The following is a 55,201-nucleotide window of genomic DNA, read 5'->3' as shown; positions in this document are numbered from 1 at the left end:
GCCGCTTCACCAAGGAGATCGACGCCGTGTCGAGTACCCCGACCGCCGTCACCGAACTCGACTCCTCCCACTCGCCCTTCCTGTCCCGGCCCGCCGCGCTCGCCGAAGCGATCGCGGCAGCTGAACGCGCCTGTCCACACGGGGCGTGACCGGTACCGCCCGGGTGCCGCGAAGGTTCGGGGGAGGTTACGGACCGTCCGGGCCCTGACGATCGGTGGGACAGCAGACCTATGGCCTCGTGGCACAGACACTGAAGAGGACCGGAAGGGGGTACTCCCAGAGCTGCAATCGCCAGAGTCCGTCGGTTCCCTGAGTGAGGACGCCCTCCCGGTCATTCCGTTCACTCGTCAGGTGTTCCTCCACGGAGTCGATCCGCAGACCGGCCGCTGCGCATGCGGACACCAGCTCGCCGAGGGAGTGGGACCACTGGACGGTCTCCCGGTTCTCCAACGGTTTGTCGGGGGCGGCGTAGCTCGTTGCGCTGGAGTAGCGGTGCGGCCCGTCGTCGGCGTATGGGGCGTCGACCACAAGGGGGCTGCGTTGCTCGATCATGCGCGCGAGGGGATGGAGATCGACGACGACGAGCCGGCCGCCCGGCCGCAGGGCCCGCCCGGCGCTGTGTGCCCAGGCCCGGAGGTCTCCGATCCAGGCGAACACTCCGTAGGAGGCCCATACGACGTCAAAGCGTCCCGCCAGGTCCGTGGGCAGGTCGAGGACGTCTGCGGTGATGAAGTCGGCGGCCAGGCCGGTGCGCCGGGCGAGTTCCCGTGCGCGCCCGATCGCCACCGGCGAGAAGTCCACTCCGGTGACGCGGGCGCCTCGTCGGGCCCAACTCAGGCTGTCGAGTCCGAAGTGGCACTGGAGATGGAGGAGGTCACGGCCATCGACGTCCCCGGCCAGTGCGAGATCCAGGTCCCGGAGCATGCTCCCGCCGGTGAGGAACCTCTCCGTGTCGTAGAACAACCGGTCCTGCCCATGGACCAGTGCGCGCTCGTCCCAGCTGCGCCGGTTGAGATTTCGTGCTTCGTCGCTGGGGATGACGTCCCTTTGCTCCGCGGCTCCCGACATGCCGGGAGCCTACCCCGCAGGAACCGGGTTCCGGCCGGATCCTCACGCGCCACTGCCCCATCCGGTGTGGCGCCATCCCGGGTAGAGCATGTCCATCATCTCGCCGCAGTGCGTCTCGAACGTCGCACACATGTCCGGCGTCCAGCCCTGCGCGCCGGTCGCCCGCCGCCCGGTGAGCACGGCGAACTTGGCCTTGCCGACCCGGTCGTGGTTCTTGCGTGGCAGCGGTCCGGCCAGCGGCGACAGCCCGAGTGCTGCGCACAGCCGGTTCCGCTCCGGTCCGGGGCCGAGGATGTCCTCCATGCGGACGACCGGCGCCTGCCAGTCCAGCAGTCTGCGGTAGGTCCATGACCAGAAGCGGCAGCACTTCTCGAAACGGCCGCCGGGGAAGTCGGGCTGCAGCCGGGACCAGTGCGTCTCGCGCGGCCGCACGGTCCAGTAGTACCAGCCGTCGTTCATCCCGGAGGCCACGGTTCTGCGGCCGTCCCGGCACAGGCCGACCAGCGGCACCCCGGGCAGTGGCCTGTCTTTGAGGAATACCAGGTACGGCGAGACCTCTATCACGGGTCCGATGCTGCGCAGCAGGGCGACGGAGCCGTCCTGGTCGCCGACGAGCAGCCGACGGACCAGCTCTTTTGCGTGCGACTCGTGCCGGGCCCGGACGCGGGTGCCCGCGCGGGAGACGGCCGTGCGGTCGAGGGCCGCGGCGAGCGAGGTCGTACCGCAGCGGCCGGAACCGGTGACGAAGCCGCGCGGCGGGAGACCCTGGTGACCGGCCATTCGCTCTCCTCCTCTCCGTCCGCGGTTCAGATCGCCGCGAGGAGACCGGCGACCTCAGGAGTGACCGCGGGGCTGTCGACGACGGTCTGGGCATCGCCGAGTTTGCGGTAGGCGAAGGTGGTGAGGCAGGCCCTGGCGACGTCGGTGAAGCCGAAGGAAGCCTTCGTGGCCGCGAAGCGGTCCACGGCCGCGCCGTCACCCGCGCCGACCGCCGCACGCAGCCCCCGTTCGAGGTCCACCAGCTCCCGTACGGCGGCGCGCACGGCGTCCGGGCCGCTGGGCAGAGCGGGCAGCTCCACCGGCGTCACCTGTTGTGAGATCAGCCTGCCGGCCAACTCGATCTCGTTCTCGTACACATGGAAGGTGCCGGACTGGTGGATGTAGGGACCGCAGCCGGCGTCCAGCAGGGCGGCGGCGACCTGGTGCATCACCATGAACAAGAAGGCGTCGTAGGGCAGCACGGTCAGGGCCTGCTGAGCCCGCATCACGGTGATCCAGGTGAGCGCGCCGTCACGCAGGAAGAGCTGGACGCCGGCGGCGCAAGGGTATTCGCGGGACTGAGTGAAGTTGTCCGCGGGGTCCAGGACGACTCCGAAGGTCCTGCGATGTGCCGGGTCACGCCGGATCCGCTCAATGATCGCTTCCAACTGGTTTCCCTCTGCCGCGGCGAGCAGCCGTCGGCCGAACGCCCCGCTCAGCGTGTGCTGGTCATCGGAGTATTCGTGGGCGCCGCGTCGGTAGTAGGCGGGTGTGCCGACATCGTCCCTGCCGTCCAGCGACCAGGCCGCCAGGCCGAAGCAGTAGGGGAGATGGACCGGAAGCAGGGGCGTCCAGGCCAGGCAGGACCGGGGCGAGCTGATGCGTAAGGTGTGCGCGAGCAGCTCACGGTAAGGCCTGTCCTTACTGCCGAAACCGGAAGCCTTGGAAAGCGGATCCTGCACGGACGGGACCTTGGCACCCTGGGACAGGATGCTCTCCAGCCCTCCGGCATAAGCCTGTGCGAACGTGTCGTAGGGGGACACCTATGCTCCTCAGCGGTTCGGGAACTGCCGGATCGAACGGGATGTGGTGGCGCACGCCATCATCGCGAGCGCGCCCACGGCTAGCGCCGCCCCGGTCGCGGGGGAGCCGCCCCAGGTCGCGAGCGCGCCCACGGCCGCCGGTGCCAACGGTGTGACGGCATTGCTGAGCAGGTTCACTGCCGAGTGCACACGGCCCTGCAACTCGTCGGGTGCGTGCGCTGTTTGATAGCCGAAAATGATGCTCTGCGTCGGCGCGATCGTCGTGGCCAGCACAAAGATCACGATGGCCACGGCCCATGGAGCCGAGCTGACGGCAAGGACGGCGAGCATCGGGGGCCACAGCCATCCCAGGGCGACCAGCAGGGCCCCGTCGCGGTACCTCGCGCGCAGCTTCGGCACGGCCAGTGCACCGGCGACCCCGCCGACCCCGCCGCAGGCCAGCAGCGTCCCGATGGCCACCGGTGTGACACCGGCGGTACGCAGACCGACGATGACCCCCAACGGTAGTGCCGCGATGATCGCGTTGATGCCGCAGAGGTAAGCCAGGCTCGCCCGGCCCGGCCGGTCCTGCCAGACCCACCGCATGCCCTGGAACAGTTCCGACGTGGTCAGCTGTACCGTGCGCTCCACGCCGGAGAGGTGGGTTCTGATGCCCAGCACGGTGGCGAGCGACACGAGGTAGGACCCGGTGTCGACGAAGAACGGTACCGGCGCTCCCAGCGAGAACAGGAACCCGCCTACAGGCGTTCCGGCGATCGTCGCGGCCTGAAGGTAGACCTGGTTGTGCGCGATCGCCTCGCTCAGCCGCGCGCGTGGGACGAGGTAGGGGAGCACCGCGCGTTCCGCGGAGAAGAAGAACACCGAGAACGCACCTTCGAGAAAGGCCGCCCCCAGGATGAGGGGATAGCCGGCCGTTCCGGTGAGGATCGCCGCGGCAAGGCCACCGGCCGTGACGGCCCGGCCGATGTCGCACCAGACCAGTACGCGCTTCCTGGAGCAGACATCGACCACCAGTCCCGCCACCAGGCGCAGCAGCAGCCGTGACCCCGTGCTCACCAGTCCGACCAGGCCGGCTTTGAAGGGGGTCCCGCCGAGCTGCAGCACCAGCAGGGGATAGGCCAGATCGCCGGCCGCCGAGCCCAGGCTGGAGACTCCCTGCCCGAACCACAGCAGCCAGAAGTCACGGCCGAACCGGGACCGATCCGGGCGGGCGCCGGGTGGTGCCGGGCCGGACAGCGGGACCGGGCTCTCACTCATCGCGGTGGTCAGGCCCGGGAGGTGTCCGACTGCTGGTGGAGCACCCGCATCCGCTCGGCGAACTCCTCGGCGAGGACGCCGTAGAGTACCGCGTCGACCGGGACCCCGTTGACCAGCCGGGCCTGGCGCGCGACCCCCTCCTGGACGGCGCCGGCCGCCTGGCACGCGGCGGCCGCGGGCAGGTTCTGGGCGAGGGCCCAGGCGTAGATGCGGCGCAGCCCCATGACGTGGAAGCCGAATTCCGCCATCAGCAGCGCGGCCTCGCGGCCGAGTCCCAGCCCCCGGTTGCTGACATCGCCCAGGGCCAGTGAGACCTCGGCCGATCTGTCCTCGGAGCCGGGACTGCGCAGCGCTCCGATTCCGAGGGCGGCGCCGTCCCCGGCCGAGCACAGCATGAAGGTTGCGTCGTCGTACGAGGGCTTTCCGTGCCTGTCGATCCAGTCCCGCCAGCCACCGCGGGACACCGGGTAGCGGTAGCCGAACATGTCACGGAAGTACTCCTCCTGGAACCACACATAGAGCACGTCCGCGTCCTCGGGTTCCAGAGCGCGTAAGGCAACCCGCTTTCCTGGTGTCACCACGAACTGTCCTCTCCTTGGGCGGCAGGGCCGCTACTTGCGTTCGAGCAACTGCGCGAACCGCCGCTCCCAGGCGTCCTGATTTCCCTTCGCCTCCTGGACGAACCGGCTCCGAGCGATCCCTTTGATCACCATGTCGTTGACCAGGGAGTACGGGAAAGCCATCGGCCGTACGACATCCATGAACAGCACGGCACGGTCCTCGTCGGTCCCGTTCCACGCCTCGTGCACATAGGTGTCGTCGAAGAACATCCCGGTTCCTTCCTGCCAGTGCGCCTCCTGTCCGCCGACGCGAATACCGCAGGAGTTCTCGGGAGACGGGATCTTCAGTGCGAGGTGATAGCGGACCACGCCTTTGTAGGGGCCGCGATGCGGTGGCACGCGTTTGTGGGGTCCGAGGACCGAGAAGAAAGCCGTTTTCAGACCGGGGATCCGGGCCAGCAGTTCAGCCGTCCGCGGGCATCGCTCGCAGTTGGCGTCGAACCGGAACCCGTAACCGTAGAAGAAATAGGTCTTCCATTGGTTGTCGTTGGTGATGCGGCGTTGATCGTTCGAGATGTCCTGAAAATTGGGCAGCGCGTCGCGGTACTCCAGCAGGGCGTCGAGTTCGGCCCTGATGTCGCGCCAGTTGTCTTCGAGTCCACGACTCCATGGAAACGCCGATTCCGGGATGAACGGGCTGTCATCGAAGCGGGAGTGGTGGACCATCCGCTTTTCGATCCACTTCACCAGCACGGGAAGAACTCTCGGCACCATCACACCCCTGCGTCCGTCAGTTCGTTTGCCGGTCTCAGGTACGTGGCATCGCAAACTCGGACCGGCCGCCGGCCGGGACGACCGGAGCGAGCAACTCGGCCGTGCAACGGTTGAGTTCGTCGGGGTCGAAGCTGCCGTTCCGGACGCCGACGTACCTGACCGGCGCAATGGTGTGCACCCCCGCGACGAGCGGGGGCACTTCCTGGCCCCGCTCGATGAGGAGGATCATGGGCTTGGCCATGGCCGACATCCAGCCGATCTCCACCATCGTGCCCGGAGAGGGCGGATCGCCGGGATACGCCACGAAGAGCACGGCTTTGCGCAGTGCGAGATAGTCCAGGCGGGTACACACATCCGGGGTCATGACCTCGGCTCCCCAAGCTTCCCGGCGGTGGGCATTGTCGACCTCGAACCCCAGCCCCGTGAAGTGATCGATAAGAGCGCTGTAGTTGTTGCGGTGCCGGTCGGGAAGAAGCCCCGTTGCCGGGTCGAGCAGCCCCTTGAAGGGCCCGCCGACGAAGACCAGAGGCTTGCCCCCGCCGGGGTGTAACGACTCGTCGGCGGACGGGGAAAGCGATTCGCGCCGGCTCATGGGGAGGTTCCCTCCGTCGTGGCTGTCGGTTGTGCCATGGATGCAGATTCCCCGCCCTCGCACGGGTGTTGACGACTCCGTGCACTGCACATGACGTCAGCCCTCCGGCGATTCCGACACCTGCAACAGGAATTTTCCGCGTCCATGACTAAGGTTTTGCACCCTCATTTGCCGGAACGTCACCAGCGTGTGAGTGGCGCGGGACAGGTGCCCTCCGGGGAACGTCCCGTCTTCGAATGCCCGACGCTCCGCCCGGTGCGGAAGGGGTGAATGGCGGATTCCACATACGATCCCCCGAGTTTTACTGATCATTACAGCAGATGGCGGGTGGCTGCCAGCTTCGAATGATCCGAAGTCCGTGTCAAGGCCGTCACCGGACGAGCCTGTCCGGTGAGGACGGTTGTGGGTGATTGGAAATCGCTGTTACCTTCGTCCCGGTGTCTGGTCGGCAGCAGTGACCGAGGACTTCGGTGATGAATTCTTCCTGCTGCTGAGAGGATCTTCGTGCCAGGGAGCCGAGACGTGGATGCACCACTTCCGTTAGCCGCACCACCCTCCATGGAACTGGTCTACTTCGGGCTGTTCGACAACTGCAATGCCCGCTGCAACATGTGTGAGTGCTGGCTCGCTCCGCGGACCGTTCTGCCACTCGCCCATTACCGGAAGGTGCTGACGGCAGTGCTGGCCCTGCGCCCAAGGGCGGTGCGCTTCACCGGCGGTGAACCACTGCTCTTCGCCGAGCTTCCGGAACTCGTCAGACAGGCCGCTGCGGACGGTGTTCGCGTCTCCGTCATCTCCAACGGGCGCATTCTCGGCCCGGTCAAAATCCGCGCCCTGCTCGATGGGGGATGCCAGGAGATCGTGCTGAGCGTGGATGCGCTGCGCGAGAAGCACGACCGGATACGGGACACTCCGGGGCTGTTCGACCATTGCATGGAGGCCATCGGGTACCTGCGCGAAGCGAAAATGGACTACGGAGTCAACACCGTGCTGCAGGCGCTGGGGGCGGACGACCTCGCATCGCTCGGCGAGACGCTCCGCGCGCGGCCCAACCCTCCGTCGTGGTGGCATCTCATCCCGGTCCGGGGAGAGGACGCGCTCCAGCCCAGTGCCGTGCAGCGGGCGCGCATGCGGGAGGTCATTCCGCGGCTCAGGGAACGGATGGCTTCGGCGGGAACCCGGATGGTCGTGGCCGATGACCCGTTTCTCGACGCCGGGCCCGAGCCGTGCACGGTGCCGGCGTTCACCTCGTATGTGCGCGGTGACACCGGCGACATCTTCGGATGCAACATGCTCGTCTACGCCGATCCCCCGCTCGGAAACGTCCTGCAGTGGCGTGCGCGGGACGCGTGGCACAGCCTGGAGGCACACGCTCTGCGGGCCCGCTGTGCCACCGGCACGAACAGGTCGTGCGCCCGTTGCGACCCGAGTTCCAGAGCGATGAACCACGTCCTGAGGGAATTAGCCGCTCCTGTCGCCCCCGAGGAATCACTGTGACCACCAACTTCAGGCCGGACTCCGGCATGCTCGCCATCAACGGCGGACCCCCGGTCCGCGCGAAGAAGAAGGCGGCGGACCCGGTCATCGTGGAGGCCGCCAAGGAAGAGGCCCTCGGCGTCCTGGACAGCGGCCGGCTCGCCAAGTTCTACGGCGGCACGAAGGTCGCCGAATTCGAGACGGCCTACGCCGCGTGGTTCGGCAGACGGTATGCCGTCGCGGTCAGCTCGGGGACCGCGAGCCTGCACGTTGCCTACCTCGCCGCCCGACTGCCCGAGCACAGCGAGGTGCTGGTCCCCGCCAACGCTTATGTATCCGCGCTGTCCGCGCTGATCCAGGCCGGCCTGGTCCCCGTGATCGTCGACATCGACCCGGCCCGCTGGGCGATGGATCCGGCCGACTGCGCCCGCAAGATCAGCGACCGCACGCGCGCGATCGTGCCGGTGCACATGTACGGCCAGCCCTGCCCGATGACCGAGCTGAGCACTCTGGCGCGGCAGCACGGACTCACCCTCATCGAAGACTGCGGCCAGGCGCACGGCGCCCTCTGGGGCGGCACGAAAACCGGCACGTTCGGTCTCGCCGCGGCCTTCAGCCTCTGCTGCCGCAAGCACATCGCGGTCGGCGAGGGCGGCATCGTGATCACCGACGACGAGCAGTTCGCCGACACCGCGCGGGCGCTGGCGCACAAGGGCAAGGGCACCGGATGGTTCGACTACCGGGAGATGGGCTTCAGCTACAACATGACGGAGATCCAGGCGGTGCTCGGCCGGTGGCAGCTGTCCGGGCTGGACACCGAGCTGCGGACCAGGGCCGCACTCGCCGAGCGGCTGCGCACCGGCCTCGCCGGCCTCGGACTGCGGTTCCCCGAGGTGGCTCCTGGCAGCACCCATGCGTACTTCAAGCAGAACGCCCTGCTGCCGGCCCGGCTCGCCCCGCACCGGAACGCCGTCGTGGACGCCGTCCGCGCCGAGAACGTCGGCTGCGACCCCTCCCACCCGCACCTGCTCGACATCGGCTGGATCCGTGAGCAGCGCCCCTCCCTCTACCGGGAGCTGCCGGCGGACCACCGTCCCGACCACGGCAGGGATACCGCGCCCGTCGCGCGGGACGTGCTGTCCCGGCAGATCTGCATCGAGATGGGGCCGGGCCTGGACGAAGAGGACATCGACTACACGATCAAGGCCATCCGGAAGGTGGTCACCACCTTCGAGCAGGAGGCCGTATGACCGTCGACGACACGGCCGGCACTCCCCGTGACGACAAGGCCGCCGCAGGCGACCTGCATCTCGGGCTGCGGGACGGCGAGGCTCCGCGGACGCGTGAGCAGGCGGCTGCGCTCGTCCGCGCCTCGCACCCCGCGCACTCGGACGTTGGCGCATGCGAGGCCTGTGGGTCCACGGACACCCGGCCGGCCACCTGGCGACGTGGCTTCCGCATCGCCGAGTGCCCGGCCTGCGGATTCCTCTGGGTCGATCCCATGCCGACCGCACAGGACATGTGGGTCTACTACAACAAGCGCACCTGGAAGCCTTACCCGCCCGAGGTGATCCGGAGCAAGTACGCACCGTCGGTGGCGGCGGTGCTGGCCAATGTCCCGCCCGGCCGGTCCGTCCTCGATGTCGGATGCGACCACGGGCACTTCGCGGCACTGCTGCGCGACCGCGGATACGACGCGGCCGGGGCGGACATCGACGGGCTCGCGCTGTCCTACGCCACCGGACACTACGGACTGACAGTCTATCAAGGAGACCTGCCCGACATTGATTTCGACCGGCGCTTCGACGCGGTGACCATCCTCAGCTCCCTCGAACACATGGTGAACCCCTACCAGGTCGTGCGGGCGGCAGCGCGGGTTCTGCGTCCCGGCGGCGTGCTGCTCATTTCGACACCGAGGGCCGACGGCCTCGTCCACGCCGTGAGCCGGAGAATTTTCGCCCCCGCGCTGCACGCCTGGGAGTTCCTCGCGCCCCCCAGCCACCTCACCTACTTCGGCCGGGGCTCGCTGCGCGCCATGCTCCGTCGCGCCGGATTCGGCACGGTCACCTTCAGCCACCAGGAACGCGACGCCGCCTACCGGGCGCGCGAACTGGCGGAGACGCTCGCGGAGTGCCCGGACGCGCCCGGCTGGGCCAGGGCCGCCTATCCGCTCCTGCGCCATCTGCGCACCCCCGCCCGTCTGCTGGACCTGGGGGACATGACGCTGTGCATCGGACGTATGCCGGGGCCCTCCGCACCGCGCACGGGAGGTTCATGACCATGGCGAGCGACGACGGGCCGGCCCCGGCCCCGGCCCTGGCGTCTAGGCGTGACGTCCCGGCACCGCCCGGCGCCGCCCGCTTCACGGTCGTCTTCCGCGGGCACGACTTCGGCTGGGGGAGTGCCGGAAAGCTGCACGCCGTCCTGACCGAACTCACGGCCCGAACCACGCACCCGCCGCGGCTCGTCGGGGTCGGCACGAGGCTCGGCCGGGCCCTGCTCGCGAAGCTGCCCGTGGAGACGTGGTACGACCAGTGGCCGAGCACCACCGGCGAACTGCGGAAGCTGCTGCGACGGCACGAGGTGACCGCCGCTCTGGTCGTACTGGACTCGGAGTTCGCTGCGGCCCTGCTCGCGGCGGGCTGTCCCACGGTCTTCGTGGACAGCCTGCCCTACCTGTGGACCGGCAGCGACACGATCCCCCACGATGCGACCCGCTACTGCGCCCAGTTGTGCGAGTCCCTGCCCCGGAGCTGTTGGGAGCCGCTGCGCAGAATAGAGCGGCTGACGTGGACCGAGGCCATCCTCAGCGCTCCGGTGCCCACCCGCCCGGCGGGCACGCCGGGCCTGGCGGTGCTCAACTTCGGCGGGCTGCATTCGCCCTTCAGCGAGGGCAGCGCGCACGCCTACCCCCGGCTGGTGGTGGAACCGGCCGTCCGGGCGCTGTCCGACGCCGGATTCCGCACCGTGGAGATCTGCGGGAACGTCGACACCGCCATGCTTCCGGAGCAGGACATCCTCCCCGCCGGTGTCGCGGTGAGCGTCGGCCCGCGCTCCCACGAGGAGTTCCTGGACCTGCTCGACCGGGCTCAGCTGCTGGTGACCTCGCCGGGCCTGACCACACTGCTGGAGGCAGCCCAGCGGCGCCTGCCGACTGTGTGCCTCCCGCCGCAGAACGTCAGCCAGATCCTCAACGGAGACCGCTTCGCCGCGGCGGTCGGCGCGGTCTGCCGGGTGCCGTGGCCGTCGGAGGTCCTCGCCCCCGGGCAGGTCGACGCCGTACGCGCACAGGGCGAACACGCGGCCCTGTCGGTCGTCTACGGGGCGATCGAGCGCGCTGCGCGACAGGCGGACTCCTGGGTGCGGCAACGCCTGCAGCGGGACATCGGCACCGCCATCGGGCATTCCCGCCGGGTACCGGACTGGGGCGTCCTGCTCGGCCGGACGGGCGGCCGCGGAGCACACCAGGTGGTACAGCGCCTCACCGAAGTGCTCACGGAGCACGCCCCGCCGGCGCCGGTGAGCCGGAGGGCCGGATGATCCTGGCCTTCCTCAGACACACCGCGGCGATCAGCTCCTCGGAGGTCTACCTGCCCGACGACCGCCGGGTTCTGACCGGGAGGGGGCGGGCGCACGCCGCCGCCCTGCGTCCCGTCCTGCGACGCTTCGAGCCCGATGCCGTCTGGTGTTCCCCGCTGCGTCGCGCGGTGGAGACCTGGACGCTCGCCGGCACCGGGCTCGCCCTCGACGCCCGTCTGCACGGAGACCTGGCGGAGCGCTCGTTCCCCTCCCTGGCGGGCCTCACACTGCCGCAGATCGCCGCGCGGATCGGGCCGGAACAGACGGCGCTGGCACGCGTCTCGACCGACCTGGTCGATCCTCCCGGGGAGGACTCGGTGCGCGCGGCGAGCCGGCGCTTCGTCGCGGCGATGACGTCGGTGGCACGGGAGGCCGCGGTGCTCGGTGCGGAGCGGGTGCTCGTCGTCTCGCACGGCGGCCCGTCGAGCTGGTTGCTGTGCCATCTGCTCGGCGTGCCCCTGGAACGCAACCGGGTCTTCCGACACGATCAGGGGTGCTTCCACGTGCTGGAAGTGGACGAAAACCTGTCACTGGCGAAGGCAATTGCCCTGAACACCGCACAACTGCCGGAACCCAGAGGTGTTCCCGAGCCACCGGGATGACGGGACAGCCCTTGGCGGCGCGGCTACCTTCTCATGGCATCGACGATTGGAATGTCAGCGCATGGCACATGTGCCCGTCATCGTGATTACCGGGCCTTCCGGAACCGGGAAGACCGTCACCTGCTGGGAGATCCGCGAAATCCTGAGGGAACGCGATGTCGCCCACGCCCTGATCGACATGGACAACATCCGCTGGTGTCACGTTCCCGGCTCCCGCGACCGTTTCAACCGGGTACTCGGCGCCAAGAACCTCGCAGCGCTGTGGGCCAACTTCCGCGAAGCCGGCGCCGGCCGGCTCGTCCTGAGCGGAATCGTGGAGACCGACGAGGACATCCGGCTCATCGAAGAAGCGGTGCCCGGCGCCGACATCACGGTCTACCGGCTGCATGTGGACGAGGTCACGCTGGAAGGCCGTATGCGTCAAAGGGAGCGCGGCCGGGGACTCGCCCGCAACCTCGCCAGGGCGAAGGAACTCACCGACATCATGGCCCGCAACGGGATCGGCGACCATCTGATCGACGCGGACCGCGAACTTGACGACATCGCTCAGGAAATCGTCGGCCTGAGCGGCTGGCTGTCCTGACGCCACCGCGGGAGCGTGCGATGAAAGTGAGCCTGCTCGTGACGCCCGAGGCGATCCTCGGACTGCTGTGCTCGTCCGAGGTGAACGACCTGTGGTCGGGCGGCGCGCACCTGCCGTACTGGCAGCCGGCCGCCCTCGCCGCGCGCCTCGAAGCCGTCGGGCGCAATGAGGTGGCGCTGTTGGTCATCGAGGGGGACGGCGGACTGTCCGTCGGTGTCCTGCGGCACCGGCGGAACGGCGTCATCAGCACGCTCATACCCCGCGAGCCTTTTCTGTCCAACCAGCCCTTCCACGACGCGGACCTGCTGCGCGCGCAGCTGCTCCGGGCCGTGGAGACAATCGGCGCCAAGGCCGTTCATCTGCACGAGACGGAACGGGACGCCCCGGTCATCAGGAGCCTGGCCCATCAGCCGGACACCGCCGTGGTTGCACGTCTGCCGAATCCGGTCATGGACTGGCAGGACAACGGCGAGGGAATGCTGCTCGGAGCACAACGGCATTTCGGCCGGACATTCTGGCGCCGGGTCCGGCGCTGGGACCGTGCATTCGAGGTGACCACGGTTCGTGACGATGCCGCGATCGACGTGGTGGAGTACCTGGAGCAACGGTCCTGGAAAGCGCGCCAGGGCACCCGTCTCGACCAGGGGGAGCTGGCGTTCTACCGCTCGCTGCTGAGGCGGGACGACTGCCTGCTCACCCTCGCGACGGCCGGGGGCGAACCGGCCGCGTACTTCCTGGAAATGCGTGTCGGCGACGTGGTCTACGGCATGCAGAGTTCCTACGCCGAGAGCTTCGCCAGGCTCTCTCCCGGCGCGTTCCTGACCACCATCGGACTCCACCGCCGGTGGCACGCCAGCGGTATCGCGACCTACGACTTGCTCGGTGGCAGCGGGCCGCTCAAGGACGCCCTCGCCTCGCGCGCGATCCCGCGTGTCGACGTGGCCTGGCCGGTCTGCGCGGCCACCAGGGACCTGCTCGGCGAGCGCGTCAGGTTCGACCGCCACCGGACAGCGGCGTCGGAGCGCGGACGGGGCGCGCGTCATGTCGCCGCCACCTACGACAGCTGAGAGGCGGAGGTCTTTCCTGATGAGCCACCCCCTTGTACAGGGTTCCTACGGCCCACTGGCCTGGGTCGCCGACGCGATGCACGGCATGTACCCCGGCCGCGAGCGCCACCTCCGGCAGCTCGGGCTGCGCCCGGCGGACGACGAGATCAGCACACAGGTGCCCGTGGTCGGTCTGCTGGGCGCCGCTGACTGGCGCGCTGCCACCTGTGTGCTGGCCTCGCCGTGCATCGACCACTCGTCAGGGCGGGTATCCGCTCTCACCGCTTCCGTCGCCGGCGACCTCCTGATCGGGCTCCATGTGGCAGAGGCGCTCGGACTGCCGATGGTCAGCTTCCTCGGGAGCGGGGAGGAAACGCACTTGGTGCCCGGCGGCGAGGACCGGTGCGCGGACTGGCGACGGGTCGCCGAGCACGTCGCCGGCCTCGGGGCCCGTTGGGCGCGGGGCCAGGTCGACGCGACGTTCGTACGCACCGGTGAGCCGGTCGCATGGGCCACCCTCGGCGAACAGACTGCGGCGGACCACGATCGTGTCGCCCAGGGCGGCCTCGACGGCCTGCACCGCCTCGCCGATGACATCCCGTATCCACGGGGGACCCGTTTCACCTATCTGTACGACTACTACCGGTCCAACATCTCGCACTACCGCCGGCCCGTCATCGAGGCGCTGGCGGACGTCGACACCGCACATGTACTGGTGGTCGAGAATGTGCAGCAGATCAAGTGCGTGGCCCTGGCCCGTGCGCTGAACGACGCCGACGGCATCCGCACCAGCCACCTGGTGACCTGCCCGGTACCGGACGTCACCAACAGCGTCCGGGTGAGCCGGGCCGAGCCCCGGCACCGCATCATGCTCGCGGACGTCCTGGACGGGCAGCCGCCCGGCAGCACGCCCTACGGGGCGTTCCTGTCGGCCCTGCGTGACCGCTTCGATGCGCATGACTGACCCCGGCGCCGCGACGTGGGACGAGCAGCTGGCCCGGCGCTACCCCGGCCCTGTGTACGTGTACGACCTGGACCGGGTGGCGGCCGCCGCGGGGGACCTGCGCGCGGCGCTGCCGGCTCCGAGCCTCGTCTACTACTCCCTCAAGGCCAACCCGCACGACGACGTCGTACGCGCGCTGCGGACCGCCGGCTGCCGCGCGGAGATCAGCTCGACGGGAGAGCTGGCCGGGGCGCTCGGTGCCGGGTTCCGCGGCGCCGAATGCCTGTACACGGGCCCCGGGAAGACGGATGGGGAGATCGCGCACGCCGTGCGGCACGGCGTCCTCGACTTCTCCGTGGAATCGGTGCACGAACTGCGGCGGATCGACCGCATCGCGGCCGCCCAGGGCCGCCGGGCCGGTGTGCTGCTGCGCGTGAACGGAGAGCGTGCGGCCCCGGCCGGCGGCATGCATATGACCGGTTCGCCCTCGCAGTTCGGGATCGACGTGGAACTCCTCGGTCCCGCGGTCGCAGCGGCCGCGGGGTGTCCGGCGATCGACCTCACCGGACTCCACCTGTTCTCGATGACCAACGCCGTGGACGAACCGAGCCTGATCCGAGAACTCCGGCGCAGCATCACGACTGCCGCCGCGGTGTGTGAACGGTACGGGCTCGCACCGCGGATGCTGGACCTCGGCGGCGGGTTCGCCGCTCCCTACACGCAGTCCGGCCGGCGGCCCGGCTACCCCGGCCTGGCGCAGGCACTCCGGCAGGAACTCGACCTGCGGTTCCCCGGCTGGAGCACGGGCGCCCCCGCGATCGCCTTCGAGTCCGGCAGATATCTCGTCGCCGACTGCGGCACGCTGATCTGTACCGTCACCGAGGTCAAGAACAGCAGGGGAAAGCAGTTCATCGTGCTCGACGCGGGGATCAATGCGCTCGGAGGACTCTCGGGGACGGGGAGGCTGCTTCCGCTGTCCGTGGAGCCTGTCGGTATGCCGCGGGCAGCCGGCACGTCCGACGGAGCCCAGGGCGTCGGCCCGGCCATGACGTCGGCCCGTGTCGTCGGGCCGCTGTGCACACCGGCCGACCTGCTCGGGCGGGACGTGCCGGTACCGCGACTGCGGCCCGGCGACCGGATCGCCATCCCGAACGTCGGCGCCTACGGCCTGACCACCGGCCTGCTCGGCTTCCTCGGCAGGCCTGCCCCGACCGAACTGGTGGTACGCGGACGGAGCGTTGTCTCCGCGTCCCGCCTGGAGCTGATACGTGTGCCTGTCGACAGGGAGTGGGAAGACGATGCCGTGGGATGACCGGTTCGAGGCACTGCTGCGCGCTGCGCTGCCCTATCTCTCCCCGGACGAGCCGCTACCGCCCGATGCCGAGCTCGTCGGCCTCGGCATCGACTCCATGGCCGCGGTCGAGCTGCTGAGCACCCTGGAACAGGCATATGATGTGCGGTTCCCGGACGAAAGCCTCCACCGCGAGACCTTCCGCACCGCAAGCACCTTGTGGTCGGTCCTGAGCCCGCTGTTCTCCCAGGAGCCGACACCGTGACCGCCGAGGCGCGGCAGGGGCCGGCCCTCCGCCATGTCATCGACGTACTGGACCACGCTGCGGCTGCACACGGTGGTGAGGCCGCCGTGACCGACGACCACGGGGACTGGAGCTACTCCCAACTCGCCCACCACAGCCGGAGGTTCGCCCGATGGCTGCGCCGCACGGGCGTGTCCGCGGGGGACCGTGTGGTGGTGCACGCCGCCGTGCGCCGCGAATTCGTCGCCATGCTCTACGGCTGTCTGCGGGCGGGGGCGGTCTTCGTACCGCTCGGCCCCGCGATCACGGCATACCAGCTGGGCCAGGTCATCGGGGACGCCGAACCCCGCCTGATCATCACTGACCGGATGCCTCCCGGCCCGGCAGCGGCCACGGTGTGGAGCCCCCAGGACCTCTGGGCAGAGCTCCGGCGAACGGACGGCCCGATGCCGGACCCCTGTGCCGAAGCCGAAGTCGCCCCGGCGGACGCGGCGTTGCTGATCTACACCTCCGGCAGCACCGCCGCGCCCAAAGCGGTCGTCTCTCCGCACGAGCGGGTGCTGTGGGCGGCACGGGCCGTCGCGGCGCGGCTGCGCTACCAGGCGGACGACGTCGTCCTCTGCCGCTTGCCCCTCGCCTTCGACTACGGCCTCTACCAGGTCTTCCTGTGCGCTCTGGCAGGGGCCCGGCTGGTGCTGCTCTCCCAGGCGGCGGATCTGCGGCTGGCCGCCGTCGCGCGGGAGTGCGGCGCCACCGTGGTGCCGTTGGTGCCCTCGCTCGCGACGATGCTCCTGCACAGTGCCCGGCGCGACCCCGGACCGAGCCGGATCCGCCTGTTCACCAACACCGGTGAAGAGCTCCCCCGGGAAGTGCTCGCCCAACTGCGCGAGCACTTCCCCCGCGCGGGCATCCAGTTGATGTACGGAACCACCGAGTGCAAGCGGATCTCCATACTGGAGGCCGACGGCGACCTGCGCAGGCCTGGCTCCGTGGGCCGCGCGCTCGACGGCACCCGCATCCGCATCCTGGCCGCCGACGGCTGCCCCGCCGGACCCGGCGAGACGGGCGAGATCGTGGTCAGCGGACCGCACGTGATGGCCGGGTACTGGCGGGCACCCGAGCAGACCGCCGCGCGCTTCAGGACCGACCTGGACACCGGCGAGGTGTGGCTGCACACCGGGGATTTTGGACACCTCGACGGCGACGGCTATCTCTCCTTCCACGGTCGCGGCGACGGCATGTTCAAGCGCCACGGCGTGCGCACCAGCGCGGCCGAGATCGAGTCCGCCGCCCGGGACATACCAGGGGTGAGCCACGCGGTGCTGCTGCCCCCGACCGACCGCCGCGACATGCTGCTCTGCGTGGTCACGACACTGACGCCCGCCGAGGTGCTGCGCCACCTCGGCGGGCTGCTGGACCCGGCACGCGTGCCCGACCGGTGCCGGGTCTTCGACCGGTTTCCGCTCAGCTCCAACGGAAAGACCGACCGGGCCTGGCTGTCCCGGCACGCGGCCGGCTGAGGTCCGCTCGCCGAGCACCGTGGTGCTCCCGGTACTCCCGGGGCTCCCGGTGTTCCCGGTGCTTCCTTCGGCCGGGCTTTCCACCCTGCCCCCGATCCCCAGGCGGCCAAGGGTCGGCACTCCCTGAGGTGCACTCGGCACACGTGCAGGCGATGGCCGGCGAAATCCCGGTAGCCGGCTGGTCGGCTGGTCGGCTTCGCGCGTCAGGATTCATATCAGCAGCCGCAACAGATGGGCGCAGGCCGCCTCTTCGCTCGGATGGCGCGAGATGGTCTGGCAGGTGCCACGTTCGTAGGCCCCGGTCTCCCACGCTCCGTCCCGAGCTCTCCGCAGAAAAAGGAAGTCGGGGGGCGTGGGGCCGGGTTCATGGACACCTTCGATGCGGTAGTAGCCGTTGGCCACCCCAGCCGCATCCAGGGCGGCGCGCAGTTCGCGGCGGTCCACGGCTGCGCTACGGCTGCACCGAGGCGAGGTAGCCGTGCTCCAGCAGCCACTTCACGTTCAGTCGCTGTCCTTCACCGGGGTTGAGGAACACGGGATCGAGCTTGATCTGCTCACCTCCGCCCGGCTGCTCGAACCAGGGGGCGATGCTGCCCTCCCATACCCAGAGCGGCTTGGTGACCTTGTAGACGTGGTAGTCGCACGGTGCCGTCGCCGCACGCGTGTTGAGGTTCTGCGGGGGCAGTGCCCGCGCGGCGTACCGGTCACCGGCCGGCGCCAGATAGGAGCCGTACTCGGATCCGAAACGGTCGAGCCGCTCGCCCGCGCGGAGCTTTGTGGGTTCCTTGTCGATCTCGCCGTTGACCTCCGCGAACCCGTCGTTCGGCGGGTACTTCCAGCTGCCGCTGTCCGCGGGACCCTGCCAGTACTTCTGGAGGAAGGCCGAAGGCGTCAGCGCCCCGGTCCGCTTCCACCCGTTCAGGAGCGGGCCCACCGGTGCCTGCCACTTCTTCGGCAGCGACTCCGGCCCCAAGCGGGCCTCGCCGTGGTACTCCCCGGTGCAGGGTGCGGGCCGCGGCGGAGCGGACGGACGGCCCCGGTCCGGGTGGTGCGGGGCGGCAGCCGCGGCGGGGGCCGTCGCCATGGCCACGGCGATGCCGAGGGCGGCAAATACCGTGCGGAAGGTGCGGGTTCGCTTCACTCAGGAGTCTCCTCACATGCTGAATGACCGGTGGAATACCCGATCGGACCATCACTTACGCAAGGTAATGGATCAGCAACGACGGGTCCTCGAAAATGCCGCAAAAGGTGAAAGGCGCCGATGTGTTCAGGCCGCGCGTATGACGGGCGGTATCGCCGCAAGTCCTGATCGCCGGCGTACGTGGTGGACCGGAGGTTGCGTTCACGCACGCGGAGCACCCGCCATCAGCGGGGGAGGTTCCTCGCGTGGGACGGTCAACTCGACGAGGGGCTCCGTCACCTGGACGAGGCGATCGTCGACCGGAGCAGCTTCCACGGCCCCGACCACCCGCGGACCTGGCCTCCTGCCGCGCGCATGCCACCGTCGGCTCCCGCATCCCGTGCTCCCCGTATCCCGGTCCGGGAGATGCCCGCTCCGGCGCTGTGCATCGAGCAGGGCTCCGAGGCATGACCGTGGTCCGCCGGCAGCGTGGTGGCTGTCGGCGGACCACGGTCAGACCGTACGGGGCGCTGCCGGCGGTCAGCCCTTGCCGAGCAGCTTGTTCATCTGCGCGATCTCCGCGCTCTGACTCTTGATGACGGAGTCGGCCAGCACCTTCGCCGGGCCGTAGGCACCCTTGTCCTTCTCGACGGCGGCCATTTTCACCGCGCCTTGGTGGTGCCCGACCATCATCTCCAGGAAGGAGGTGTCGAAGGCCCTGCCCGACTTCCTCTTGAGCGAGTCCATCTCCTTCGTGTCCCTCATGCCGGGCATGGCTGTGTGGGACGAGTGGTCCATGCCGGGCATGGCCGTGTGGGACGAGTGATCCATGCCGGGCATCTCCTCGGGCACTTGCCCGCCCCAGGCGGCCAGCCACCCGGACAGGGTCCTGATCTCCGGGTCCTGGGCCTTCTTGATCTTGACGGCGAGTGCCTTGACCTGGCTCGACGAGGCTCGGGAGGCGGCCAGATCGGCCATTTCGACGGCCTGCCGGTGGTGCGGGATCATGCCCTTCGCAAACGCCACGTCGGCGGCGTTGTGCTTGCCGGACGGGATCGGCGCGCCGGAGGAGGCAGGCTTCGACGGGGAGTTGTGGCCGGTGGGGGCGGCGACGTCGCTCTTGCCGCATGCGGCCAGTGCCACGGCGGAGAGGGCGGTTGCCGCAACGAGTGCGATGCGGCGTGCGAGGGGACGGATGGGCTCCATGTGAACTCCTGAGAAGTGGTGTCGGAAGACATGCCAGTGGGCGGCACCGGCCCCCGGTGGGGGATGCGTGCCGTCCGGGCCTTCCTAAATCCGCAGGAGTTGAAGTTCGGCAAGAGATGGCGGTGCTCGCCCGCCGTCCTGGCCCGTCTGCTCGCCCGCGCCTGCCGGCTGAGCAGGGCGTACGGGGCTGAGCGGGGAACGGACCAGGGCGTGGGGCGTCGGCGGTCCGTCCAGCGCACCGGAAGCGCATGTCGGATCCGCGTGATGGACGTGCCCGCTGCCGCCGCAGTCATCCGTTCCATGGCAGTGCCCATGAGCGGTCGCCGTGACGGCCATACGGTGTGCGTGCGGACGCGGTGGCGCGGCGAGGGCGGGACCGAGTGCGTGCATGCCCAACAGACCAGCCAGCAGTCCGAGCACCAGCAGCGCACGCCACCGACGGGCGGGCGGCGGCACTTCGTACCGGTCATGCCGGTTGTGCCGGCGCTGGCGCATCACGCCCCCATGTTAGACAGCGGGGTGAAGGGTGCGTCCGCCGGTGTCGAGGGGCGGGCCAGGCTCGCGGGCAGGCCCAGGCCCAGGCCCCAGACCCAGGGGTAGACCCGGTGCCGGTGCCAGATGCTGCGGTCCGCTCGCGTTCGGTTCGGCGAGGTGCGCGGCGCTGAAGGCGGCACCGTCAGTCCGCCAACTCCTTTGTGCTGAGCGGAAGTTTCCATGTATTGCGGCGGTGTACGGCATCGAGTGTGTGGTGCAGAGGCGAGGGGGGCACGGTAAGGACCGGGCAGTGGGCGCGTGCGACGCAGTACCGGGCGACGGAGGGCCACAGCGCCCGGCGCAGCGGGCCGCGGGCTCCGGCGCCGAGTACCAGGAGATCACCGGCCTGATCGGCGGTCTCCACCAGTACCCGTCCCGGTTTGCCGAGGATGACCACGCGCTCCAGTGGCACCCCGGGGGCAGTGCTGCCGAAGGCGGTGTCGAGAGCCTCCAGCAGGCGCTCGCCCGCCATCCGGCGCCATGCGGCCATGGGTTCCGGGCAAGGGCCGCCGCGGTGGGTGATTTCGCCGCCGGGCGGTTCCCAGGCCGCTACGGCCCACAGTTCCGCGCCGGTACGACGGGCCTCGGCAGCGGCCCGGTGCAGGGCCGTCAGACTCCCCAGCGAACCGCTCACGCCGGCCACGACGCGCCGACCGCCCGGTCTGTTCATGGGGCCACGCTCCTCGTCCTCCTCTGTCGCGTTCATGTCTCGCCTCATCGAAATACCGCCGGCGCAGCGGTCGCGGCTTGTTGGCGTTTCCCTGACGCGGGGAGCGGAGACCATGACGACTCCATGACGATGGCCGGCGCGCTCGCGCCCAGGACGGTACTGCGTGCCGGACTGCACCGGTCGGGCGTATGTGCCGTTCGGATTCCGTTAAGGGACCGGCGTCGGTCTTCGTGCGGCGCCACGTCGGGAGACACGGTGGAGAAATGTTGAGGAGTCGTTCGGGGGTGCGCGGAGAATCGAGGAGGACCGTGATGCGCGGAGTGTTGATGCCGGTGGTGGTGTCGTGAGCGTGGAGCGTGTGGTGGGTCTGCTGGTGGCGGCGGCGCTGGTGGGGCTTCTCGTGGTCGTCGTCAAGTTCCCGGACCGATTCTGAGGTGTCGCCGCCCCGGTGGTGGGGAGTCCGGCCGTCCGGGGGCTCAGCTCGCCGCGTCGGCCCTTGAGGAATTCCCCTTCCGCGGTGTGTCGGCCTCCCTCACCCATCACGGCACCTCCGCGGCCTGAAGAGACGACCACTCCTACGACCACTCCTACAACCACCCCTACGCCCGTACCGCCCGTTACGGCGACCGGCACCCGGACCATCTCGCGGCCGGTGGCGCGGGCGTCCCACGGGTGGTGGCGGGGGCGCATTCCACGCTTCGGCCGGCCGGACACTGGACACCCGTCACCCGTCACCCGTCACCCGACACCCGACGCGTTTCACCGCACGGCCTTGTAGACGACGAGGCTTTGCCGGTCGGTGCGGGTGACGTCGGTGAAGTGCTTCCTCAGAGTGCTTTCGACGCGGGTGAGCTTGTCTTCGGGCAGCCGCAGTCGCCGGGTGAGAGGCCCCGGGGACACCCCGCCGTGCCACGCGATCACCACCGTGCCTCCTGGGCGCAGGACGCGGTGCAGCTCCCGCAGCCCGGCGTCCAGATCGGGCCAGATGCCCACGTTGTTGACCGACGCGACACGGTCCATGCTCCGGTCGGCGAGGCCGGTGCGGTCCGCCGTACCGAGGGTCAGGAGGACCCGGCCGGCGCGGACCGCACCGCGGTTGGCCCTGGCGGCGGCATGGCGCATCTCGGGTGAGGGATCCACGCCCCGGATGACGGCGGCCTCGGTCCGGGCGACCAGCAGCCGTACCAGCCCACCGGGTCCGTACCCCACCTCCAGAACCCGGTCTCCCGGCTGGACGTCCAGGGCGTCGACCACGTCGTCCTGTCTGTTGGTCCAGCGCATGAACCGCCCGGCGAGGCGCCCGCGTGTGCCGTGGGGGCGCGCGAACGGCGAGGTGACGGGCCGGTTCGCGGCCCACGAACGCGGATATGTGTCCATACCTGCAGGATGCTGCTTGTTGCCGCGCACGCCGTGAACCGGCCCACGGACGGCTCCGGGGCGTCCCCCGCATGATCGAATCCCTGGACCTGAAGAGGCGTCAGGGGCTTCTTCGAGGCGCTTGCGGCCGGGCACGGCCGACGACCCGGGTGCGGACTCATGCCCCGGGTACGGGCCCATGCCCCGGGGCGCGGACTCACGCCCCGGGTACGGACTCACTTCCCGGGAGCGCCGGCGCGCAGTCCGTCCATGACGAGGTCCAGGAGGCGTTCGGCGCGCGACTGCCAGTCACCGTGGGGATCGATCTGCCACAGGCCTGCGATGGCGAGCAGGAAGTCCTCGGGGGTCACCCCCGGTCGGATGGTGCCGGCCTCTGCGTTCGCCGTCAGCAGGAGGGTGACGGCTGAGGTGACGGGGCCGTGTCCCAGGCCGGCCAGGGTGTGCTGCTCGGCGGTGGCCCGGCGCATCGCGTCGGCCAGGCCGGCCTTGGCCATGGCGTACTGGGCGAGGCGGTCCATCCACTCCCGCAGGGCCCGGTCGGGGGAGCGGCTCTCCAGCAGCTGGGCCGCGGTGTCGGCGACCTGCTGGACTTCGTAGCGGTAGACCTCCAGTACCAGCGACTCCCGATTGGGGAAGTTGCGGTAGAAGGTCCCTTGCCCGACGCCTGCCTTTTTCGCGATCGAGCTGAGCGGGGCGTCGGCGCAGCGGGTCAGCTCCGCCAGGGCCACTTCGAGGATGCGTTCGCGGTTCCGTTGCGCGTCCGAGCGCAATGGTGCGTCCTTCTTCTGCTGCACTCGTCCTCCTTCCGGAATCACGCAGAACCGGCTTGCTAACCGGACAGCTGTCCGGTAGGTTTACAAGGTAATGGACAGTTGTCCGCTTAGGCTCACCATAGCGGCAGTTGCGGCTGCTGTGGACGACCGGTGGCCACCATGACCCGCTCCTCGCCCACCATGCACTCCGTCGGCGCCCGAGCTGACGCCGCTGCGCACCACGCTGTCTCCTCCTCAACCGCTCCCGAACCGTCTCCGGGACCGTCTCGCCCGACGCTCTCGCTCCCGCGTGACAGCGACTGCTCGGCCTCCGGACCTTGCCACGTCGGCATCAGGGCCCGCGCCCCGAAGCCCGCCGCGCCTCACCTGCGCGGCATACGCGAAAGAAGGCTGATCATGGCCCTATCGACGTCCAGCGCCATCACCTTGAACATCAACGGCGAGAAGCACTCGCTGCCCGTCGACCACCGCACCACACTGCTCGACGCACTGCGCGACCATCTCGATCTCACCGGCACCAAAAAGGGCTGTGACCACGGCCAGTGCGGCGCTTGTACGGTGCTGCTCGACGGGCGCCGGGTCGTCTCGTGCCTCCAGCTCGCGGTGGCTGCCGAGGGGCGGGTGATCACCACCATCGAGGGCGTGGCGGAGGGGGAGCGGCTGCATCCGGTGCAGCAGGCGTTCCTCGATCTCGACGGCTACCAGTGCGGCTACTGCACACCGGGGCAGATCTGCTCGGCCATCGCGGTGATCGAGGAGCACGCCGCGGGCTGGCCGAGTGCCGTGACCGATGACGTACGGCCCGAGGCGGGAGTGCCGCCGCTCACCGCCGACGAGATCCGGGAGCGGATGAGCGGCAATCTGTGCCGCTGCGGCGCGTATGTATCGATCGTGCAGGCGGTCGCGCAGGCGGCCGAGGCCGGGGCGGCGCCGTCTGCTCCCCCGTCACGGCAGGCCGGTGGCCCTGCCGGCACGGAAGATGTGGAGATGACGGCATGAGGGAATTCGGCTATCAGCGCGCCTTCGACGTCCCCGGCGCGGTCGCGCTGCTCGGCGCCGATCCCGATGCGCGCTGCCTCGGCGGCGGCACCAACCTCGTCGACCTGATGAAGGCCGGGGTGGAACGGCCCGCGCAGCTCATCGACGTACGTGAACTGCCCCTCGGCCGGATCGAGGCCGCGGACGGCGGCGGTCTGCACATCGGTGCGACCGTCACCAACAGCGAGCTCGCCGCCCACCCCGAAGTACGGCGCCATTACCCGGCGTTGGCACAGGCCGTGCTGTCCGGTGCCTCGGGACAGCTGCGCAATATGGCCACGGTCGGCGGGAATCTGCTCCAGCGCACCCGCTGCGGCTACTTCACCGACGTGACCAAGCCGTGCAACAAGCGCGTCCCGGGCAGCGGCTGTCCCGCCATCGAGGGCGAACACCACAACCATGCGATCCTCGGCGCCTCCGAGCACTGTGTGGCCGTCCACCCGTCGGACATGGGGGTGGCGCTCACCGCCTTCGACGCCGTCGTCCGGTTCGAAACGGCAGACGGCCCGGGGGAGTTGCCACTTGCGGAGTTCTATCTGCCGGTGGGCGACACCCCGCACCTGGAAACCGCGCTGCCGCCCGGCGCACTGATCACCGGCCTCACCCTGCCGCCGGCTCCCGTCGCTGCCGTCTCCCGCTACCGGAAGGTGCGCGAGCGCGCCTCCTACGCCTTCGCGATCGGGTCGATCGCCGCCGCCCTCGATGTCCGGGACGCAGCCGTACGCGAAGTACGCCTCGCCTTCGGGGCGGTGGCGTCCCGGCCGTGGCGGGCCCGGGAGGCCGAGCGGGCGCTGACCGGGGGCCCGGCGAACGCCGAAGCCTTCGCCGCCGCCGCGGATGCCGAGCTGGCCGCCGCCGAGACGCTGCCCCACAACGGATACAAGGTGACACTGATGCGCAATCTCGTCGTGGCCGTGTTGACCGAACTCGCCGAGGAGGCCGCGCGATGACCACGACAACGGACACCGTGCGGGTGGCACGGGCCTCCGGCACCGCCCACACCCGCCTGGAAGGCCGGGACAAGGTCACCGGCACGGCGCGCTACGCGGGGGAGATCCCGTTCGCCGAACTCGCCCACGGCTGGCTGGTGCTGTCCACCATCGCCCGCGGTCGCATCCGGTCCGTGGAGTCCGCCCCCGTACGGTCGATGCCCGGCGTCCTCGCCGTTCTGCACCACGGCAACGCCCCGCGTCTCAACGGGGACTACACGGGCTCGCTCGGGGCGCCCGACCCGGTCCTCCAGGTCTTCCAGCACGACCGGGTGCCGTACGTCGGCTGGCCGGTGGCGCTGGTCGTCGCCGAAACCCCCGAGCAGGCCAGGGAAGCGGCCGAAGCGCTGGCCGTTCGCTACGACCGGGAACCGCACGATGTCGCGTTCTCGGCCGGGCGCCCCGGTACGTACACACCGGAGAACTCCCCCAACGCGGCCGCGGAGACGGAGAAGGGGGACCTGGCGGCCGCATTCGCGGCGTCCGCCGTCGCCGTGGACACGCAGTACACCACTCCGGAAGAGCACCACAGCCCCTTGGAGCCGCACGCGGCGATGGCGCGCTGGGACAGCGGACGGCTCGAAGTCGTCGACTCCAATCAGGGCAGCAGGTTCGTGGCGGAGGAGCTCGCCCAGCTGTTCTCGCTCGACCCGGCCTCGGTGCGGGTGCGGTCCGAACACGTCGGCGGCGCCTTCGGGGCCAAGGCGACCCGCCCGCACGCAGTGCTGGCCGCGATGGCGGCGACCGTCCTCCACCGCCCGGTCCGGGTCGTCCTGACCCGCCGTCAGATGTTCTCCGTGGTCGGCTACCGAAGCCCCACGGTGCAGCGGGTCCGGCTCGGCGCCGATGCCGACGGGCGGCTGCGGGCGCTCGACCACCAGGCGGTCTCTCTCACCTCGACCGTGCGTGAATTCGTCGAGCGGAGCGCCGATTTCGGGCGGGCGATGTACGACGCCGACGCGCACCACACCGTCAACCGCGTCGTCCCGCTCGACGTGCCGACCCCGAGCTGGATGCGCGCGCCGGGGCTGGCGCCGGGCTCGTTCGCGATGGAGTCCGCACTCGACGAACTCGCCGAGAAGTGCGGCCTGGACCCGATCGCGCTGCGGGCACGCAATGAACCGGACGTGGGGCCGGTCTCCGGTCTTCCGTTCAGCGGCCGCAAGGTGCTCGCCTGCTTCCAGGAAGGCGCCCGCAGGTTCGGCTGGGCCGACCGGGACCCGCGCCCCGGCCTGCGACGCGAAGGGCGCTGGCTGCTCGGCACCGGTACGGCCGCCGCCGCGTTCCCCTCGCGGGCCGCCCGGTCCACGGCAGCCGTGACGGCCGAGGCGGACGGGACCTTCACCGTACGGATCACCGCGGCGGACGTGGGGACCGGGGCGCGCACCGCGCTGGTCCTGATCGCCGCGGACGCGCTGGAGGTGGAACCGGCGCGCATCCGGATGCGGATCGCCGACAGTGACTTCGGCCCGGCGATACTCGCCGGCGGCTCGATGGGCACCCGCTCCTGGGCCTGGGCGATCACGGCTGCGGTGGGCGAGCTGCGGGAGCGGCTGGCGCTGGGCGGTGCCATCCCGCCGCAGGGCATCACGGCACGGTCGGACACCGGCGCGGCCATCGGCGCACTGGCGGCGAAGGAACGGCATTCCTACGGGGCACAGTTCGCCGAGGTGGCGGTGGATGCCGCCAGCGGCGAGGTACGCGTACGGCGGATGCTCGGCATGTTCGCCGCGGGCCGGATCATCAACCCGCTGACCGCGCGCAGCCAGTTCATCGGCGGAATGACCTGGGGCCTGTCCATGGCGCTGCACGAGGAAGCGGCCAGGGACCAGGCGTCGGGCGGCCATGTCGGTGCCGACCTCGCGGGCTACCACTTCGCCGCGAACGCCGATGTACCGCTCATCGAGGCGGACTGGGTGGACGACCCGGACGAGGACGACCCGGTCGGGATCAAGGGCATCGGCGAGATCGGGATCGTGGGAGTCGCGGCGGCCATCGCCAATGCGGTCTGGCACGCGACCGGTGTACGCCACCGCCACCTGCCGCTCCGCCCGGACCGTGTCCTGCTGGCCGGGATCGGGGCCGGAACCGGGGCCGGGATGGAGGACGGAATCGGGGCCGGGCCCGGGGAGGGAATCGGGGGCGGCGGGACCGGCTGAGCCCGCACGGACGCCCGGGGGCCGGGCCCGGGGGCCGGCGGCCCGCTCCTGTCCCGCCGTACGGCGGAGCCCGCACCAGCCCAGGAACCACGAGGAGACCAGATGCTGGACATCGCCGACGAGTTGAACCGATGGATGGCGGAGGGGCGGGACTTCGCCGTCGCCACCGTCGTGGCCGTCGCCGGCAGCGCGCCGCGCAGCCCCGGCGCCGCCCTCGCCGTCGACAGCCGGGGCGTGGCGATCGGCTCGGTCTCCGGCGGCTGTGTGGAAGCCGCGGTGTACGACCTGTGCACCCAGGCGCTCCAGGACGGCGCGACGCTGCTGGAACGGTTCGGCTACAGCGCCGAGGACGCCTTTGCGGTGGGACTGACCTGCGGCGGGGTCATCGAGGTCCTGGTCACTCCGGTGACGGCGGAAGCGCCGGGCCGCGCGGTGTTCGCGGCGGCGCTGTCGGCCGCCGCCGGGGGAGAGCCGGCGGCAGTCGCCCGGGTGGCCCGGGGGCCGGCCGAACTGCTCGGCCGGGCACTGCTCGTCCACCCCGACGGCTCGTACGAAGGCGGTCTCGGCGGGCATCCTGAGCTGGACCGCACGGCGGTGGCGGAGACCCGCGCCATGCTGGACGCGGGCCGCACCGGCGCGCTCACCGTCCCGGAGGGCGAATCGTGCGGTGCGGCCGGCCTGACGCTGTTCGTCGAGTCGAGCGCGCCACCACCCCGCATGATCGTCTTCGGCGCCATCGACTTCGCCGCGGCGCTGGTGCGTACGGGCAAGTTCCTCGGCTACCACGTCACCGTGTGCGACGCCCGCCCCGTCTTCGTCACCCGGGTCCGCTTCCCGGAGGCCGACGACATCGTGGTCGACTGGCCGCACCGCTACCTCCAGCGCACCGAGACCGACGGCCGCACCGTCCTGTGCGTGCTCACCCACGACGCCAAATTCGACATTCCCCTGCTGCAGGTGGCCCTGCGGCTGCCGGTCGCCTTCATCGGCGCGATGGGCTCGCGCCGCACCCACGAAGACCGCAACCGCAGGCTCCGCGAAGCCGGCGTCACCGCTCCCGAACTGGCCCGCCTCCACTCGCCGATCGGCCTCGACCTCGGCGCCCGCACCCCCGAGGAAACCGCCCTGTCCATCGCGGCCGAGATCGTCGCGGCACGACGGGGCGGCACAGGCGCCCCGCTGACCGGCTCACGGACACCGATTCATCGGGACCGGGACCGGGACCGGGACCGGGATCGAGTCCGGGACCGGGACCGGGATCAGGGTGAGGGGGGAAGCCGGGCAGGCGGGGCGCGGGCGGTGGCGTGAGCCGGATCGTGCCGGCCGCGGCCGGGCATGTCGGGTGGAGGCGCCGCGGCCATGGGCCGATCCGGGCGGGGCGCTTCATTCTTCGCCGCTCGCACCGGCGGCTGCGATCCCTCGCGGCGGCATGATCCGTCTGCCGTCTGCCGTCTGCCGTCTGCCGTCTGCCGTCTGCCGTCTGCCGTCCGTCCGCCCGTGCGCGAGGTAGCGGACGCGAGGTGACGGAGGCGGTTCTCCTTCCGTCGTTCCCGGTCGACCCGTACAGGACGAGGGGTTGAGGTCAGGAAGGGGCGGGCGTGTCAGGCCCGCCGTGACCTGTGACGACCGTCACGCCGAGATCTTTGCATCCGGTGTCGACCGGATGCGGTGCGCCAGGCGTATGCCTGGTGAGACCGAAAAGATCCGGGGAGTGGCTGTTGACCGTCGAGGAGTTCGAAGAGTTTTACGCGCAGACGGTCGCCCGGCTGACCGGGCAGCTGTACGTGATGCTCGGCGATCAGCAAGAGGCGCAGGACGTGGTGCACGAGGCGTTCGTCAAAGGCTGGAGCCGACGACGCCAGCTCGACCGGAACCGTCAGCCCGAGGCGTGGATCCGCACAGTTGCCTGGCACCTGGCGGTGAGCCGGTGGCGCGTACGGCGCCGTACCGCGGATGCGTGGCAGCGTAGCGGCGCCCCGCCGCATGTCGAAGGCCCCGGCCCCGAGTCCGTGGCGCTGGTGGAGGCGCTGCGGCAGCTGCCGGCCAAGCAGCGCCGGACCATGGCGCTGCATTACGTGTGCGACCTGACCGTCGAACAGATCGCGGGGGAGACCGGGCTGTCCGCCAGCACCGTCAAGACGCATCTGGTCCGGGGCCGGACCGCACTCTCCCTTCGTCTGCAGGACCCGCGAATCGAGGAGGCCCCCGGTGCCTGAACCCCATGACCCGCTGCGGTCGTTGTTCGAGGAAGCCGCCTCCACCGGGCAGTCCCGTGCGTGCCCCGCACCGGTCTCGCTCGTCACCCGGAGCGGGGAGCGGGTGCGCCGGCGCCGGATCGCCGCGCTCGTCGTCGGCGCCTGCCTGGTCTTCGCCGGCACCGGCGCGGCCGCGGCCGCCCTCCTGCCCGGCGACTCGGACACCACCGTCCCTGCCGTCACCCCTTCTCCCTCCAAGCCGAGTCCCACGCCGACCTCCGCACCGACGTCGCCCCGCAGCACCTCTGCCGCGACGGATGTTCCTGTCCCCGGCCGTAGCTCGACGGGAGTGCCCACCACGTCGCTGCCCCGGAGCGGCCAGGGCGCCCAGGGCTCGTCCGCCACCCCCACGCACGGCACCCCTCCGTCCACCGACCCACCGCGCTGACCCGTCCCGGTCCACCGCCCCACCGCGCTGACCCGTCCCGGTCCACCGCCCCACCGCGCTGCCCCCTCCCCTCCCCTCCCCTCCCCACCCTGACCCGGTCCTCACCCTGACCCGGCGGTCCGGTCGCCGGGCGGTCCCGCACGCCCGAATCCCAGCAGGAGATCCCGCTATGCCCGTCTTGTCGCCACGCCTGCGCCGGAAGCAGCCGTCCCTCACCGCAGGCCCCGTTGCCGGACCGCAGCGGCGCCCGTCGCCGGCCCGCACCTCCGGCGCAGCGGCCACGGCCGACGCCCTCGACCGCTCTCATCCGCCCCGTCCGCGGCAGGCGGTCCGTGGCCGGCCACGTTTCGTCCCCGGGCCCGCGGACCGTGAGGTGCTGTGGCTGTATCTGCTGACCCGGGCGGGGATCTGGACCACCGCCTACTGCACCCGCTGGCTGTTCCCCGACGATCACAAGACCCCGCATGCCGCCGGACTCCTTGCGCCCTGGCAGCAGTGGGACTGGGGGCACTTCCTGCACATCGCCCGCGACGGCTACTTCCCCGGTCAGGCCGGGCCGTGGAGGAACGGCTGGGACAACAGAGAAGCCTTCTTCCCCGGCTTCCCACTTCTCGTGCGGGCCGTCCATACCGTCGTCCCGGACTGGGCCACCGCGGGTCTGCTGATCTCCTTTGTCTCCGGAGCCGTTGCCGTCCTGGCGCTCGCCCGGGTCGCCCGGCTGCATCTGCCCGACGAGAACGCCGGCCGGCGCGCCGTCCTCTTCCTTCTGCTCTCGCCGTGCGCGATATTCCTGGCGGCGGGCTACACCGAAGCGCTCTTCCTCGCGCTCGCCCTGCCGGCCTGGCTCGCCGCCCAGCGGCACAACTGGCCCGCCGCGGCCGGACTGGCCGCTCTGGCCACCACCGTTCGGGTCAGCGGCCTCTTTCTCGCCGCAGCCCTCGCCGTCCACTTCGCCGTCACCGTTCGCGGCCGTCGGCAGTGGCGGGCGCTGCCCTGGCTGGCGCTGCCCGCACTGCCGCCCGTCCTCTACAGCTGGTACCTGCAGATGCACACCGGCGACTGGATGGCCTGGCAGCATGCCGAAGAACGTGGCTGGTACCGCGACTTCCACACCCCCTGGGAAGCGTGGGGGAACACCTGGCATGCCGCCTTTGCGGAGTCACTGCCCACCGGGTACGCCCTGATGTCCCAGGCCGAGCTGCTCGCGATGATCGTCGGCATTCTGCTGGTCGGGGTGCTGGTCCGGCAGCGCCGCTGGCCGGAGGCTGCCTATGTCGGCCTCAGCCTGTGGGCACTGGGCACCTCGTACTGGTACACCTCCATACCCCGCGCCACGCTCCTGTGGTGGCCTCTGTGGATCCTGCTGGCCGCCTGGAGCCTGCGCAGGCCACGGTTCACCACGTGGTACCTCTGCCTCACGGCGCCGCTGATGACCGTCTTCGCGGTCACCTTCCTGTCCGGGAGATGGGCCGGTTGATTCGGCCTTCGGCCGGACTGGCCGCGACCCGGCGGGACTGGCCGCGCCCCGGCCGGACCGGCCGCGCCCCGGCGGGACCCGGCGCGACCCGGCGCGACCCGGCGGGAGGGGGATAGGCCCCGCCGCGGACCGGGCAGGGATACGGGCATGACCGTCCTCGTCGGAACCTCCGGCTGGCAGTACAAGGACTGGCGCGGTGTCCTCTACCCGCAGGAGCAGCCGCAGCGGCTGTGGCTGGAGGAGTACGCGCGGCAGTTCGCCACCGTCGAGAGCAACGCCGCCTTCTACCGGCTGCCCGAGGAGAAGACCTTCGCGGACTGGCGGGACCGCACCCCCGGCGGGTTCGTGATGGCCGTCAAGGCCAGTCGCTATCTGACCCACATCAAGCGGCTGCGCGATCCGCAGGAGCCGGTCGGGCGGCTGATGTCGCGCGCCGCCTGCCTGGGGCCGCGGCTCGGGCCCGTACTGCTCCAGCTGCCACCCACGCTGCGCGCGGACGCCGGGCTGCTGGACACCTGCCTCGGCTGCTTCCCCGCCGGCACGCGGGTGGCGGTCGAACCTCGCCACACCTCGTGGTGGACCACACAGATCCGTGCCGTGCTGGAGCGACGGGGCGCAGCCCTGTGCTGGGCGGACCGTGGCTCCCGGCCCGTGACGCCCCTCTGGCGGACCGCCGACTGGGGGTATCTGCGCTTCCACGGGGGCCGTGCGGCACCCGGGCCCCGCTACGGCAGGCAGGCGCTCACCACCTGGGCACGGCGGGTTGCCGGCACCTGGCCGGACCGGGCCGACGTCTACGCGTACTTCAACAACGATGCGGGCGGGGCGGCCGTCCTCGACGCCACCCACTTCGCCCGCGCCGCCGCGGCCGCCGGACGCTCCGTGAGCCGCACGCCGTCCGGGCGTGGCTCCGCCCGCTGACCACGCGGCCGGGATATATCTGCGCTCGTACCGCGGGGCGAGCAAACGAGGTGAGGCACGGATGATCCGCAGACGGGTGGTGGCCTCCGGAGACGTGCAGGGGGTGTTCTTCCGCGACACCTGCCGGCGTACGGCCGACGAGCTCGACGTGGCCGGCTGGGTGCGGAACCTTCCGGACGGGACGGTGGAGGCCGTGTTCGAGGGGGAGCCCGAGCGCGTACAGAAGCTGGTGGACTGGGCACACGAGGGTCCCGCGATGGCGACCGTCAACACCGTCACCGTCCATGAGGAAGAGCCGGAGGGGCTGACGGACTTTGAGATCCGGCCGACACCTGCCGGGTTCCAGGATCCGTCTTCAAACGGATCTTGCCCAGAGCAGGAGTGATGCGAGTGTGACCGCTGCTCGTAGGAGGTGGTGGTCTTCTCGTATCGGGTGGCGATACCGCGGAAGCCGCGAGAGCGGTGAGCCGTGTCCGCGATCACGTGGTCAGGTCGGCGGCGTGGCCCGTCCGGTGACGGCCCGCGGTATCAGCGGGGTGAGCAACGCCCATTCATCGTCAGGGAGTTCATGGCGGTATCACCCCACCACGATCCACCACTCGATGATCTTTGAAGACGGACCCTGACGGAAATCCCGGGATACCTCCCACCTCATGTGCCACTTCGGTGACTTGGGCATGCAACCGTTTCGCCATGCGAGTGGTCATGTAGGAGACGCAGGTGTGCGCATGTGCGCATGTCTGCGCGCGCACTCACGCACACCATGCGTCATGCACGGCCCGACCATGACGAACGTCAACCTGTGCCGCCCAGGCGGCACGTGGGATCCGAGAGGTCTGCTGGATGAAGATTCGCCGCGCCCTGACAGCCGCCGCAGCGGCTGCCGTGATAGCGCCCGCCGCCGTATTGGCCGCGCCCGCCGCCGCGTTAGCAACGGAGCCGGTGTCCGAAGCCGGTCCCCGCACGCCCGGCTCCCCCGGCTCCCCCGATGCCGCAACACCGGCGGAGCGGCCGGCGGATTCCGCAACGAGCGGCGGCGGAACGGGTAACCCGGACGAGCCGCGGCGTCCGGGCGAAGCCGCTGCCGGTGGCTCGGCATCCCAGGGCCGCGACGGGGCCGCCCGTCCCGCCTCAGGGAAGCCGCCGAAAGCCGCCGGGACCGCCGAAGGGACCACCGGCGCGGGTGCTGCCACCGGTGGAGGCAAGGACGCCGGCGATTCCGATGGTGTGGGTCAGTCCTGCGCGTTCGAGTCCGACCAGTTGCAGGCGGCCGTCCACGGGCTGCCGCCCCAGCTGGCTGCGGGCGGCGCCTGGACCCCCTTCTCCATGACGCTCACCAACACCACCGGCAAGCCCCTGGGGGAGGTCCAGCCCTTCCTGCTCGTGTCCTCCGCCGAAGATGTCGACCGGCCGTACTGGGAGCTGGAGACCGAGTACCGCGACGCCAAGACAGGGCGGTGGAAGACCTTCCACGACGCGACGCCCGACGGCCTGTTCGGCTCCTTTGCCGTCGGTCCGCACAGCACCCTCACGCTCCAACTGCGCACCCGCGTGGTCAAGGGCGCCAAGCCCGGCGCCGGGTACGCGCTCGCCGCCGGCGACTACCGCAACCGCGACGGCTCCTGTGGTTCGGCCAAGGAAGCCTGGTACGACTTCACCATCCTCCCCGCGGGTGCGAAGCCGACGCAGCCCCCGACCACCAAGCCGGGTGAGCCGGGCAAGCCGGGTGGCACGGCCGAGCCCGGCCAGAGTGCCGCGTCCGGCGGCGGTACGGGTGGTTCCGCTTCCGCCGGTGGCCTCAGCCCGCAGGGCGGCGCCCACCTCGCCTCGACCGGCTCCTCGTCCGCGCTCCCGGCGATCGCTCTCGCCGGCGGAGCCGCGATGGTGGTCGGGGCAGGTGCGGCCATCGGCGTGCGCCGCCGGAAGGGCGTGGCCGGTCCGGGCGCCACGGACGTCACCGCGTAAGCCCCACCATTTCTCCAAGAACCCGATAATCCAAGGATCCACGGCCTGAGAACTCGATGACACCGGAAACAAAGGCTCCAAGGGTCCGAAGAACCGGAAAAGAGATCTTCATGAAACTGCGCCGCGCCCTGTCGGTCTCCGCCGCGACGGCCGCCCTGCTCCCCGTGGCGATGGCCGCCGCGCCCGCCTCCCAGGCGGCCCCTGCCGCGGAAATCCCGAAGTGCTCCGACGTCAGCAACGGGCAGTACCCCGACAACGCCTTCGTGGGCCGCACGTTCGGCATACCCGAGTCGATCACTCTCGGCACTGACTGGACGACCTACACCGCCACGCTCACCAACGCCTCGGCGAAGGAGCTGAAGTCGTTCGAACTCAGCGCCAAGCTGGGCAGTTATGTCTACAACGAGGGCGAGCACGACCTGAGCCCGTACGGCGATCTGCAGTACTGGGACACCTCGCAGCGCGCCTGGAAGACGCTGCGCCAGGCCGATGGAAACGCCCGCGGCACCATCCCCGGCCCCAAGACGCTGAAGCCCCGCGAGTCCGTCCACGTGCAGCTGCGGTTCAGGGTGAGCAAAGACCTGCCCCTGGACCACGCGTACGACGCATTCACCGGCCTCACCGGCACCTCCGTCGACCGCTACGGCGACACGGAGTGCACGGCCCACGGCGACGCCGTCGGCCGTTTCTCCCCCAGCGAGGGCTGAAACCTGCGGGGAGGGCTGCCGCCGTCGCGGCCCGACGGCGGCAGCCCCCCCGGGGTCCGTCTTCCCACGGATCTTGCCCGGGAGAAGGCGCGCCTCCTGCCCGGCAGTCCGGTTCAAAGGATGTCGACTTCGGAGGTGAGCCGTACCCCGGTGCGACGCAGAACCTCCTGGAACACGATGTCGACCGCCCTGGTGAAATCGGCGGCAGTCGCCCCCTCCTCGGCGACCAGGGTGTAGTGCAGCGAGGAAATCCGTACGCCCGTGACGACCGGGCAGCCCAGCTCGAATCCGGCCTCCCGGATGAGCCAGCTCGCACTCACCCGGACCGAGCCGTCCGGGAAGCGGTTCACCGGGGCGTGACGCGCCCGCAGGCCGTCGGCCTGCGCGGGGGAGATCTCGGGGCTGAGGAACACACTGCCGACCGACCGGTCATCGGTGCCGCTGCAGCCCAGCACCATGCCCTTGCTCCGCCGGACGGTGAGCACCGCCTGAGCCACCTCGTCCAGGGGCACCCGGCTCCCGACCGGTACATCGAGTTCGGCGGCGACCGTCCGGTAGGTCACCGGTGCGCTCAACTGCGACCGGCGCAGCGCGAAGACCAGGCTCAGCAACGTCCATCGGCGGGAGCGTTTGAAGACGCTGGTGCGGTGGCCCAGTCCGCAGGCCGCGGCTTCCAGGGTGACCATACGGCGCAGCTTCCAGTCCCACGCCGTCACCTGCACCAAGGTGTCGGCGGTCTCCTGACCGTAGGCGCCGACATTCTGGACCGGTGTGGCACCGGCGGTCCCGGGGATGCCCACCAGCATCTCCATACCGGTGAGGCCCTCGGCGATGGCCGTATCGACCAGATCGGCGAGCAGATGACCGGCCTGGACCTCGACCAGCACCCGTCCGTCATCGGTGTTCCCGCCGATGCACACGCCCTTGGTGCTCATCCGCAGTACGGCGCTGTCGCATCCGGCGTCGCCGACCAGCACATTGCTTCCTTCGCCCAGGCAGACGGGCTCGCCGGGGAAGGCGTCCGCAAGCATCACGCACTCGGGGAAGTCCGCCGGGTCGTGCAGCTCGATGAGGGCCGCGGCCGGTCCTCCGATGCCCAGCGTGGTCATCGGGGCCAGCGGTACCTCGTGAGTGACTCGCATATGTTCCTTTCTCCTGGATGCCGTTCCGGGCCGGGGACTTGCCAACGGGGCGGTCGCGCGTGGTCGTGCGCGGTGGTGCAGGGCCGCACCTCAGTGTGTGACGACCAGGACGGGAGTGCGCACCACCGCACTGCCGGTGGATGCCGGCGGCCCGGCGAAGGCGTCACCACGGCACGGCGGCCGTGCTCCGGCCGGAGCCGTCGTCCGCCTTCCGCGCCGGTTCCTCGCCCGGACCACCGCGCTCCCGGCCCCGGCCGCCGGCCGGTCGTCCCCGCGCCGACCGGCTGCGCTCACCGGCACACCTCGGGGTTCACCGTCCGGCGCGCCGCCCGTACCCGGTCCGCTTCCAGCAGATCACCGGCCCGTTGCACGATCTCGCGCGCCACCGGACTGTCGTACCGCCCGAACCGCCGCCGCAGTGCCCTGAGCCGGGCGTGGGCGCGCTGTGAGGTGACGCTCTCGGCCAGGGCCAGCGCCTCCGCGGCGGCCTCCGCGGCACCGTCGACCTCCCGGTGCGCCAGCCGAGCCTCGGCCAGCGAGGTGCTGTGCAGCAGCAGATTGCGCGGCTGGCTGCCGCGCAGCAGGTCGATCCCGTGCGCGAGATGCCACTCCGCCCGCCGGGGACGCCCCAACTCCAGCCAGGCCCGCCCGGCATCGGCCACCATGACCGCAGGCGTGAGCCAATAGGCCCATGGCGGGTCGGACGACGGCCGGCCGGCCCGGCTGAGGTCGGCGGCCTCGTCCAGGGCCCGTTGACAGCCCGCCTCGTCGCCGAGAGCGGCATGGGCTCTGGCCTCGCGCGTGGCCAGCAGCGCCTGGCCGATGCCCATGTCGTCCTGCGCCGCCCCCTTGCGGGCGATGCGGATCAGCCGCAACGCCTCCTGTGACCGTCCGGCCCAGACGGCCCGGTAGCTCATACAGGAGATGATGTACGCGGCGAGCGGCCGGTCGCCGGCGGCACGTGCGGCGCTCAGGGCGGCCAGAAAGCGGGCATGGCTCAACTCGTCCATGCCCTGGTCGGCGGTCAGCCAGGCGGTGAGCTGGCCGAGTTCGGCGACGATCCGGTGCAGGCGCACGCCGGTCGTGGTGTCGTAGGAGCAGGTGCCGGCCAGCTTCTTCGCCCATTGGAGGTCCTGGAGCGCCCAGTCCAGTACGAGCCCGCTGCTGCAGCTGTCGTCCAACTGCCGCAGCTGCCGGATCCTGACGGTCAGCACATCGACGGCGACGTCCGGGACCTCGGCGCCGCGCGTCCGGCGGGGCGGCGGGGCGACGTCGGTCACCAGCCAGTCCACCGATGCGGTGACCGGATCCAGGGCGGCCGGCCGCGGGACGGGCGACACGGGGCGCCGCGGAGCGGGGATGCGCTGACACTGCGGTGCCGCGGCCGGGAAGCGTCCGGGCCACAGCGCTTCGACCGCGATGGACTCGCCGAGCTGGTCGGAAAGGATCTTGGCGACGATGTGCGGCAGCCGGCGCCTGGGACATGCGCCCTTCAGCCAGTTGTAGGGGGCCTTGCTGCTGATGGTGCCGTTGCCGCACCTCTTGTTGATCTCCCGGGCCAGCCGTTCCGGCGGCCAGGACAATCGCGCCAGGCAGGACGCTAAGACAGAGGTATCGGTCATCGACGGCGCACCTCGGCCGCGGCGGCACCCGGCGGAGAAGCGCTGGTGCCCGGGGCGGGACCGGGCGCTTCCGGCGACCGCCCGAGGCGGACTGCCGGCGCTGCGTCGGCTCGGCGCCGGGTCGGACCGACAGTGTGCATAGCTGCTTTCCACGCCCCCCTGCAGAGAACTGCCCGTCGGTACTAAGGGCTTCCCCGGAGCGGGGTGCCGAATCTGTGACGGCAGCCACAGCAACTGCCCATGCTGAGCAGGTGCGTTGACCCTGCACAAGGTGGCGGGGCAAGGTCTCAGACCCGCTGCGACTGCCGGGCCGGGGCGGAGTCCGGCACAGCAGCCCGGTGCAGCGCCGTCCAGTAGAGCGCGACCCCGACGCCCAGCACGGCGACCGCGAACAGGAACGGCGCGTCGAACGATCCGGTCACCTGGGCCAGCCGGCCGGTGAGCAGCACACCGCCCGCGGTGGCCGCCGTATTGAGGAAGTTCATCAGCCCGCTGACCGCCCCCACCGTCCCCGGCGGTGCGAGCAGCCCCGGCAGTCCCCAGGCGACCGGGGCGGCAATGGCCAGCCCCGCCAGGGAGAGGGACATCCAGAAGACGGCGGCACCGGGCGAGCCGGCACTGCCCGCGGCGCCGATCGTCGCGCCGAGCGCCAGCCCGCCCGTCAGCACGGTCTTGCGCACCGTCCACGCGTCGCGGCCCCGGCGCACCAGCCGGTCCACCAGCCAGCCGCCGACGACGAGTTCGGCCACCGTTGCCACCGCCCACGGGATCATCGAATAGAAGCCCGACTGCAGCAGCCGTACGCCGAACTGCCGCTGCAGGAACTCCGGCATCCAGGTCAGCACGATGTTGATGGTGTAGCCGTAACAGGCGAATCCGCAGGACAGGATCCAGATCCTGCCGGAGCGCAGCGCCGAGCGGAACTGCCGGGTCCCGCCCCGCTCGACATCGCGCGCCCCGCCCTCGAGGATGAACTCCCGCTCCGCCGGACGCAGCGCGCGGTACCCGGACGGGTCCCGGTAGCCCCACCACCACACGGCGGTGAACAGCACGCTGACCGCGGCGGTGAACAGGAATCCGGCCCGCCAGCCCCACTCGCTCATCACGAACGCCAGCACCGGGAACGCCACCATGTTGGCCAGCTTGGTCGCGCCGTCGAACATTGCCGTCGCCATACCGCGCTCCCCGAGGGGGAACCACGCCGCGGTCGCCTTGGAGGCGCCGACCATCGACGGCCCCTCCGCCACCCCGAGCAGCAGCCGTGCCGCGATGATCGGGCCGGTCCCGCCGGCCACCGCGGTCAGCAGACCGGCAACGGCCCATAACGCGGAGGCGATCCGGGTGAGCCGCGAGACGCCCAGGATGTCCACCAGCAGGCCGGCGGGTAACTGGACCAGGCAGTACGACCATGTGAAGGCCGACAGGACCACGCCGAGCTGCTGGAGATCCAGCCCGAAGTCATCGGCGATCGAGGAGCTCGCCACCGAAATCGCCGTGCGGTCGAGGAAGTTGACGAGTATGCCTCCGGCGAGCAGTCCACCCATCGCCCAACGGGTGCGTCCACGGGGTTCCACGAGCGTGAACCAGCCTTTCCTGGTGCTGCCGTCACGGAGCGCGGGACGGGCCTGGGATGCCTCGGTGAGGTCTCGCCGGAGCTTCCCGGCGCGCGGCCGGTGACGAACTGGCCGTGCAAGACAGGCCGTTGGGCGAGACGCTGACCATGGTGATCACACCTGAGGCCGGACCGGTACCGCATCCATGCGCCGAACAATGGCCGGAATGCGCGACCGAAGGGGAAACCGGAATGCGCGGCCGAAGGGGAAAGGGGGCACGGGGGCCGTGGGGTGGGGACCGGGACCGGGCGGGGTGGGGACCGGGAGCGGCGGGGCATCGATGCCCCCCCGCTCCCGCACGAGTACGGCCGGGCCGGTCGTGCGGGAGGCACCGGCTGCCCGATGGCGGCAGCCGGGGCGCGCCGTTACGAGACGATGTCCCGCAGCGGCTTGCCCTCCAGATGGCCGATGACGTTCTGCACGGCGGCCAGGGCGATACGGACCAGGGTCTCGCGGGTGACGCCCGCGACGTGCGGGGAGAGCACCACGTTCGGGGCCTTGAGCAGGCGCAGGGCGGCCGTGGGGGGCTCGGGGTCGAAAACATCGAGACCGGCACCAGCGAGAGTGCCGGCTGCCAGGGCGTTAGCAAGCGCGTCTTGGTCGATGAGGGCGCCGCGGGCCGTGTTGATCACGAACGCGGTGGGCTTGAGGAGGGCCAGGCGCTCGGCGTCGAGGAGGCTGCGGGTGGTGTCGGTGAGCGGGGCGTGCAGGGTGATGTAGTCGGAGGTGCGCAGCAGTTCGTCGAGGCTCAGATGTCGGGCGCCGCCGAGGCGGGCCGCGGTCTCCGGTGCGACCGGCTTCGGCCCGGCATAGACGATGTCCATGTCGAACGCGACGGCACGGCGGGCGACTTCCTCGCCGATGTGGCCCAGGCCGACGATGCCCAGGGTCTTGCCGGACAGCTCGGTGAGGGACTGCTGCAGGCGCGGCAGCGCCCAGTCGGCCTCGACAAGGGCCGTATGGGCCGGGACCAGCTGCTTGGCCAGGGCCAGCATCAGGGCGAAGGTCTGCTCGGCGACGTTCTGTTTCTCCGCGCCGCTGGAGCCGATGTTGCAGACCGGGATTCCCCGTGCGCGGGCCGCGTCCAGGTCGACGTAGTCGAAGCCGTGGCTGGCGCACTGGACGAGTTCCAGGGACGGGGCGGCGGCGAGATGCCCGGCGGTGACCGGAGCGAGGCCGGTGATGAGGAGCTGCGCGTCGCGCAGGGCCGCCGGGTCCTCGTCGGTCGTCTCGACGACGGTGACCCGGGTCTGCCCGGGGAAGAGGCCGGACAGCGCGGCTCCGGCGGCGCGGCCACCGACGTGCGGCGAGACGACGGCGAGGACGTTGCGCACGGTGTGCGGCGCCGGGCTGGGGGACGGGGCCGGCGTGGTGGTCATACGGATTCCTCGATGAGGTCGTCGGCGGACAGGGTGGCCGGGCGGGAGTGCCCGGACAGTGCGAGGGTCAGGTCCAGCTCGGCGAGCAGACAGCGGATGACATGCTCGACGCCCGCCTGGCCGTCGAGGCCGAGCCCATAGGCGTACGGGCGGCCCACCAGCACCGACTTCGCGCCCAGGGCCAGCGCCTTGACGATGTCGTCGCCGGTGCGGATGCCGCTGTCGAAGAGCACGGTGAGCCGGCCGGCCGCCGCCTCGGCGACCCGGGGCAGGGCATCGGCGGCGGCGACGGAGCCGGCCACCTGGCGGCCGCCGTGGTTGGAGACGACCACACCGTCCATGCCGGCCTCGGCGGCCCGCAGGGCGTCCTGTGGGTGCACGATGCCCTTGAGTACGATCGGGCCGTCCCAGTTCTCGCGCAGGAACGCCAGGTCCGGCCAGGTCTTGGCGGGGTCGGCGAACATCCCCAGGAAGTGCATGACGGCCGCGTTCGGGTCCTCGTGGACCGGCTTGGCGAGCCCCGCCCGGAACGCGGGGTCGGTGAAGTAGTTGGCGGTGCCCACACCGTGCAGGAACGGCAGGTACGCCTGGTCGAGATCGCGTGGCCGCCAGGCGAGGAGCGGGGTGTCGAGCGTGACGAACAGCGCGGTGTATCCGGCCGCTTTCGCCCGGCTCAGAAAGCTCCTGGTGACCTCCCGGTCCTTGGCCCAGTACAGCTGGAACCACCGCTCCCCGTCGCCCATCGCCTCGGCGACCTCTTCCATGGGGGTGCTGGAGGCGGAGGACAGGATGTACGGCACGCCCTGCGCCGCGGCGGCCCGCGCGGCAGCCGGCTCGGCGTCCGGATGCATGATCGACAACACGCCCACCGGCGCCAGCGCGAGCGGCGCGGGCAGCGCCCGCCCCAACACCTCCACGGACAGATCGCGTTCGTGCACCTCACGGAGCATCCGCGGAACGATCCGCCGGCGGTGCAGTGCCGCACGATTGGCGTCGGCGGTGCTGCCGGTGCCCGCGCTGCCCGCCACATAACCGACCGGACCGGGCCCGAGGCGCTGCTCGGCGAGCTGCTCCAGCCGCGTCAGATCGGTCGGCAGCCGCGGTACGGCGCCTGTCATGCCGTGGAGATAGATCTCGTACTGGAAGTCCGCCCAGTGCTTCGCCATCCGTACGTTCCGCCTCTCGTCGCTGAGACTGCGTGTTCACCCGAGATCCTGGCGACAGTGACCACACCCGTCCACCGCGGTGCGCACAACACGCGGGTGCAAGCGCCGGCAGCTTCGCCCGAACCACCATGATGTGCAAGGCGGTCCCCGCCGGTCTCAGCCGTGCTTGTCGGCCTTCAGCTTCCGCCACACCGTGCTCAGTGCTTCCAGGTCCTCCTGGTCGAGGAGATCGGTGAACACCGGGGCCAGGCAGGAGCGGCGGGTGGCTTCGGCCTCCTCGAAGAGCCGGCGTCCTTCCGGGGTCAGGGACACCTCGACGGAGCGTGCGTCATGCGCGGAGGGGGTGCGGGCGACCAGCCCGCGGCTCTGGAGGGCGTCCACGACGCGGGAGACCTGGCTGCGGCTGAGCATGGTGCTGTTGCCGAGCACGGAGGCCGGGACCGGGTCGGGGCTGGAGGCGAGCCAGAACAGCACCTCGAACCAGGAGACCGGCAGATCGTGGGCCTTGGTCAGGGCGCGGTCCACGCGTTCGGTGAGGACGGTTCCGGCCCAGACCAGCCCGTAGAAAGCGTGGTCGGCCACGGGCATCTCGGCCTGGGTGAGCTTCCTTTTCGCCATGCGGCAAGGCTACCGGTTGCGTGTGTGCGCACATGATGCTTATGGTGTGTGTACACGCACCTAATTTGCTCCGGTCTACGGGGCCGAAGGGTTTGCCATGTCTTCCCAGGTTGTTCTGATCACCGGTACGTCCTCCGGCATCGGCCTGGCCGCCGCGGTGGCCGCCGCGCGGGCCGGCTGGCAGGTCGTGGCCACGCTGCGCGACACCGGCCGTGCCGACGCCCTGCGCACGGCGGCGACGGAAGCGGGGGTGGAGCTCGACGTCCGGCGGCTCGATGTCATCGACGAGGCCTCCGTCGCCGCCGCGGTCGACGGAGTGATCGCGGACTACGGCCGGCTCGACGCCGTGGTCAACAATGCGGGCGCCGGGCACGTCGGCACCCTGGAGAACGAGGCCGTCGACGAGGTGCGCAAGGTGATGGAGGTCAACTTCTTCGGCGTGCTTCATGTCTCGAAGGCGGCGCTGCCGCATCTGCGCGCCTCCGGCGGCCGTCTGATCACCGTCACCAGCGTCGGCGGGGTGATCGGTCAGCCCTTCAACGAGGCCTACTGCGCGGCCAAGTCCGCCGTCGAGGGCTACATGGAGAGCCTGGCGCCGGTGGCGGCGCGGCTCGGGGTCATGGTCTCTGTCGTCGAACCCGGCGCCGTGGCGACCGAATTCGTCAACAACATCGGGGCCGACCCGGAGGTCGAGGTCGCCGCCGCGGGCCCGTACGCGGACGCGCTGCAGGCCTACCTGGACCGCACCATGGCGCAGTTCCTCAACAGCGCGCAGACTTCGGCCGAGGCCGCCGAGGCCGTACTGGAAGCGCTCACCGCGGACCGCCCCGCGTTCCGCATCCAGACTTCGGACTGGGCGCGCGGATTCACCGGCATCAAGCTCACCGACCTGGACGGTTCTGCGGTGCTCGGGCTCACGAGCGGCTGGGTGGGCTGATCCGGGGCGGCTGCACCGGTCCTTCCGGCGGTGGCGCGCGAGGCGGTCCACGCGTGACGGAGAGGGGCGTGGCCCGGGTTCTCTCGATGGAGAGAGTCCGGGCCTAAAAAATTAAGCTAAAGAAATTCCCAGGAGTTCCCCATTTCCGCCGCCATATTTGGTTGCGGAGCGGAAAGGTTCGCCACGGCCTCGCCCGGACGCCGTCGGACCGCCCCGATTGGTCTTGACCACTTGTCGAGCCGCTCGGTGGCCACACCGGAAAGCTGTGCCTGCCATCTATTTCTCTCTTCTCGTGGCCCGGTGTGCACGGCAAAACGCTGCACTCGTACCCACGCGGGAGATCACCGCCCGGATATGGGCAGTCAACTCCGCTTGTCATCCGCCTGGTTGACCGGAAAACCGATGCCGGTGAGACCGGTTTCCGCCCGTGCCGCGCGGCCGGTCCGACGGAGAGAGAAACGGAACGTTCCGGAGTGTTCCGGAATGAATTGACCGTTTCGGTGCCGTCCGGAACGCCGCCGAGTGACGGGTGTTCAGAGAGTCAACGCACAGCTCACTTCCATATCGTTCTTGCTTCGATTCTTGACGGTAGGGCCGAAGGTGACGTTCACTTCAGCCGTTCTGGGCCGGTCAGGCGGCCCCTTTGGAGGTACCGGGAATGAATGCAATAATGCGACGCGCCCTCACCGGCGCAATGGCGCTTTCGCTCGCAGCGCCCTTGGCGGCCTGTGGAAGCGATCATCAGGAAGCCGGTGCCGGCAAGGACTCCATCGGGCTGCTCCTCCCGGAGAGCAAAGCGGCCCGGTACGAGCGGTTCGACCACCGCATCATTTCGTCGCGCGTTGCCTCCCTCTGCCTCGAATGCACACTCGACTACCACAATGCCGAGCAGAATACCGATGAGCAGAAGAGACAGTTCGACGCCCTCGTGAACAAGGGCGTCAAGGTCATCATCCTGGACCCGGTCGACGCCGCCGCGGCCAAGAGCTGGGTGGACTCGGCCGCCAAGAAGGGCGTCCAGGTCATTGCGTACGACCGGCTCGCCGAGGGCGATGTCGCGGCGTATGTCTCCTACGACAACCAGAAGATCGGCCGGCTCCAGGGGCAGGGGATTCTCGCCGCCCTCGGTTCCCAGGCGGCCACTTCCGACGTCGTCATGATGAACGGTTCCCCCACCGACCCGAATGCGCCGTCGTACAAGAAGGGCGCCCATGCCGTCCTCGACGGCAAGGTCCATAAGATCGTCTACGAGAAGAACATCCCCGGCTGGTCCGCGGCGGCGGCCAAGAAGGAGATGACCGACTTCATCAACGCCCATGGGGCGGGGGGCTTCGACGCGGTCTATTCGGCCAATGACGGAATGGCGGGCGGTATCGCCGCGGCCCTCAAGTCGGCGGGTATCAAGAATGTGCCGCTCGGCGGCCAGGACGCCGAACTCCCCGCGCTGCAGCGGCTGATAGCCGGGACCCAGTCCTTCACCATTTACAAGGAAGTCAGGCCGGAGGCCGAAACCGCCGCCGAAATCGCCTTCCGCCTGCTGCGCGGCAAGAGCATCAAGTCCCTGACGCCGACCACCGCCGACAGCAGCAGCAAGTCCGGTATCCCCGCCCGGCTGTTCAAGGCGCAGATCGTCACCAGGAAGAATATGAAGGACACCGTCGTCCTCGACGGCGCGGTCCGGACCGACTTGCTCTGCGCCGGCGGTCTCGCCGCCGAATGCAAGTCCCTCGGCCTGGAGTGACCCACCCGGTCAGGGGGAAGTCCGCACGGGCTGCCCGAGCCACTCGTACGCGGCCCGCGCCGTGAATTCCCCCTGACCACCCTTGAACAGCAGCCCGGCGCTCGCGAACGCCGGATCGTCCGCGGTGGCCGCCACATAGGGGACGGCGATGCACCGCATCCCCGCCCGCCGCGCCGCGAGCGCACCGGGCGCCGCATCCTCCAGCACCACACAGTCGGCAGCAGCGACACCCAGCCGGCGCGCCGCCTCCAGGAACACATCCGGCTCGGGCTTGCCGTGCGCCACCTCCTCGGCGGACACGACCGTGGTCAGCAGCGCATCGAGCCCGGTACCGGCGAGCACTGCCTCGATCGCGGCCCGTGACGAGCCGGACGCCACCGCCATCGGATGCCCGGCCGCCGACAGCCGCTCCACGAGTGCGCGCATCTCGGGGAAGACCTCGGTGTGGGCCCGCGCCAGCTCCAGATAGGTGCGGTTCTTGCCGGCGAGCAGCTCCTCCAGCGGTGCGTCGATGCCGAACTCCCGGCTGAGGATCTCCAGCGTCTCGCGGGTGCCGATGCCGATGAAGCGGGTGTGATGCTCCCAGCTGAAATCCGGTACGCCGTAGCCGGCCAGCAGCCGGCGCCCGGCCTCGTAATAGTTGGGCTCGCTGTCGACGAGGGTGCCGTCGAGATCGAAGATCACCGGAGCGGGCGGGGCGGACGTGACCCGGGATGCGGCGGAGGCGCTCATACCCCCAGCATGCCAAGCGGCCGGCTCACCGCGACCCGGCGGCGCCGCCCACTGCCTCGACCAACGGCAGCATCCGGTGCGGCACCCGCTCGCGCAGCGCCACCTCCGTACGGGTGCGGACCACGCCCGGCAGGCTGATCAGCCGCTGGATCACATCCTCCAGATGCGCCGGGTCCCGTGCCACCACCCGGGTCAGCAGATCCCCGCCACCGGTTGTCGAGAACGCCTCGATGATCTGCGGGACCTTCGCCAGCGCGTCGGCCACCTCCTCCAGATGCCCCTGGGTGACCTCGATGTGGACGAAGGCGAGAACGGGGTGGTCGAGTGCGGCGGGCGACAGCCGGGGGCTGTAGGCGGTGATCACACCGTCCCGGTCGAGGCGGTCGAGGCGTGCCTGAACGGTTCCCCGGGCGACACCGAGGAGCCGCGCGTACTCCCGCACGCTGGTGCGCGGCTGCTCCAGCAGCAACCGCAGGATCTTGGCGTCCAGGGCATCCACGGCCATGGTTCACGGCCTCCTCACGGGTTCGGCCTGACGGGTTCGGTGAGTGCATCAGGGGAGGGGAGAGGTGACTGTACCAATGGCTCAGTGAGGGTGGTGATCGGTGGGCCATCCGGGCGCGGCAAGGGCCGTGCCGCTCACTGCGTACCGCCCTTCAACGGCTTCCACCAGGCCGGATTGTCCCGGTACCAGGCCACCGTCTCGCCCAGGCCCCGTGCGAAGAAGACCGCCGGGGCATACCCCAGCTCGCGGCGGATCTTGCCGTCGTCCAGCGCATAGCGCAGATCGTGGCCCTTGCGGTCGGGCACCCGGCGCACCAGGTGCGGATCCGCATGGCACAGCTCCAGCAGCAGTTCGGTCATCTGCCGGTTGGAGCGCTGATTGCCCTGGCCGATGTGGTAGACCTCACCGGCCTTGCCGCGGGTCAGCACGAGCTGGATGGCGCGGCAGTGATCGTCGACGTGCAGCCACTCCCGCACGTTCCCGCCGTCCCCGTACAGGGGCACCGGCTCCCCCTGCAGCAGGTTCGTGACGAAGAGGGGGATCAGCTTTTCCGGGTGCTGGTAGGGGCCGTAGTTGTTGGAGCACCGGGTGATCGACAGATCGAGGCCGTGGGTGCGCCAGTACGACCGGGCGATGAGATCGGCGGACGCCTTGGACGCGGCGTAGGGGGAGTTGGGCAGCAGCGGGTGGTCCTCGGTCCAGGCGCCCTCGGCGATCGATCCGTACACCTCGTCCGTGGAGATGTGCACGACCCGCGGTATGCGGGTGGCGACACAGGCGTCGAGGAGCGTCTGGGTGCCGCCGACATTGGTGCGGACAAATGCCCCGGCGTCGGTCAGGGAACGGTCGACATGGGACTCCGCGGCGAAATGGACCACCGCGTCGTGACCCGGGAGCAGACCGAGGAGCAGGCTCCGGTCGCAGACGTCCCCCTCGACGAACCTCAGCCGCGGGTGGCTCGCCGGGAGGTTCGTCCGGTTGCCCGCATAGGTGAGCTTGTCCAGGACGGTGACCGCGGCCTTCTCATGGCCCGGGTATCCGCCGGCGAGGAGCGTACGGACGTAGTGGGAGCCGATGAAGCCGGCACCGCCGGTCACCAGGAGTTTCATGTGCCGGCCTCGGCCGGGACCAGGGGATGCATGCGTCGTCCTTCTACGGGTGCCGGTCCGGTTGCCGCCGGGCGACGGCGGCGGACCGGCCGAGGTGCTGGGGCGGCCAGTTCCGAGATGCTCGGCCGGTGCTTCGGGGTGAGGAGTTCGAGCCGGGCTTGTTCGAGCCTGGTGCGCCGGAGGTACCCGGCGCCGGTGTCCTCGGCCGCCGCGAACGCCCGGTGCAGCGTGCGTACGGAGACGCTGAGTTCACGGGCGAGCATCGAGGGGAGAGGTCCGGCTCGGCGAGCCGACTGTCCGCGGGGCCTTTCGCCGCCTGGGCCTGTTCGTCACCGTCTTCGCCGCCTCGGTTTCGTCGTGGTGCTGGTGTTCTGCCGGTAGGGCGTTGCCGTTCAAGCGTAGTGGTGCCGTTCTTCCTGGCCTGGCCTGGCCTGGCCTGGGCGCGGCCGCGCAGCCGCGCAGCCGCGCAGCCGCGCAGCCGGGCAGGCGTACGGCGCCTGTGACGGGATGCGCACATCCGGTGGGGCGGCCCCGGCTCGGGACCACCTCCGCCAAGCACCTCGGCGGTGGTCTTGAGGAGTGGCCGAAGGAGTTGAAGGCCATGGCCGAGGGCACCTGACACGGCCACCGGAACCGCCGCCATGGGGACGGACGGTGCCGCTTGACCTTGTCGCAGCGACAACGTTTCTACTGGTGCCATGCGAAGCGGAGCGCTCGCCTGCATCGTCGGTATCACCACCCGCGCCGTGCGGCACCACCACCGGACCGGGCTGCTGCCCGAGCCGCCGCGGCCTTCCCATGGCCATCGCGCGTACGCGCTGCGCGATGCCGTCGAGCCGGCCCGCGTCCGCCGTCCGGCTGAGCTCGGCCTGAGCCTGGGCGAAGTGACGGAGAGCCGGGCCCCGCCGCGCATCAACCAACCCCACCAGGCCGGCCGCGCGCGGCTTTGAGGAAGGAAGCACCATGGCACTGCCAGAACTGATCACGATCGAGGAGTTCTTCGGCTCACCCGAGCGCACCGGGGCCTCCATCTCACCGGACGGCACCCGGATCGCCTGGCTCGCACCGTGGAAGAACCGGCTGAACGTGTGGGTGAGCAGCGTCGACAGCGACACCGACGCACGGTGCGTGACCGCTGACGAGACCCGCAGCGTGATCAGTTACCGCTGGACCGACGACCCACGCTGGTTGCTCTACACCCAGGACACCGGCGGCGACGAGAACTGGCACGTCCACCGGGTCGACCTCGACGATCCGGGCGCCCCCGTGGTCGACCTCACGCCCTTTCCCGGAACGAAGGTCCTGGAACTGGACCTGCCCGTCGAACGTCCCGGCAAGGCGATCGTGCAGCTCAATGCCAGGAAGGCCGAAGAGTTCGACCTGGTGGAGATCGACATCGCGACCGGTGAACTCGCCGTGCTGGCCGAGAACCCGGGCCATGTGTACGGCTGGCTGTGGGGCGCCGACGGCGAGCTGCTCGCCCGCACCCTTACCGAGGAGGGCGACTTCGCGCTGTCCCGCTGGAATGCGACGGCGGGCGAGCTGGAGCTGATCGCCACCTTCGACGGCGCCGACTACCCATTGGGTATCAACCCGTTCGAGATGGCCTCGGACGGAGCCGGTGTCTGGATCGGATCGACACGAGGCACCGACCTCACGCGCGTGGTCCGGGTCGACCTGACCACGGGAGCGGAGACCGAGGTCGACAGCCACCCGGCCCTGGACCTCGACGGAACCCGGCGCGCCGTCGCCGGGCTGTCGTCGCCGCTGATCCGCCACCGGCGCACCGGCGCGCTGCTCGGCGTGCGCTACCTCGGGGAACGACAGCAGATCCGCCCGATGGACGCGGACTTCGCCGCGGTACTGCGGAACCTGGAACCGCTCTCCGACGGAGACCTTGGAGAGCTCTCGTCCGACGACAGCGGGCAGCGATGGGTCGCGAACTTCGTCCACGACCGCGATCCCGAGGTCACCTACTACTACGACCACGCCACCGGCGAGAGCCGGCTCCTGTTCCGCCCCTACCCGCACCTCGACCCGGACACGATGGCCCCCATGAGGCCGGTGACGATCACCGCGCGGGACGGGCTGGCCCTGCCGTCGTACCTGACGCTGCCAGTGGGGATCGAGCCGTCCACACTTCCGATGGTGCTGTTGGTCCATGGTGGCCCGTGGTTCCGGGACAGCTGGGGATTCGACCCCGAGGTGCAGCTGCTGGCCAACCGTGGCTACGCCGTGCTTCAGGTCAACTTCCGCGGCTCCATCGGCTACGGCAAGTCCCACACGCAAGCCGCGATCGGGGAGTTCGCCGGCGCGATGCACGACGACCTGATCGACGCCGTCGACTGGGCGGTCGCCCAGGGCTACGCCGACCCGGGCCGGATCGGTATCTTCGGCGGTTCCTACGGCGGCTACGCCGCACTCGTCGGCGTCTCGTTCACCCCGGACCGCTTCGCCGCCGCCATCGACTACGTCGGCATCTCGAACCTGGCGAACGTCATGCGCTCGCTGCCCCCGTTCGCCCAACCCGGGCTGGTCGCCAACTGGTACCGCTATGTGGGTAACCCCGCCGATCCCGAGCAGGAGGCCGACATGCTGGCCCGTTCACCGATCAGCCGGGTGGAGGACATCCGCACACCGTTGATGGTGGTGCAAGGCGCCAACGACCCCCGCGTCGTGAAGGCCGAGTCCGACAACATCGTCGCCGCGCTGAGGGCGCGCGGGGTCGATGTCGAGTACATGGTCAAGAACGATGAAGGACACGGGTTCCTGAACCCGGAGAACCGGATTGACATGTATCGAGCGGCCGACCGATTCCTGCACCGATACCTGGGCGGACGACACGAGCTCCTCGAACCGGCCGGGTAGGACACGGTCTCGGCCACCCGGTCACAGAGCGGGCACGCCGCTCTGTGACCGGGTGTGCCTCATATGCCCGCCGCGCTGGACGACCCGGCCGTGGACCTGCCCGCTCGCCGGCGGAGATGTTGTCCCCGTCCCCGAGGCCTTGCCCCTCGCCACCGGAGACCTTGCCCCGCCCCCACTCCCGCCCATTGGCCTCCTTCTGGCGCGGCAGAGGCCCGCCGTGCTGTACCAATGGCACAGCGATGGCGTCCTCTGTTGAGCAAGCTGCCGAAGTGATGCTCTGATGGTCCCGTCGATGGCGCTGCGGATCCCGCGGCGCCTTTTTCATGCGGGAACGTCGAAAGGGCGGAAGCTGTGCTGAAGAGGATGTTCGTGGCTCCGGATCCGGGGTGGCTGCGGCTGCGCAGCGCCGCCCGGTCCGTCCTCGGCATCGGCCTGGCGGTCACCGTGTGCGGTGTCGCCGGGCACTCGCTCGTCGCGGCCGTCACCGGCGGGCTCGCCGCGCTGCTCGCCCTCTTCACGGTCACCGATGCAACGGTCCGCAAACAGATGGTCACCACGGCCCTGCTCCCGGCGGCCGGCTGCCCGGTGCTCGCCGCCGCGGCAGTGCTCCACGACCACCCGGTGGGGCGGGGCCTGGCCTTCGCCGCCGTGGTGGGCGCCGGGGTCTACGCCCGCCGCTGGGGCCCGCGGGGCCACGCCCTGGGTGTGTTCGCGTTCATGACCTTCTTCGCGGCGCAGTTCCTGCACACGGTGCCGGACCAGCTGCCCCAGCTGTATGCCGCGGTCGCCCTCGCCCTGCTCGCCTCCTCGACCGTCCGCTTCGGAGTGTGGTGCTACGAGCGCAGGCTGCCCCCGGTCGTCGTGCCCGCCCCGCCGGGCGGCAGAGGGCTTGCCCGCACGACCACCCGCCAGGCGGTCCAGGCCACCGCCGGCAGCGCGTTCGCCCTCATCGCGGGCCAGTTGCTCTCCGAACAGCGCTGGTACTGGGCCGTGGGCGCCACCTGGTGGATCTTTGTGAACACCGCGTCGCGCGGCGAGACGCTGGTCCGCGGCTTCCGCCGGGCCCTCGGCACGGTGATCGGCATTGCCGTCGGTCTGCTCGTCGCCGTCCCGCTGCACGGAGCCGTCGTCCCCACGGTGGCGCTGGTCGCCGTCAGCGTTTTCGGGATCTTCTACACGGCAGCCGTCTCGTACACCTGGATGATGCTCGCCGTGACCTTGATGGCCACGCTGCTCTACGGGCTCCTGGGCGTGCTGAACCCCGGCCTCCTCACGCTGCGTCTCGCGGAGACTGGTGTGGGCGCGCTCGGCGCGGCACTGGCCGTGCTCTTGGTACTGCCCGTCACGACCCACGCCACCACCGACGCCTGGATCCAGCGCGCCCTGCGCTGTGTGCACCACTGCACCGCCGAGGCCGCCGCCCGCCTCGCGGGCTCCGCGACCGCCGACCCCGCCCCGCACGTCGCCGAACTGGGGCCGCTGCTGAGCCGGGTGCGACTGTCGCTCTCCCCGCTCGTGCATCCGCTGAGCCCGCTGCGGGCCCGTAAGGCGCGGGCGCGCCAGGTGCTGGCGCTGCTCGACGACTGCGCCCGTGAGGTCCGCGGGCTGGCCTCCATCGCCGCCGACCCGGAAGCCTCCCACGACACCCGGCTCACCGCCGCCTGCCAACGGGTGGAGGCCGCCGTCGAGGCGCTCACCACACCACACGGCGCACGCGACGCGGCAGCCGCCACCGTCGCCGTCCCGCACCCGCCCGCGGCGGAACCCGCGCTGGTCCATCTTCACGGCCTGGAACGGGCGTTGGCCGAACTCTCCGCGCCCCTGCGCAGCTCCCCGCGCTCCCCACTGGCCGACGCCTGACCCACGGCGCATCCGGACGCAGCCACCCTGTGCCGCGCCCGGATACGCCTGGTGGCGCCCACCCGAGAACCCTGGGCCCCGAACCCCGGACCCCGGCACCCGGGCGCACGGGCGCACCGGCCCGCCCCCGCCCCCGCGAGCGGTATCCGGCCAACGCCCCCGACGCCCCGCCCCTGGCTGTTAGCGTCGCCGGGGCACCTCTACGGGTACGGGCAGGCGGACGAAGGGCGGACCAGTGGGGACGAGCGGCCACGGCCGACGCGCGTATATCGGATCGTTCACCGTGGCCGGCGGTCCCGGTATCACCACCGCGGCCGTTCACCCGGACACCGGCGCACTCACCCCGCTGCACTCCACCGACGCCCTCCCCAACCCTTCCTACCTGGCCCCGAGCCCCGACGGCCGGTACCTCTACGCGGTCAGCGAGACCCCGGACGGCGCCGCGGCCGCTTTCGCCCTCACCCCCCGGGGCCCCGAACTCCTGGCACCGGCCGTCCCCGTCGACGGCGCCGACCCCACCCACCTCACCCTGGCCGGCGGCCACCTCGTCACCGCCAACTACAGCTCCGGCAGCGTCAGTACGCTCCCCGTACGGGCCGACGGCACGCTCGCCGGCCCCGCCACCGTGCTCGCCCACCGGGGCAGCGGCCCGCGGACCGACCGCCAGGAGGGCCCGCACGCCCATGCGGTGCTGCCCGACCCCAGCGGCCGCTGGCTGCTCAGCGTCGACCTGGGCACCGACTCGGTCCGCAGCTGCGCCCTGGCCGCCGACGGGGCGCTGACGGTGGGTGCCGAGACCCGGCTGCGGCCCGGCAGCGGGCCGCGCCATCTCGCCTTCCACCCGCACGGCGACCGCGCCTATGTCATCAATGAACTCGATCCGACGGTCACGGTCTGCCGATGGGACGCCGCGCACGGTGCGCTGACGCCCCTGGGGGAGACCCGCCTCCTCCCGGACGGGGCCGTTACGGCCGGCACCTTCCCCTCCGGACTGGTCGTCTCACCTGACGGCCGGTTCGCCTGGGCCGCCAACCGGGGCCACGACAGCCTTTCCGTCCTCACCCTCGACGGCGACACCGTGACCCTCGTCACCATCGTCCCCTGCGGCGGCCACTGGCCCCGCGACCTGGCGCTGCACCCCGACGGCCGGCACCTCTACGCCGCGAATGAGCGCTCCGGCGACGTCAGCTGGTTCACCGTGGACCCGGCGACCGGCATCCCGGCCCGGGGCGGCTCCGTCGCGGCGCCGGCCGCCTCTTGCGTGGTCTTCGTCTGAGCCGTCCAACGGCCCCCTCACCCCTGCGGATAGCGTCCGCCGAAATACACCTGCGTCTCGGTGAGCCGGCCGTCCCGCACCGTCATCACCTCGACATTGCGATGCCGCTCGCCCGTCTTCAGCTCGTACTCGTACCGGACATAGACCTGTTCGCCGTCGATGGCCACGGCGTCCAGAATCTCCTGCGTACGCAGCCGGTCCGCGGTGGGGAAGCAGATCTCCAGGAACGCGGCCTTGCCGATGTGGTCGTCCTGCGGGCTGGTGAAGACGAAATTGTCGGCGAGCAGCCGCTCCATGGCCGTGCGGTCCTGTTCGAGATAGGCCCCGAAGGCGGCGCGTACGAGGTCGACGTTCGACATGAACTTCCTTCCGTGGGCGGCCCGCCCGCGCCACGCCGGGCGAGCGGCCGGCGAGTGGCTTCTGCCGGCCGGCGGTGACGGGGCGAGAGGTCCCTGCAGTGCCGTGGAACCCGCTTGCGGCGGTGGTGGCGGGCACTGCGCCGACGAGGGGAATTTCAGCGAGGTTTGTCGGTTTCCAGGCAGCGGCCAGAAAGAAACCCGATGACGGTAAGTCCCCCTTTATACGCTCCGTCGCGAGCCTGTGTCGCAGGTACACGACGGGGGAGGTACCCCGATGTCGGCCGGCACGCCGCTGGTCGATCGGACCACTGCCGTTCAGACGGATACGGGCGGCCTTTGCCGGCTGACTGCGTCGAGCAGCAGTTTCGCGGCCACCGTCGCCCCGTCGGTGCCGATCGTGCCGGCCACGGCCCTCGCCCGTGCTCGGGTCTCGGGGGTCAGGGCCGTGGTGAGCGCGGCGGACAGGGAGTCGAAGGTCGGCGTCGGGTCGTCGTGAGCCGCGCCGATACCCAGCTGGGCCACCCGGGCGGCCCAGTACGGCTGGTCCGCGATCCGGGGGATCACCACCTGAGGCGCGCCGGCCCGGGTGGCCGTCGTCGTGGTGCCCGCGCCGCCGTGGTGCACGACGACGGCCACCCGGCGGAACAGCTCCTGCTGGTTGACCTCGCCGACGACGAAGCAGTCGTCGGCGTCGTCGATCGGGGCCAGGTCCGCCCAGCCGCGGGCGAGGAGAACGCGGCGGCCCTGCGCACGGCTCGCTTCAACGGCCACCCGGGCGATGTCCTTCGGGGCATGTGCGGCCATGCTGCCGAAGCCCACGTACACCGGTGGTGCGCCCGCGTCCAAGAACGCCTCCAGCCGCTCCGGGAGCGGACGGTCGTCGGGCAGGATCCACGTCCCGGTCTGCACGATGTCGAGGTCCGTCATGCCCTGCGACGGACACAGCGTCGGGTCCGCCGCCAGCCACGGCCGGCCGGTCAAGACGTGGTCGCGGACGTTGTCCACCGGCGGCAGGCCGATCGCCGCCCGGTGGCTGTTGAGCGCCTCGCCGTACAACGCGTTCACCCTCTGGGCATCCTGCTCCCACAGCACCCGGTTGTCGGTCTCGTCCTGCGGGGACTGCTTGCCCGGCCGCGCCCCCGGAGGGAAGTGCCGCGACGGCAGTCCGAAGATGTGGAAGCACGCGAGCACGTAGTGGATGCCCAGTTTCTCGGCCACGTCCCGTGCGCCGGCCGGCATCAGACCGGTTGCCAGCAGCGCGTCACATCCCCCGGCCGCCGCGGTGAGCGTGTCGAACCGCGCGGCGACCAGCTCGGGGGCGAGCCGGAACGCGTCTTCCGCCGTCGGTGGCTTCGGGC

The 55,201-nt window shown here is 70.8% G+C and carries 56 protein-coding genes and 1 pseudogene (1 of these 57 cut by a window edge); 31 read left to right on the top strand and 26 right to left on the bottom strand.

Annotated elements, in window-relative coordinates:
• Nucleotides 1-149: the final stretch of an alpha/beta hydrolase gene (locus ACWGJY_RS07870; protein WP_453259904.1), read on the top strand. It extends 709 nt beyond the left edge of the window; only the last 149 of its 858 coding nucleotides appear in the window; the start codon falls outside the window, past its left edge; it ends in the stop codon at nt 147-149.
• Nucleotides 150-228: 79 nt separating this feature from the next.
• Here ACWGJY_RS07870 and ACWGJY_RS07865 read toward each other — a convergent pair whose 3' ends face one another.
• From ACWGJY_RS07865 to ACWGJY_RS07835, 7 genes are read right to left on the bottom strand one after another with little or no spacing between them, the layout of a single operon-like run.
• A complete protein-coding gene (locus ACWGJY_RS07865; protein WP_453259903.1) occupies nt 229-1,068 on the bottom strand; it encodes a class I SAM-dependent methyltransferase in 840 nt (279 codons plus the stop codon).
• A 42-nt stretch (nt 1,069-1,110) separates the two neighbouring features.
• Nucleotides 1,111-1,848 (bottom strand): hypothetical protein, encoded by a 738-nt coding sequence (locus ACWGJY_RS07860; protein WP_453259902.1) that lies wholly within the window; start codon nt 1,846-1,848, stop codon nt 1,111-1,113.
• Between the two features lie 26 nt (nt 1,849-1,874).
• Nucleotides 1,875-2,870, bottom strand: a complete 996-nt coding sequence (locus tag ACWGJY_RS07855; RefSeq protein WP_453259901.1) for a thymidylate synthase — start codon at nt 2,868-2,870, stop codon at nt 1,875-1,877.
• A 9-nt stretch (nt 2,871-2,879) separates the two neighbouring features.
• Nucleotides 2,880-4,127, bottom strand: coding sequence for an MFS transporter (locus tag ACWGJY_RS07850; protein WP_453259900.1), 1,248 nt, complete (start codon nt 4,125-4,127; stop codon nt 2,880-2,882).
• A gap of 8 nt (nt 4,128-4,135) precedes the next feature.
• Complete coding sequence (locus tag ACWGJY_RS07845; protein ID WP_453259899.1) at nt 4,136-4,708, bottom strand: GNAT family N-acetyltransferase; 573 nt, start codon at nt 4,706-4,708, stop codon at nt 4,136-4,138.
• A 30-nt stretch (nt 4,709-4,738) separates the two neighbouring features.
• Nucleotides 4,739-5,440: an aspartyl/asparaginyl beta-hydroxylase domain-containing protein gene (locus ACWGJY_RS07840; protein WP_453259898.1), complete on the bottom strand. Its 702-nt coding sequence runs from the start codon at nt 5,438-5,440 to the stop codon at nt 4,739-4,741.
• A 55-nt stretch (nt 5,441-5,495) separates the two neighbouring features.
• The gene (locus tag ACWGJY_RS07835; RefSeq protein WP_453259897.1) at nt 5,496-6,053 is read right to left on the bottom strand and encodes a nucleoside 2-deoxyribosyltransferase; all 558 of its coding nucleotides are present in this window, start codon (nt 6,051-6,053) and stop codon (nt 5,496-5,498) included.
• 522 nt (nt 6,054-6,575) lie between these two features.
• Here ACWGJY_RS07835 and ACWGJY_RS07830 point away from each other — a divergent pair.
• From ACWGJY_RS07830 to ACWGJY_RS07780, 11 genes are all read left to right on the top strand, one after another.
• Nucleotides 6,576-7,550, top strand: a complete 975-nt coding sequence (locus ACWGJY_RS07830; protein ID WP_453259896.1) for a radical SAM/SPASM domain-containing protein — start codon at nt 6,576-6,578, stop codon at nt 7,548-7,550.
• Nucleotides 7,547-8,779, top strand: a complete 1,233-nt coding sequence (locus ACWGJY_RS07825; protein ID WP_453259895.1) for a DegT/DnrJ/EryC1/StrS family aminotransferase — start codon at nt 7,547-7,549, stop codon at nt 8,777-8,779. Before ACWGJY_RS07830 ends, ACWGJY_RS07825 begins: the two co-directional genes overlap by 4 nt.
• On the top strand, nt 8,776-9,807 hold the full coding sequence (locus ACWGJY_RS07820; protein WP_453259894.1) for a methyltransferase domain-containing protein: 1,032 nt from the start codon (nt 8,776-8,778) through the stop codon (nt 9,805-9,807). The genes ACWGJY_RS07825 and ACWGJY_RS07820 overlap by 4 nt, the downstream gene beginning before the upstream one ends.
• Nucleotides 9,804-11,069, top strand: coding sequence for a hydroxymethylcytosylglucuronate/cytosylglucuronate synthase (locus tag ACWGJY_RS07815; RefSeq protein ID WP_453259893.1), 1,266 nt, complete (start codon nt 9,804-9,806; stop codon nt 11,067-11,069). The genes ACWGJY_RS07820 and ACWGJY_RS07815 overlap by 4 nt, the downstream gene beginning before the upstream one ends.
• A complete protein-coding gene (locus tag ACWGJY_RS07810) occupies nt 11,066-11,710 on the top strand; it encodes a histidine phosphatase family protein (RefSeq protein WP_453259892.1) in 645 nt (214 codons plus the stop codon). Before ACWGJY_RS07815 ends, ACWGJY_RS07810 begins: the two co-directional genes overlap by 4 nt.
• 61 nt (nt 11,711-11,771) lie before the next feature.
• Entirely contained in the window at nt 11,772-12,293 is a 522-nt protein-coding gene (locus tag ACWGJY_RS07805) for an AAA family ATPase (protein ID WP_453259891.1), read from the top strand.
• 20 nt (nt 12,294-12,313) lie between these two features.
• On the top strand, nt 12,314-13,360 hold the full coding sequence (locus tag ACWGJY_RS07800; protein WP_453259890.1) for a GNAT family N-acetyltransferase: 1,047 nt from the start codon (nt 12,314-12,316) through the stop codon (nt 13,358-13,360).
• Between the two features lie 19 nt (nt 13,361-13,379).
• Nucleotides 13,380-14,303 carry a hypothetical protein gene (locus tag ACWGJY_RS07795; RefSeq protein ID WP_453259889.1) on the top strand — a complete coding sequence of 308 codons (924 nt, stop codon included), beginning with the start codon at nt 13,380-13,382 and terminating at the stop codon, nt 14,301-14,303.
• Nucleotides 14,296-15,594, top strand: coding sequence for a type III PLP-dependent enzyme (locus ACWGJY_RS07790; protein ID WP_453259888.1), 1,299 nt, complete (start codon nt 14,296-14,298; stop codon nt 15,592-15,594). The genes ACWGJY_RS07795 and ACWGJY_RS07790 overlap by 8 nt, the downstream gene beginning before the upstream one ends.
• Nucleotides 15,581-15,838, top strand: a complete 258-nt coding sequence (locus ACWGJY_RS07785) for an acyl carrier protein (RefSeq protein ID WP_453259887.1) — start codon at nt 15,581-15,583, stop codon at nt 15,836-15,838. The genes ACWGJY_RS07790 and ACWGJY_RS07785 overlap by 14 nt, the downstream gene beginning before the upstream one ends.
• Entirely contained in the window at nt 15,835-17,337 is a 1,503-nt protein-coding gene (locus ACWGJY_RS07780; protein WP_453259886.1) for a class I adenylate-forming enzyme family protein, read from the top strand. Before ACWGJY_RS07785 ends, ACWGJY_RS07780 begins: the two co-directional genes overlap by 4 nt.
• Nucleotides 17,338-17,547: 210 nt before the next feature.
• Here ACWGJY_RS07780 and ACWGJY_RS07775 read toward each other — a convergent pair whose 3' ends face one another.
• Both ACWGJY_RS07775 and ACWGJY_RS07770 read right to left on the bottom strand, forming a co-directional pair.
• On the bottom strand, nt 17,548-17,781 hold the full coding sequence (locus tag ACWGJY_RS07775) for a hypothetical protein (RefSeq protein ID WP_453259885.1): 234 nt from the start codon (nt 17,779-17,781) through the stop codon (nt 17,548-17,550).
• Between the two features lie 7 nt (nt 17,782-17,788).
• A complete protein-coding gene (locus tag ACWGJY_RS07770; protein ID WP_453259994.1) occupies nt 17,789-18,421 on the bottom strand; it encodes a TNT domain-containing protein in 633 nt (210 codons plus the stop codon).
• Nucleotides 18,422-18,673: 252 nt separating this feature from the next.
• Here ACWGJY_RS07770 and ACWGJY_RS07765 point away from each other — a divergent pair, with 252 nt between their 5' ends.
• Complete coding sequence (locus ACWGJY_RS07765; RefSeq protein WP_453259884.1) at nt 18,674-18,928, top strand: tetratricopeptide repeat protein; 255 nt, start codon at nt 18,674-18,676, stop codon at nt 18,926-18,928.
• Nucleotides 18,929-18,997: 69 nt separating this feature from the next.
• Here ACWGJY_RS07765 and ACWGJY_RS07760 read toward each other — a convergent pair whose 3' ends face one another.
• The 3 genes from ACWGJY_RS07760 to ACWGJY_RS07750 all read right to left on the bottom strand — a co-directional run bounded on the left by ACWGJY_RS07760 (nt 18,998) and on the right by ACWGJY_RS07750 (nt 20,903).
• Nucleotides 18,998-19,663, bottom strand: coding sequence for a DUF305 domain-containing protein (locus tag ACWGJY_RS07760; protein ID WP_453259883.1), 666 nt, complete (start codon nt 19,661-19,663; stop codon nt 18,998-19,000).
• Nucleotides 19,664-19,747: 84 nt separating this feature from the next.
• Entirely contained in the window at nt 19,748-20,158 is a 411-nt protein-coding gene (locus ACWGJY_RS07755) for a DUF6153 family protein (protein ID WP_453259993.1), read from the bottom strand.
• 181 nt (nt 20,159-20,339) lie between these two features.
• Nucleotides 20,340-20,903, bottom strand: coding sequence for a universal stress protein (locus ACWGJY_RS07750; RefSeq protein ID WP_453259882.1), 564 nt, complete (start codon nt 20,901-20,903; stop codon nt 20,340-20,342).
• A 307-nt stretch (nt 20,904-21,210) separates the two neighbouring features.
• Between ACWGJY_RS07750 and ACWGJY_RS07745 the strand changes: the two genes are divergently transcribed.
• Complete coding sequence (locus ACWGJY_RS07745; protein WP_128510807.1) at nt 21,211-21,300, top strand: K(+)-transporting ATPase subunit F; 90 nt, start codon at nt 21,211-21,213, stop codon at nt 21,298-21,300.
• 326 nt (nt 21,301-21,626) lie between these two features.
• On the opposite strand, the gene ACWGJY_RS07740 is transcribed toward ACWGJY_RS07745, so the two are convergent.
• Complete coding sequence (locus ACWGJY_RS07740) at nt 21,627-22,244, bottom strand: class I SAM-dependent methyltransferase (RefSeq protein ID WP_453259881.1); 618 nt, start codon at nt 22,242-22,244, stop codon at nt 21,627-21,629.
• A gap of 215 nt (nt 22,245-22,459) precedes the next feature.
• On the bottom strand, nt 22,460-23,038 hold the full coding sequence (locus ACWGJY_RS07735) for a TetR/AcrR family transcriptional regulator (RefSeq protein ID WP_453259880.1): 579 nt from the start codon (nt 23,036-23,038) through the stop codon (nt 22,460-22,462).
• A 375-nt stretch (nt 23,039-23,413) separates the two neighbouring features.
• Between ACWGJY_RS07735 and ACWGJY_RS07730 the strand changes: the two genes are divergently transcribed.
• The 11 genes from ACWGJY_RS07730 (at nt 23,414) to ACWGJY_RS07680 (ending at nt 34,916) form a co-directional block, all read left to right on the top strand.
• A complete protein-coding gene (locus ACWGJY_RS07730) occupies nt 23,414-24,016 on the top strand; it encodes a 2Fe-2S iron-sulfur cluster-binding protein (RefSeq protein WP_453259879.1) in 603 nt (200 codons plus the stop codon).
• Nucleotides 24,013-25,005, top strand: coding sequence for an FAD binding domain-containing protein (locus ACWGJY_RS07725; protein ID WP_453259878.1), 993 nt, complete (start codon nt 24,013-24,015; stop codon nt 25,003-25,005). Before ACWGJY_RS07730 ends, ACWGJY_RS07725 begins: the two co-directional genes overlap by 4 nt.
• Complete coding sequence (locus ACWGJY_RS07720) at nt 25,002-27,203, top strand: xanthine dehydrogenase family protein molybdopterin-binding subunit (RefSeq protein ID WP_453259877.1); 2,202 nt, start codon at nt 25,002-25,004, stop codon at nt 27,201-27,203. The genes ACWGJY_RS07725 and ACWGJY_RS07720 overlap by 4 nt, the downstream gene beginning before the upstream one ends.
• 102 nt (nt 27,204-27,305) lie before the next feature.
• Nucleotides 27,306-28,511, top strand: coding sequence for an XdhC family protein (locus ACWGJY_RS07715; RefSeq protein ID WP_453259876.1), 1,206 nt, complete (start codon nt 27,306-27,308; stop codon nt 28,509-28,511).
• A 410-nt stretch (nt 28,512-28,921) separates the two neighbouring features.
• Nucleotides 28,922-29,419 (top strand): SigE family RNA polymerase sigma factor, encoded by a 498-nt coding sequence (locus ACWGJY_RS07710; protein WP_453259992.1) that lies wholly within the window; start codon nt 28,922-28,924, stop codon nt 29,417-29,419.
• The gene (locus ACWGJY_RS07705) at nt 29,412-29,846 is read left to right on the top strand and encodes a hypothetical protein (protein ID WP_453259875.1); all 435 of its coding nucleotides are present in this window, start codon (nt 29,412-29,414) and stop codon (nt 29,844-29,846) included. Before ACWGJY_RS07710 ends, ACWGJY_RS07705 begins: the two co-directional genes overlap by 8 nt.
• A 169-nt stretch (nt 29,847-30,015) precedes the next feature.
• Nucleotides 30,016-31,323: a mannosyltransferase family protein gene (locus tag ACWGJY_RS07700; RefSeq protein WP_453259874.1), complete on the top strand. Its 1,308-nt coding sequence runs from the start codon at nt 30,016-30,018 to the stop codon at nt 31,321-31,323.
• A gap of 147 nt (nt 31,324-31,470) precedes the next feature.
• Entirely contained in the window at nt 31,471-32,244 is a 774-nt protein-coding gene (locus ACWGJY_RS07695) for a DUF72 domain-containing protein (RefSeq protein WP_453259873.1), read from the top strand.
• 61 nt (nt 32,245-32,305) lie between these two features.
• On the top strand, nt 32,306-32,629 hold the full coding sequence (locus ACWGJY_RS07690; RefSeq protein WP_453259872.1) for an acylphosphatase: 324 nt from the start codon (nt 32,306-32,308) through the stop codon (nt 32,627-32,629).
• 842 nt (nt 32,630-33,471) lie between these two features.
• A complete protein-coding gene (locus ACWGJY_RS07685) occupies nt 33,472-34,209 on the top strand; it encodes an LPXTG cell wall anchor domain-containing protein (protein ID WP_453259871.1) in 738 nt (245 codons plus the stop codon).
• A gap of 110 nt (nt 34,210-34,319) precedes the next feature.
• Nucleotides 34,320-34,916 (top strand): hypothetical protein, encoded by a 597-nt coding sequence (locus tag ACWGJY_RS07680; protein ID WP_453259870.1) that lies wholly within the window; start codon nt 34,320-34,322, stop codon nt 34,914-34,916.
• A gap of 113 nt (nt 34,917-35,029) precedes the next feature.
• Here the strand turns inward: ACWGJY_RS07680 and ACWGJY_RS07675 are convergent, their stop codons facing one another.
• The 6 genes from ACWGJY_RS07675 to ACWGJY_RS07650 form a co-directional block, all read right to left on the bottom strand.
• The gene (locus ACWGJY_RS07675) at nt 35,030-36,058 is read right to left on the bottom strand and encodes a UDP-N-acetylmuramate dehydrogenase (RefSeq protein ID WP_453259869.1); all 1,029 of its coding nucleotides are present in this window, start codon (nt 36,056-36,058) and stop codon (nt 35,030-35,032) included.
• A 290-nt stretch (nt 36,059-36,348) separates the two neighbouring features.
• Nucleotides 36,349-37,680, bottom strand: coding sequence for a hypothetical protein (locus ACWGJY_RS07670; RefSeq protein WP_453259868.1), 1,332 nt, complete (start codon nt 37,678-37,680; stop codon nt 36,349-36,351).
• A gap of 287 nt (nt 37,681-37,967) precedes the next feature.
• A complete protein-coding gene (locus tag ACWGJY_RS07665) occupies nt 37,968-39,224 on the bottom strand; it encodes an MFS transporter (protein ID WP_453259867.1) in 1,257 nt (418 codons plus the stop codon).
• A 434-nt stretch (nt 39,225-39,658) separates the two neighbouring features.
• Nucleotides 39,659-40,672 (bottom strand): 2-hydroxyacid dehydrogenase, encoded by a 1,014-nt coding sequence (locus tag ACWGJY_RS07660; RefSeq protein WP_453259866.1) that lies wholly within the window; start codon nt 40,670-40,672, stop codon nt 39,659-39,661.
• Nucleotides 40,669-41,838 carry a lactate 2-monooxygenase gene (locus ACWGJY_RS07655; protein ID WP_453259865.1) on the bottom strand — a complete coding sequence of 390 codons (1,170 nt, stop codon included), beginning with the start codon at nt 41,836-41,838 and terminating at the stop codon, nt 40,669-40,671. The genes ACWGJY_RS07660 and ACWGJY_RS07655 overlap by 4 nt, the downstream gene beginning before the upstream one ends.
• Before the next feature lie 156 nt (nt 41,839-41,994).
• The gene (locus ACWGJY_RS07650) at nt 41,995-42,456 is read right to left on the bottom strand and encodes a MarR family winged helix-turn-helix transcriptional regulator (RefSeq protein ID WP_453259864.1); all 462 of its coding nucleotides are present in this window, start codon (nt 42,454-42,456) and stop codon (nt 41,995-41,997) included.
• Nucleotides 42,457-42,553: 97 nt separating this feature from the next.
• Between ACWGJY_RS07650 and ACWGJY_RS07645 the strand changes: the two genes are divergently transcribed.
• Nucleotides 42,554-43,393 carry an SDR family NAD(P)-dependent oxidoreductase gene (locus tag ACWGJY_RS07645; protein ID WP_453259863.1) on the top strand — a complete coding sequence of 280 codons (840 nt, stop codon included), beginning with the start codon at nt 42,554-42,556 and terminating at the stop codon, nt 43,391-43,393.
• Between the two features lie 658 nt (nt 43,394-44,051).
• Nucleotides 44,052-45,134 carry a sugar ABC transporter substrate-binding protein gene (locus ACWGJY_RS07640; RefSeq protein WP_453259862.1) on the top strand — a complete coding sequence of 361 codons (1,083 nt, stop codon included), beginning with the start codon at nt 44,052-44,054 and terminating at the stop codon, nt 45,132-45,134.
• A 9-nt stretch (nt 45,135-45,143) separates the two neighbouring features.
• Here the strand turns inward: ACWGJY_RS07640 and ACWGJY_RS07635 are convergent, their stop codons facing one another.
• From ACWGJY_RS07635 to ACWGJY_RS07620, 4 genes are all read right to left on the bottom strand, one after another.
• Nucleotides 45,144-45,866, bottom strand: coding sequence for an HAD family hydrolase (locus ACWGJY_RS07635; RefSeq protein WP_453259861.1), 723 nt, complete (start codon nt 45,864-45,866; stop codon nt 45,144-45,146).
• Between the two features lie 25 nt (nt 45,867-45,891).
• Nucleotides 45,892-46,371, bottom strand: a complete 480-nt coding sequence (locus ACWGJY_RS07630) for an Lrp/AsnC family transcriptional regulator (protein ID WP_453259860.1) — start codon at nt 46,369-46,371, stop codon at nt 45,892-45,894.
• 134 nt (nt 46,372-46,505) lie between these two features.
• A complete protein-coding gene (gene rfbB, locus ACWGJY_RS07625) occupies nt 46,506-47,480 on the bottom strand; it encodes a dTDP-glucose 4,6-dehydratase (RefSeq protein WP_453259859.1) in 975 nt (324 codons plus the stop codon).
• On the bottom strand, nt 47,477-47,743 hold the full coding sequence (locus tag ACWGJY_RS07620; protein WP_453259858.1) for a hypothetical protein: 267 nt from the start codon (nt 47,741-47,743) through the stop codon (nt 47,477-47,479). The genes rfbB and ACWGJY_RS07620 overlap by 4 nt, the downstream gene beginning before the upstream one ends.
• A 435-nt stretch (nt 47,744-48,178) precedes the next feature.
• Between ACWGJY_RS07620 and ACWGJY_RS07615 the strand changes: the two are divergent.
• From ACWGJY_RS07615 to ACWGJY_RS07600, 4 genes and pseudogenes are all read left to right on the top strand, one after another.
• Nucleotides 48,179-48,373 (top strand): annotated as a pseudogene (locus tag ACWGJY_RS07615) (MerR family DNA-binding transcriptional regulator); the annotation flags it as partial.
• Nucleotides 48,374-48,443: 70 nt separating this feature from the next.
• The gene (locus ACWGJY_RS07610; RefSeq protein ID WP_453259857.1) at nt 48,444-50,348 is read left to right on the top strand and encodes an alpha/beta fold hydrolase; all 1,905 of its coding nucleotides are present in this window, start codon (nt 48,444-48,446) and stop codon (nt 50,346-50,348) included.
• Between the two features lie 351 nt (nt 50,349-50,699).
• On the top strand, nt 50,700-52,208 hold the full coding sequence (locus ACWGJY_RS07605) for an FUSC family protein (RefSeq protein WP_453259856.1): 1,509 nt from the start codon (nt 50,700-50,702) through the stop codon (nt 52,206-52,208).
• Nucleotides 52,209-52,443: 235 nt separating this feature from the next.
• Entirely contained in the window at nt 52,444-53,484 is a 1,041-nt protein-coding gene (locus ACWGJY_RS07600) for a lactonase family protein (RefSeq protein WP_453259855.1), read from the top strand.
• Between the two features lie 17 nt (nt 53,485-53,501).
• On the opposite strand, the gene ACWGJY_RS07595 is transcribed toward ACWGJY_RS07600, so the two are convergent.
• Nucleotides 53,502-53,843 carry a nuclear transport factor 2 family protein gene (locus ACWGJY_RS07595; protein ID WP_453259854.1) on the bottom strand — a complete coding sequence of 114 codons (342 nt, stop codon included), beginning with the start codon at nt 53,841-53,843 and terminating at the stop codon, nt 53,502-53,504.
• A 315-nt stretch (nt 53,844-54,158) separates the two neighbouring features.
• The coding region (locus ACWGJY_RS07590; RefSeq protein ID WP_453259853.1) for a glycosyltransferase at nt 54,159-55,201 on the bottom strand (1,043 nt) is incomplete at its 5' end.

The sequence above is a fragment of the Streptomyces sp. NPDC054765 genome (assembly GCF_053612065.1).
This window is presented reverse-complemented; position numbering and strand designations above follow the sequence as displayed.

What these genes read in the sequence shown, in the direction of transcription:
- ACWGJY_RS07805 (WP_453259891.1), top strand. Translation starts at nt 11,772, where the DNA reads ATGGCACATGTGCCCGTCATCGTGATTACCGGGCCTTCCGGAACCGGG.
- ACWGJY_RS07810 (WP_453259892.1), top strand. Translation starts at nt 11,066, where the DNA reads ATGATCCTGGCCTTCCTCAGACACACCGCGGCGATCAGCTCCTCGGAG.
- ACWGJY_RS07635 (WP_453259861.1), bottom strand. Translation starts at nt 45,866, where the DNA reads ATGAGCGCCTCCGCCGCATCCCGGGTCACGTCCGCCCCGCCCGCTCCG.
- ACWGJY_RS07670 (WP_453259868.1), bottom strand. Translation starts at nt 37,680, where the DNA reads ATGACCGATACCTCTGTCTTAGCGTCCTGCCTGGCGCGATTGTCCTGG.
- ACWGJY_RS07630 (WP_453259860.1), bottom strand. Translation starts at nt 46,371, where the DNA reads ATGGCCGTGGATGCCCTGGACGCCAAGATCCTGCGGTTGCTGCTGGAG.
- ACWGJY_RS07740 (WP_453259881.1), bottom strand. Translation starts at nt 22,244, where the DNA reads ATGGACACATATCCGCGTTCGTGGGCCGCGAACCGGCCCGTCACCTCG.
- ACWGJY_RS07695 (WP_453259873.1), top strand. Translation starts at nt 31,471, where the DNA reads ATGACCGTCCTCGTCGGAACCTCCGGCTGGCAGTACAAGGACTGGCGC.
- ACWGJY_RS07660 (WP_453259866.1), bottom strand. Translation starts at nt 40,672, where the DNA reads ATGACCACCACGCCGGCCCCGTCCCCCAGCCCGGCGCCGCACACCGTG.
- ACWGJY_RS07655 (WP_453259865.1), bottom strand. Translation starts at nt 41,838, where the DNA reads ATGGCGAAGCACTGGGCGGACTTCCAGTACGAGATCTATCTCCACGGC.
- ACWGJY_RS07690 (WP_453259872.1), top strand. Translation starts at nt 32,306, where the DNA reads ATGATCCGCAGACGGGTGGTGGCCTCCGGAGACGTGCAGGGGGTGTTC.
- ACWGJY_RS07645 (WP_453259863.1), top strand. Translation starts at nt 42,554, where the DNA reads ATGTCTTCCCAGGTTGTTCTGATCACCGGTACGTCCTCCGGCATCGGC.
- ACWGJY_RS07755 (WP_453259993.1), bottom strand. Translation starts at nt 20,158, where the DNA reads ATGCGCCAGCGCCGGCACAACCGGCATGACCGGTACGAAGTGCCGCCG.
- ACWGJY_RS07715 (WP_453259876.1), top strand. Translation starts at nt 27,306, where the DNA reads ATGCTGGACATCGCCGACGAGTTGAACCGATGGATGGCGGAGGGGCGG.
- ACWGJY_RS07650 (WP_453259864.1), bottom strand. Translation starts at nt 42,456, where the DNA reads ATGGCGAAAAGGAAGCTCACCCAGGCCGAGATGCCCGTGGCCGACCAC.
- rfbB (WP_453259859.1), bottom strand. Translation starts at nt 47,480, where the DNA reads ATGAAACTCCTGGTGACCGGCGGTGCCGGCTTCATCGGCTCCCACTAC.
- ACWGJY_RS07640 (WP_453259862.1), top strand. Translation starts at nt 44,052, where the DNA reads ATGAATGCAATAATGCGACGCGCCCTCACCGGCGCAATGGCGCTTTCG.
- ACWGJY_RS07795 (WP_453259889.1), top strand. Translation starts at nt 13,380, where the DNA reads ATGAGCCACCCCCTTGTACAGGGTTCCTACGGCCCACTGGCCTGGGTC.
- ACWGJY_RS07595 (WP_453259854.1), bottom strand. Translation starts at nt 53,843, where the DNA reads ATGTCGAACGTCGACCTCGTACGCGCCGCCTTCGGGGCCTATCTCGAA.
- ACWGJY_RS07785 (WP_453259887.1), top strand. Translation starts at nt 15,581, where the DNA reads ATGCCGTGGGATGACCGGTTCGAGGCACTGCTGCGCGCTGCGCTGCCC.
- ACWGJY_RS07835 (WP_453259897.1), bottom strand. Translation starts at nt 6,053, where the DNA reads ATGAGCCGGCGCGAATCGCTTTCCCCGTCCGCCGACGAGTCGTTACAC.
- ACWGJY_RS07750 (WP_453259882.1), bottom strand. Translation starts at nt 20,903, where the DNA reads ATGAACGCGACAGAGGAGGACGAGGAGCGTGGCCCCATGAACAGACCG.
- ACWGJY_RS07700 (WP_453259874.1), top strand. Translation starts at nt 30,016, where the DNA reads ATGCCCGTCTTGTCGCCACGCCTGCGCCGGAAGCAGCCGTCCCTCACC.
- ACWGJY_RS07730 (WP_453259879.1), top strand. Translation starts at nt 23,414, where the DNA reads ATGGCCCTATCGACGTCCAGCGCCATCACCTTGAACATCAACGGCGAG.
- ACWGJY_RS07865 (WP_453259903.1), bottom strand. Translation starts at nt 1,068, where the DNA reads ATGTCGGGAGCCGCGGAGCAAAGGGACGTCATCCCCAGCGACGAAGCA.
- ACWGJY_RS07850 (WP_453259900.1), bottom strand. Translation starts at nt 4,127, where the DNA reads ATGAGTGAGAGCCCGGTCCCGCTGTCCGGCCCGGCACCACCCGGCGCC.
- ACWGJY_RS07790 (WP_453259888.1), top strand. Translation starts at nt 14,296, where the DNA reads ATGACTGACCCCGGCGCCGCGACGTGGGACGAGCAGCTGGCCCGGCGC.
- ACWGJY_RS07860 (WP_453259902.1), bottom strand. Translation starts at nt 1,848, where the DNA reads ATGGCCGGTCACCAGGGTCTCCCGCCGCGCGGCTTCGTCACCGGTTCC.
- ACWGJY_RS07720 (WP_453259877.1), top strand. Translation starts at nt 25,002, where the DNA reads ATGACCACGACAACGGACACCGTGCGGGTGGCACGGGCCTCCGGCACC.
- ACWGJY_RS07760 (WP_453259883.1), bottom strand. Translation starts at nt 19,663, where the DNA reads ATGGAGCCCATCCGTCCCCTCGCACGCCGCATCGCACTCGTTGCGGCA.
- ACWGJY_RS07770 (WP_453259994.1), bottom strand. Translation starts at nt 18,421, where the DNA reads ATGGCGACGGCCCCCGCCGCGGCTGCCGCCCCGCACCACCCGGACCGG.
- ACWGJY_RS07665 (WP_453259867.1), bottom strand. Translation starts at nt 39,224, where the DNA reads ATGGGTGGACTGCTCGCCGGAGGCATACTCGTCAACTTCCTCGACCGC.
- ACWGJY_RS07800 (WP_453259890.1), top strand. Translation starts at nt 12,314, where the DNA reads ATGAAAGTGAGCCTGCTCGTGACGCCCGAGGCGATCCTCGGACTGCTG.
- ACWGJY_RS07675 (WP_453259869.1), bottom strand. Translation starts at nt 36,058, where the DNA reads ATGCGAGTCACTCACGAGGTACCGCTGGCCCCGATGACCACGCTGGGC.
- ACWGJY_RS07725 (WP_453259878.1), top strand. Translation starts at nt 24,013, where the DNA reads ATGAGGGAATTCGGCTATCAGCGCGCCTTCGACGTCCCCGGCGCGGTC.
- ACWGJY_RS07815 (WP_453259893.1), top strand. Translation starts at nt 9,804, where the DNA reads ATGACCATGGCGAGCGACGACGGGCCGGCCCCGGCCCCGGCCCTGGCG.
- ACWGJY_RS07820 (WP_453259894.1), top strand. Translation starts at nt 8,776, where the DNA reads ATGACCGTCGACGACACGGCCGGCACTCCCCGTGACGACAAGGCCGCC.
- ACWGJY_RS07620 (WP_453259858.1), bottom strand. Translation starts at nt 47,743, where the DNA reads ATGCTCGCCCGTGAACTCAGCGTCTCCGTACGCACGCTGCACCGGGCG.
- ACWGJY_RS07610 (WP_453259857.1), top strand. Translation starts at nt 48,444, where the DNA reads ATGGCACTGCCAGAACTGATCACGATCGAGGAGTTCTTCGGCTCACCC.
- ACWGJY_RS07680 (WP_453259870.1), top strand. Translation starts at nt 34,320, where the DNA reads ATGAAACTGCGCCGCGCCCTGTCGGTCTCCGCCGCGACGGCCGCCCTG.